The following is a 47,956-nucleotide window of genomic DNA, read 5'->3' as shown; positions in this document are numbered from 1 at the left end:
GCCCGCGCGACGCGCCGCACCGCAGACGAGGAACTGCGGTGTCCGGCTCCGCCGGACCTGAATCCGCGACGCCCCGCGTCGCCACCATCAGATTCGCTTCACCACCGGCCTGAAGGCCAATGCACTGCGAATGAATTCCGGTAGCGGGTGGCGTACATCAGGTGCAGGGCGGCCCAGGCCATGAAGACCCCGCACAGCGCGAGGGCGGCCGCGGCATGTCCGGTGTCGGACTGCCCTCGCAGGAGCAGCAGCACGATGGCGGCCAGTCCGCACAGCGCCACGGCGACGACCACGAGTTCCTCGGTGAGGGGCTGGAAGTCCTCGCGTCGGGCGTTGCCGTGGGTGGCCGTGGCGTCCATCGGCCAGAGCACGAGCCATCCCGCGAGCACGAAGAACAGTTGCGTCGCGGCGATGCCGGCCAAGGCGCCGAGTGCCGGATCGGCCGGCAGTGCGACGGCCAGGCCGACCACGGCTCCGAGGACCACCGCGCCTGCGAGTCGGGGCACCGCGCCCAGGGGCAACCACGTCCTCATGCACCACCACGGTAATCGGGTTGCCGCCGATCAGCCCGGCCGAGGCGGACGTCAGGCGACGAGGGCCCCGAAGCGGGACAGCCCCGAGAAGGCGACGGGCAGGAGCGCCCCGGAGCAAGCGTGCGAGGCCCGGCGCGACCCGGCTCCGCGATCGCTCACCGGACAAGACCGGTCGCTCACGGGACAAGACCAGGGGTATACACCAGACATGCCCATTTTGCGCCGATTCGTCACTGCCGGGTCTCGGCGGGGTCGGCGGCCCGCGCTCGCCGGAGCACGGCACGCGCTCTCGCCGCGCGGCGCGCTGAAGCTGCACGAGGTGGACGGAGCGTTTCTGTTCGCCCTGCGGGCGGCTCTGGCCATGGGACTGGTGGCGGTGCCGATGGCGCTGTCCGGCCGTCCCGACCTCGCGGTCTACGCCATGCTGGGCTCCCTCACCACGACGTTCGGCCGGAATCTGCCCTACGCGCGCCGCGCCCGCGTCCTGGCGGTCGCGGCCGTGGCCATGACGGCGCTGGTGGGCTGTGGCGCCGTCCTCGCCGTGTGGGCACCAGGGGCGACGGGTGGAGCCGGCGTCGCCGTGGTGGTCGCGGCCACGGCCCTGGTCGCGGGCGTGTCGAAGTTCGTCTGCGACGCGGCACGGCTGAGCGGGCTGGGTGCCGTGCTGCTGCTGTTCTCGTTCGCGGTGGCGGCCAACAACACGACGACACGGGCCGACGTGCTCCCGTACACAGCTCTCGCGGCGGCGGGAGCGGCGCTGGCCTGGCTGCTGGGCGTACTGGGGCGATTCGTGCATCCGGACCGGCCGCAGCGCGTGGCCGTGGCCACCGCGCTGCGCAAACTCGCCGACCTGCTGGAGGCCTCGGGCATCGGGGACGCGCCCCGGCAGACCCGGCCCGGGCGACCGTCGCCGTCCTCCACGCCTACCAGTGCCTCGGAGTCGCGCCGCCCGCCGGCGTCCCGCGGGCCACAGCCGGGTGCGACACCGTCTTCGTACGGCTCGCCGATCTGTCCTGGACGCTGCTGATCGACTCGGCCCGTCGCCGCACCGCCGACCCGGCCGCCACGGCGCAACTGCTGCGCGGACAGGCGCGCGTGCTCACCGATCGGCGACTCCGGAATCCCTTCGTGCTGGAGGGACTGGCGTCCCGCACCGGTGTGTCCGCGGCCGTCCCCGGCCGGGTCGAGGACGCGGAGGGCCCGGCCACCGCGGGCCCGGCGCGCGAGAGCCCGGCCGCGCGGCGGGCCACCGAGCTGCTGATGGGGGCGCGTGGCGGCAATGACCACTACGCCGTCCTGGCCGTGCCCGCCCTGCGGATGGCGCTCGGGACCGGTGTGGCCGGCGGGGTAGCCGCCCTGCTCGGTCTCGAGCGGGGCTACTGGGCGGCGATCTCCGCGGCGGCGGTGCTGCATTCGGTCAACCTCCGCACCACGGCACAGCGGGCCGCCCAGCGGATCCTGGGCACCGTCGTCGGGCTGCTGCTCGCGTTCGGGGCTCTCGCGGCGCACCTGGAACCCGTGGCGCTCACGCTGCTGATCGTGCTCCTGGAGTTCCTGCTGGAGTACGTCGTGGCCCGCAACTACGCCCTGGGCGTCGTGTTCCTCACGCCGCTGGCCCTGCTGATGAGCGACCTGGCGGCCCCCGCGCCGCCGGGGGAGCTGGTCCTCGACCGGGTACTGGGCAGCGTGGTGGGGATCGTCGTGGCGCTGCTGTGTGCGCTCCTCGTGGTCCACGACCGTGCCGCGGTCCGGGTGGAGCGCGCACTGGAGGGGTGCGGGGAAGCCACCGATCGGGCCGAACACGCGCTGGCGCGCCGCGCCGGGCCGCCGCCCGCGTTCGTCTAGGTCCGGCTGGCGATGGCGGTCGTGGAACTGCGCGAGGCCGACGACGCGGCGGCCGGTGAGCTGTGGCCGGCCGGGATCGACCCGGCCGAGCTCGCCGCGGCCGAGCAACGCGCCTACTCGTTGCTCGCCCGGTTGCACCGCCATCAGTTCTGAGGCGCCGGTGTGCCGCGCCACCGGGACGGCGGCTGCCTGCGGTCCGCTGCACGACGAGCTAGCGTGATGCGATGCGTCATGAAGTGACCGACGCCGACACGGCGGCGACGGTGGGCAGCGGGGACGTGCCCGTGCTGTCCACCCCACGGCTGGTCGCCTGGATGGAAGCGGCGACGATACGGGCCGCCGCGCCGTTCACCGCGCCGGGTCAGACGACCGTCGGCACGGCGCTCCGTATCGAGCACCTGCGCGCGACGCGGGTCGGAGGGTGCGTGGATGTCTTCGCCGATCCTCCCGCCGCCACCGGCCGTCGCCTCACGTTCCGGGTCCGGGCGGTCGACGGTTCGGGGACGCTGGTCGCGTCGGGCGAGATCGATCGGGCGGTCGTCGACCGGGAGCGGTTCCTCGCCGCGGCACCGGATCCCGGCCGGTCCCGCGGGGCGAGGTGACGGCCGGGTACAGACGCTGTCGGCGGGGAGGGCCGCGCCGCGAACAGCACGGCCAGGTACTCGATGGACTCACGACGTGACGGCTTGTCAGCGCCTCAGTCGAGCAGGATCTCCGGTGCGTACATGTCCAGCCACACGGCGAGATCGAGGGTCCGCTCCAGACCGCGCCGGGCCGCCTGGTGACCGACGGGTGTGTCCCGGTGTGCCGCCTGCTTCACCCGTTCCTCGTCGACGAGGTCGAAGACCGGGTGGGACGGCCGGGTCAGCAGCTCGCGGGCCTGTTCCTGGAGTGCGGCCGCGTAGGCGGGGTCCTGTGTGGACGGGTAGGGGCTCTTGACGCGGTCGTACACCGACGTGGGGATGACGTCCGCGGTCGCCTCCCTCAGCAGGCTCTTCTCCCGGCCGTCGAAGGACTTGAGCGCCCACGGCGTGTTGTAGACGTACTCCACGAGCCGGTGGTCGCAGAACGGCACCCGCACCTCCAGGCCGACGGCCATGCTCATGCGGTCCTTGCGGTCGAGGAGGATCCGCACGAAACGCGTCAGATGGAGGTGGCAGATGCGCCGCATCCGGTACTCGAAGTCGCTCTCGCCCTCCAGGCGGCGGATGCCGGACACGGCGGAGCGATATCCGTCGGCGACATAGGACTCGATGTCCAGGGCCTTGGTCAGGTCGGGCCGCAGGACGTCGGCGTCGTCCCCGAAGTGCCGGCCGAACCTCACCAGCCAGGGGAAGGCGTCGGCGCGCCGCGCCTCCTCGTCGAAGAACTGGAGGTAGCCGCCGAAGACCTCGTCGGCGGACTCGCCGGACAGGGCGACCGTGGAGTGCGCGCGGATGGCCCGGAACAGCAGGTAGAGGGAGGCGTCCATGTCGCCGAAGCCGACGGGCAGATCGCGGGCTCCGATCACCTTGGCGCGGACCGCGGGATCGGCGAGGGCCTGCGTGTCGAGCACGATGTCCTGGTGATCGGTGCCCGCGGTACGGGCCACGTCGTGGACGTACGGCGTGTCCGGGGTTCCGCGCAGTTCGTCGGCGACGAAGTTCTCGGCCTGGCCCACGAAGTCGACGGCGAAGCTGCGTACGCGTTCGCCGCCGGCACGGAGTTGCCGTGCGGCGATGGCCGTCATCGCGGAGGAGTCGAGACCTCCGGAGAGCAGGGTGCAGCGCGGCACGTCGGCGACGAGCTGCCGGCGCACGATGTCGTCGAGCAGCGAGCGGACCGTGGCGATGGTGGTGTCCCGGTCGTCGGCGTGCTCGCGGGTCTCCAGCCGCCAGTAGGCACGGCTGCGCGGACCGGAGCGGTCGACGGTGACGACGGTGCCCGGCTCGACCTCGCGCATGCCGTCCCAGACCGCGTGTCCGGGCGTCTTGATCATGGTGAACAGTTCGCGCAAACCGTCCAGCGTCACCCGGGCGGGGGCCAGGGGGTTGGCGAGGATCGCCTTCGGTTCGGAGCCGAACAGGACCCCGTCCGACGTCGGGTAGTAGTAGAAGGGCTTGATGCCCATACGGTCGCGGATCATCACGAGCTTGTCGTGACGGCCGTCCCAGACGGCGAAGGCGTACATGCCGTTGAGCCGCTCGGGCAGGGCCTCGCCCCAGGCGAGGTAGCCGCGCAGGACGACCTCCGTGTCGGAATCGGTGGTGAAACGGTGCCCCTGCGCCTCCAGCTCGCCGCGCAGTTCGGTGAAGTTGTAGGTCTCGCCCGAGTAGACCATCGCGACCGTGCCCTGCGGGGTGGCCGCGGTCATCGGCTGGCGGCCGCCGGGCAGGTCGATGATCGCGAGCCGACGGTGCCCGAGCGCCGCCGGTCCCTCGGCCCAGACACCGCGGTCGTCCGGGCCGCGGCAGGCCATCGTTTCCGTCATTGCATCCAATTCCGCGGTCCGGTTCCGCAGATCACGGTCGAAGGACACCCAGCCGGTGATGCCGCACATGTGCGTCGTCCCTTCTCACGGTGACGGCGGAAGAGACCACGACCTGCGGAATTCCTCGGGCCCGTGGCAGCACGCCGCCAAACCGGTTGCATCAGGCATCTACATTCCAGCCTGTTCCTGGGACCGTGCGCAGTCAACGCGGCCGTACCCCGAACGACCGAGCCCGCCTCGCACTTTCAGCCGCCCTTTGCACTCGCGAGAACCGACGGGCCGTACGGCGCCCGGTGATCGCGGCGGATCTCGGCCACGGGCAAAGAGTTCCCCAATCTTCCGCTTCCGCTCGCGGACGCCATCGGGACCACGTCGGCGGCTCGCCTCGCACGCCGTGGCGGACGACGCTTCCCGCGCGGCCCCGGGCAGGCCTCAGGTGCCGTGCCCGGCGGCTGCCTCAAGCGCCGTCGCGGACGGCGGCGAACAGCCGGGCGCAGCGTGCGCTCATGTCCCGCGCCGAGAGTTCGGGGTGGGAGACCCACCAGCCGACCAGCGCGCCGACCGTGCCCGTCCACACGTGTTTGAGGGCGTCCGCGTCGAGGGGGTCGTCGTTGCCCTTGCCCCGCAGGAGCGCGGCGGTGCCGGAGGCGGCCAGCGCGTCGATGGCCTCGCGATGCCGCTGCGCCGCGCGCCACGGCTCGGAGCCGTGCGGCAGGGTGCGGTCGTACAGCACGAACCAGGCCTGACGCCGCTCCTCGATGGTCCGGAAGACCGCGGTGAGCACCGCGTGGGGCAGCTGATCCTCCGGCGGGTCCGACGCCATGGCCCCGTCGATCGCCGCGAGCAGACGTGGGCCGAGGTGGTCGACGCAGGCGGCGTGGAGTCCGTCCTTGGAGCCGAAGTACGTGTAGAGCATCGGCTTGGTGACACCGACGCGCCGGGCGATCTCGGCCATCGACGCCGCGGCGTATCCGCGTCTGCCGAACTCCTCCAGGGCCGCGTCGAGGATCTGCTCCTCCCGGCGAGCGCGCGGGACACCCTTGGTCCCGGTGCCGCGCGGGCGGTCCCGCTCCGCCCCGGAATCGCGTCCGGCCGGATCCCGCGCGTCCGAGGCCCTTGTCGTCGTCATGCGCAGACTATACGTTGCGGTAACTTACCAAGAGGTAAATTACCGAGAGGTCAATTCTCGTGTCCGACAGCCCCGCCCGCAGCACGTCCTCCCCGGCCCAGCGCTCCTGGTGGGGCTGGGGGACCGCCGACAAGGCCCTGCCCGACACCGACTGCACGGCACTCGCGGCGCTGGTCCCCGGCGCGGCGGACACCCCGCTGCCCGTGCCCGCGATCTCCGCCCTCGCCCTGCCGAAGGTGCGGGTCGAGCCGCCCCCGGCACTCGCCCCCTTGATGTCGGCCGCGCCCCTCGACCGGGCCTCACACACCTACGGCAAGGCGTTCCGCGACGTGATGCGCGCCCTCCACGGCGACCTCGCGGCGGCCCCGGACCAGGTCGCCCGTCCCCGTACGGAACAAGAAGTGATCGACGTCCTCGACTGGGCGGCGGGCGCCGATGCGGCCGTCGTGCCGTACGGCGCGGGCAGTTCCGTCGTCGGCGGTGTCGAATACCGGGCCGGGCTGCACCGCGCAGTGGTCTCCCTCGACCTCTCCCGCCTGGATCGAGTCCTGGAGATCGACCGCGTCAGCAGGTCCGCCCGGATCCAGGCCGGCGCCCTGGGCCCGGCCCTGGAGTCACAGTTGCGACCGCACGGACTGACCCTGCGCCACTTCCCGCAGAGCTTCGAGTTCTCCACCCTGGGCGGCTGGCTCGCCACCCGGGCCGGCGGCCACTACGCCACGCTGTACACCCACATCGACGACCTCGTGGAGTCTCTCCGCGTGGTGACGCCCGTCGGGGTCAACGAGTCGCTGCGACTGCCCGGTTCGGGCGCGGGCCCCTCCCCCGACCGTCTGTTCCTCGGCTCCGAGGGGACCCTCGGAGTGATCACCGAGGCCTGGATGCGACTCCAGGACCGACCGCGCCACAAGGCTTCGGCCACCGTGCTGTTCGACGACGTCCATGCCGCGATGGACGCCGTACGCGCCGTCGCGCAGTCAGGCCTGAACCCGGCCAACTGCCGGCTGCTCGACCCCGGAGAGGCGACCCTGGCGGGCGTCGCGCACGACGGGGAGAGCGTGCTCGTCCTCGGCGTGGAATCGGCCCACGCCCCCGTCGACGGTCGTCTCGCCGAACTCGTCACCCTCGCCCGCGATCACGGCGGCAGCGCGGCGGCCACGGAGCCCGGGTCCGGTGACACCGCGGCGGACACCTGGCGCTCGGCCTTCCTCACCATGCCGTACCTGCGTGATGCGCTCGCCCGCATGAGCGTGATCTCCGAGACCTTCGAGACGTCCTGCACCTGGGACCGCACGCGAGAGCTGTACGAGGCGGTGCGCGAGCGACTGGCCGATGTCGTCAAGGAGGTGACGGGCACGGCGGGCACCGTCAACTGCCGGTTCACCCACGTGTATCCGGACGGGGCCGCGCCGTACTTCACGGTCATCGCGCCCGGGCGTCGCGGGGACGAGGTCGCCATGTGGGACGAGATCAAAGCCGCGTCGATGCAGATCCTCCACGACCACGGGGCGACCGTCACCCACCACCACGCCGTCGGACGCGACCACCGCCCGGGATACGACCGCCAGCGCCCGGAGCCGTTCGCCCTGGCCCTGCGCGCCGCGAAGGGGGCACTCGATCCGGCCGGGATCCTGAACCCGGGCGTGCTGCTCGGCCCGGCCGCCACGGGATGACACCGGCAGCCGGGGCCCGGGCCGCACGCGAACGGTGCACCGGCCCGGCCGCGCGCCGGGTTCCCACCCGGAGCGGCGGCCCGGACCGCCCTCCCCTCCCGTGGTCGCCGGCGCACGGTACGGGCTTCGGCTTTAGACCAGACGACTGGTTCACCCGCGCGCCAGGATGAACGGTGGGGCCGCGCACCGCGCGACAGCGCTGCCCGGCCGTCCGCGACCACTAGCGTCACTCTTTGTGTCGATGAGTCATGCATTCGTGAACCTGAAACCCGGAGTGGGAAAGACGACCAGCGCGGTCTGGTTGGCTCACGCGCTTCACGAGTCGGGCATCTCACCGTTGCTCGTGGACAGCGACCCCGCCTCCTCCGCCCTGCGCTGGAGCGAACTGGCGGGCGGCTTCCCCTTCCCCGTGGTCGCCCTTCCGGTGGGCGACGTGCACCGGCGTGTGAACGACTTCCTCGGAAACCGGCAGGCTGTCGTGTTCGACGCGCCGCAGATGGAGGATCACGCCCACATCACCCGGAGCATCATGAGGTACGCGGGCGAATGGATCGTGCCGGTGACACCGGCCCCGATCGAACTGGACCGCATGGCACCGATCGGCGGCGAGATGGGCGACATGCAGTCGTTGCGCGCCCATCCGGCCCGCGCCGCCGTCCTGCTGAACCGCACCAATCGTCCCGACGCCACGCGCACCGGCCCCGACGCCGACGCGCGCGAGGCGCTCACCGAGCGCGGCTTCGACGTGCTGTCCACCCACATTCCACGGCTCGACCTCTACGCCCAGTCGTTCGGCGGCCCCGTCGAGGTCAAGGGCTCGGCGTACATGGATCTCGCCGACGAGCTCATCAAACGTCAGGACAAGGCATGAACCAGCGCAGGGACACCTACCGAGCCGCCTTGCAACGCGGACCGGAGGTCATCGCACCGCCCCGGCACACGAAGGTCACCGAGTTCCGCACCCGGTACGTCCGGGTGACCATCGAGCTCGATCCCGACCTGCCCCGGGACCTCACCCGGTGGGTGAGACCGCCCGTCGCCGCGCTCCTGCGCGCCGGAGCCGCCGCACTGCGCCCCCTGAGCAGCACCCCGTAGGCCTGCGGCACGCGGGGCACCCCACGCCGACTTGCACCGTTCCACCCAGGATGCTGTGTGGTCGTCGGGCGACTAGCATCAAAGGACGAGAGCCGCTCTGCGGGTTAGGCCGAACGACGTAGTCCTTGGTCGCCAGGGACCGCCTGACCTGCGTCCCGTACTCGGGCGGCACCATCCACAGCGGCGCCGGACCCCTCGCCCGGCCGCCGCGGCCATCCGTCCCGTGCCTGGATCCGCACGTTGGGTGGGAAGGAAGGTAAGTCCATGAATGCACACCGCGCGAGGCGCCTGGCCGCGATGTCCGCCGCCGGAGTTCTGCTGGCCGGCGGTGCCGCAGTCGGCGCAGCTGGTACGGCCTCGGCCGCGACCCCGGCCCAGAGTGTGACCAACGTCAGCAACTACTGCGGACACGGTGGCTGGTGGAACCGCTGCGACAACGGCTACGGCTACGGCGGCTACAACAACTTCTACAACACCGGCTACGGCTACAACAACGGTTGGTACGGCTACAACAACGGTTGGTACAACGGCTACAACAACGGTTTCGGCAACGGCGTCGTAGTGATCGTGGTCCCCTGAGAGCGACACCGCAGCACAGGAGCGAGGGGCGCCACCCGGGAGTCGAGTGGCGCCCCTCGCTCCTGTGCTGCGCTCGAGGCGAGCTCAGACCGTCAGCCGTCCGAGTGAGCGGCCGGGCTCATCCGCAGGCCGGGCGGTCGAGAAGGGCCGTGGCCTGCCGGCCGACCACCCCCCATGCGGCGCTGTCGAGCTCGCCGAGGGCCGTGCCGCGCAGCTCGCTCAGCGCCCGCTCGGTGCCGCCGTCACACTCCGTGCTGCCGCTGAGCACGTCGTAGCCGTGGCGGACGGCGACATGGAGGCTGGTGCCCGCGCCCCCGTCGGCGTGCAGCGCCGCGGCGACGACGAGGGGCGGCGGACCGCCCGCGTCTGCCTGCGCCTTGTGACTGGAGCTGGCGACCGGCTCGCGCCAGCGCAGGCCGAGCAGCAGCGGACGCTTGGCCACCACCTCGCTCAGATCGGTCTCGTGCACGCCGTCGGATTCCAGCACCGTGGCACGGGCGTCCAGCACCAGGGCCGCAGGCAGCAGACAGCGCAGGCTGCTGCCGACGAGGTTGCCGCCGACCGTCGCCGTCCTGCGCACGGCCCCGGTGCCGACCGTCGCGGCGGCCAGACGCAGCGCGTCCGGTACCCGGTCGTCGATCCGGTTCAGCACCACGGCACTGCCCAGCTCCTCGCGCCCGACGGCATTGGCCGTGGGCAGGTCCCGCAGCGACATGGCCTGCGCGGGGAAGCCGTCCCGCTGCCAGGTGGCCCATATCAGCGTCGCCCCGCCGATCGGGACCGCCCCTTCGGCCAGGCACTCCTGCGCTTCGGAGAGGGACGTGGGGAATCGCACCAGCACCGCAACCGACCTGCCTTCCTGGAAGTTGAGCGACGGGCAGGCGGCGTATCGGCAGCCTTTCCGTCGGCACGGCGCATTTTCGCCGTCCTCGCGGGGGCGCATCCAGGGCTCACACGGGCAAGGCGTGCGCCGCGCGTCCCACGACGCGGACCATGGGCGATTCACGCCTCCGTCGTCAGGACCACCTTCCCGGCGATCTCGCGGCGCTCCAGCGCCGCGTGGACGTCGGCGGCCTTCTTCAACGGTTCGACGGCTGCGATCCGTGGCACCGACCGACCCCTGCGGGCCATGTCGAGGAGCCGCTCCAGAGCGGTGCGGTACCAGTCGTGGTCGGCCCTGATCTCGTGGGGGACCATGCTCAGCGCGGTGCGGCGGCCCGGCCGCAGGTTCATCGCCTTCACCCGCAGGGCTCCGCGCACCGTGTCCGCCACCATGTGTCCGGGGCGGCCCGCGAACGCGTAGCTGACCAGTACTCCCCCGGGTGCCAGCGCGCGGTACCCCTTGCGCAGTCCCGGTCCGCCGATGTGGTCGAACACCGCCTGAATGCCCTCCGATTCCCGCTCCCGCAGGACCTCACCGAAGTCCTGCCGGCGGTAGTCGATGTGGGTCACGCCGTGCCGGGCGAGCAGTTCTTCGGCGCCGGGCGCCGAAGCGGTGCCGTACATCCGCAGCCCGAGGAGGGCACCGAGGCGGCTCAGTGCCTGGCCGACTCCCCCGCTCGCGCCCTGGATCAGGACGGTGTCGCCGGCTCGGACGCGGCCATGGGTCTCCAGGACGCTCAGCGCCGTCAGGTGGTCGAGGGGAATCGCCGCGGCCGTCACGGGGTCGAGGCCGTCGGGCAGCGGGACGAGCTGCCACAGCGGCAGGGTCACGTACTCGGCGTACGCGCCCATCTTCGTCAGACAGGCCGCGACGAGCATTCCGGAGGCGAGCCGCGCGGGCCGCGGCCCGTCGGCCGCGAAGTCCACGATCTCGCCCACGAGTTCGTATCCGGGACTGAACGGCGGCCTCCGTTGCAGCAGATAGTCGCCCGACCGTGCCATCAGGTCGGTGAAGCCCACTCCGGAGGCGAGCACCTTGAGGCGGGCATGCCCCGGCGGCGGCTCCGGCAGCGTGGCCTCGACGGTCCGCAGCACCTCCGGGCCGCCGAAGCGTTCTACGACGATCTTCCGGTACGTGATCTCGCTCATGAACCTCACCACTTTCTGTGTCGTGTCATTAAGTTACACGACACATATTGAGCCGACCAGATCCCACGGAAGATCGAGAGAGGATGGGTGTCGTGTAACGTAGTTGTCTCGTCCGTCGATCCCGGGGAGCGTCGCGATGGAACCGGCCGAAGAAGCCCGTTTCCTCATCCTGGCCGCGCAGCGCGAGGGCAACCGCCGGCTCGCGCACGGACTGCGCCCTCTGGGGGTCACTCCCGCCCAGGCAGAGGTGCTGCGCCTGCTGGCCGAGCGACAGCCGCTCAGCATGTCGGGGCTCGGGGCTCTCCTGGTGTGCGAGAGCGGCGGGAACCCCAGCCGTCTGGTGGACCGGCTGGTGACCGCCGGACTCGTACGCCGCGAGGAGGGCAGCCGCGACCGACGGCACGTGGAGCTCACGCTCACGCCCTCGGGGCACGAGACGGCCCGCTCCGTTGCCGCGGTGGAAGCGGAACTGCACGCCGGTATCAGCGCCGCGGCACAGGGACACGATCTCGACTCGGTTCTCGCCTTCCTGCGCAGCCTGGTGGCGGATCAGGACGCGGGCAGGGCGGTCGCGCTGCGCGCGGGCGGGCTCACCTCCGACGACGGGAAGCGCCGACGCGTCTGAATCCGGCCGCGCACACGCCACCCCCGTACCGCCGCCCGGCGGGCGCGCCGCCGGGCGGTTCCCCCGCAGGGCGGCGCGACACCGGCTCGGCGACCGGGCGTCTCCCGCTAGACGGAGGCCACGACCTCACCGGACATGACCTCCGGAGGGTTGGGAAGCAACGACGCGAGGTTGTCCCGCACGAAGACCGCCGCCTTCTTGATCGATTCGCCGGCCCCCGCCTCGCTCTCGAAGACGCTCGTCGAGACCATGACCCCGTTCCCGGCGTCGACCCAGTAGTAGGCCAGGAGCCCCGGGATCTCGCGGATGAGGGGGACGAACCCCTCGTTCACCCGGCGCCCGGCCTCGACGGGGTCGGTCACTCCTGAGTAGCGTCTGACGGCTGCGTACACAGCTGTTCTCCTCACAGTTCGGGCAGTCTGCTGCCCAGACGCCGTACCCGCCGAGCAGGGGCCGCGCCCGCGGATCGTCCGGCAATCACCGGAAGGGGCCGGTCTGCGGTCCGAATGGCGGTAACTCAACTCTCCTCGCCACCAGACGAGTTGTCTCCCCGGCGAACAGCGGCGACCAGGTCCGGGGGCCGGAAGGAAGGACGGGCCGAGGCCCGAGGACGGCCGCCGCCGCAGCGCGACACGGGCGTCATGGCGCTCGTCCTCCACCGGGCCGGGTCCGCGACGACGTGCGTGCGCGTCACTCGGCCTTCCTGAACACCTCCGACATCCCGTCCCCCGTGTCCCGGGCGAGCAGCCCCGTCGCGTCCGGCGCGATCAGCCCCACGCGGGTGGCCAGTTCCCGGCCGTGCACGTCGACCGCCGCCTCGACGAGCCCCGCCAGCGCGTCCAGCGCGGTGCGGGCACGCGAGCGGGCCACCGCCGCGCATCCGACGGCGATCAGCGCGGTCGGCCACCACCAGCAGGCGAGCAGGGCGTAGGCCACGGCCCAGGCCGCGAGGCGCGCCGCGGCGCTGAAGGAGTCACGGGCCCCCTGGATCTGCCGTACGGCGGGCTCCGGGAGGATCAGCCACAGCCGCGGCCACAGGGCGGCGAGGTCCACACCGTAGGCGGCCTCGACGCGGTCCGCCGTCGCCTGCATGCGGTCGCCGTACCAGGTCGGCCGGGTCGGCTCGCGCGGCGCGATGCGGTCGCGGGCCTCGGTGAGAGCCTGGATCCGCTCCCACGTCCGCCGCGGGACCGCCACCGCGCCGTGCGCTGCGGCACCGGTCGGCCCGGCGTGCGCGACCGCGGCCTCGACCTGGGCGTCCCGTGCCTTCCACCGACGGTCGCGCCGTGCGGTGCGGGCACGGGAGACCGGGTCCCGGCCGAACCGCAGCCAGTACCGCTCGACGGCACCGCCGAGGAACTGTGCGACCAGCGAGGCCGCGGTCGCGGCGAGCAGGACGAACGCCACGAGGAGCGCTGCCGTGCCGGTCCGGTCCAGCGCGGGCCGGGCGGCGAGGTCGTCGAGCGTGGAGCGCAGCCGGTCGAGGTCGTGCCAGTGGCGGTGGCCCAGGGTGGTGCCGACGGCGGTGGTGGCGAGGAACAGCGCACCTGGCAGCACCAGCAGGTTCAGCCAGCGCTCGGTGAGCTTGCCGCCCAGGGTGGCGAGGAGGGGATTCATGGGATCAAAAAGCCGCGGGCGGTCACCGCTCGGGTTCCAGCCGGGCCTTGCGCATGCGCGCGCCGTGGACGGCACACGACGGCGCGGGCAGCAGGTCGCGCGCCCGTTCGAGGCGGGTGCAGGGCTCGGCGGACGGGCACACGGCCACCTTGATGTGCGCCGCGACGCCCGGGGCCGTGGCGCCCCTCGAATCACCCGTGAGTCCGCCGGCGTGCCCGGCCCGGCGCAACGCGTGGTCCACGTCGTCGTAGCCCGCCGCCAGCGCGGCGGTGTCGGCACCCGACCGCAGCAGGGCGAGTGCGCGCTCGGCCGCCGCCCGGACCTCGGGCAGTCGCCGTACGCCCCCCGACGAGCCGAGCAGAGCGCAGAACGCTGCGGTCCGGTGGGCGAGTTCGCTGCGGTCGGGCGGCTCGGTCATGGCCCAAGTGTGCCGCAGAATGAGGACAGTTGAGGATGGTCGTGATGATGACGGAGTCGGCATGGGGGTGTTCGGCAACGTGCGGGACGATCGGGACAGGCTGGTCCGGGCGGTCCATGACCGTGCCCTGCGGTCCGGAACCGCGGACGGGCGGGTGGACCGGGACATCGTGTTCGGCGACGAGGCGGATGCCGAACTCCGCGCACTGCTGAGAGCCACCGACCCGCGGACGGACATGCGGGCCCGGCACGCGGCCGGCTGGCTCTGCGTCGCCCGTGCCGCGGGCCACCCGGGGGAACACGGCCGGGTCCACGGATGCATGGCCGGGACACTGCTCTTCCCGGTTTGGGTGGCCGATCCCGGGCTCGTGCCGCCCGAGTTGGCCGCGAACTACGCAGCCCTCGATCCCACGGTGCGCCCCGATCCGGCGAACGCCGACGGACCCGACGAATGGGCGGCCAGCTGCGCCGCGTTCGCGATCACGGCCGAGGGCAGGCAGCACGATCCGCCGCCCGACGCCTCCGAAGGCACCCTCAGACTCTACGAGTTGGCCACGCGGTTCGGTGCCATGACGACCTCGCGCGAAGTGCAGGTGGCCACCGCGATCGGATGCGGCACCCTCGCCGTGCTCGCGACACGGGAAGAGGACCCCGTGCACCTGTCCCGGGTCGAGAGCCTGTCGGAGGTGCTGGCCCTCGCCAAAATGTCCTGGCCGTTCGGGGACCTGAGCGTCGATCCGGTCCGGTCCGGTCACCGTGTCCTCAAGGGCACCCCGTCCGACTCCCCCGACCGGCTTCCCGCCCTGAGCAACCTGGGAATCCGGCTGATGGAGCGCTACCGCCGGTCGTACGACCCGGAGGACCTGTACGAAGCGGCCGGGATCGCCCGCGACGTACTGGCCCAACTGCCGCCGGGGAGCCCACATCTCGCCCACTGCTTCAGCACAGCGGGGAGCGCGCTGATGATGCTGCGCCAGCTGGAGGGCGGCACGCGCGAGGAGTACGACGAGGTGGTGGACCTGTTCCGCCGGGCCACGCCCCATGACCCGAAGGGACCGGCGGCCGCGGGCCTCAATCTGGGGCTCGCGCTCGTCCTGCGCGCCCAGCGCACCGGCCGGGTCGACGACCTGGACGAAGCGGTCCGGGTGCTGACCGAGGCGCTCGCGATGTCGCCGGACCCGCACCAGGGCGCCGCGCTGCGCCGGGCCCTGGGCAACGCACGGCGCGCCCGCTTCACCATGACCGGCGGCGATCCGGCGGAACTGGACGGAGCGATCGCCCAGTTCTCCGACACGGCCGACGCCGCCGGGGAGGTGACGCCGCAGACCGCACCGCGGCTGCTCGCTCCCGCCATGGCCCTGTACAACCGGCACGAGCGGAACCCGGAGGAGAACGAGGCGGATCTGACCGAGGCGCTGCGACTCCTGCGGTCCGCCGTGCCCGCCCTGCCACGGGACCACCCGGACCGGCCCGTCGCGCTCGACGATCTCGGTCTCGTGCTGGTCAGCAGCTACGCGCGCACGGGCGATCCGGAGGAGTTGCACGAGGCCGTGCGGGCGCATCGGGAGGCGGTGGCGCTCACCCCCGGGGGCCACGAGATGCTCGGAGTCCGGCTGCTCAACCTGGGGATGGCACTGGGGGTGCGGCACCTGCTCACCGAGGACGGTGAGGACCTGCGGGAGGCCCGGGAGTTTCGCGACCGGGCCGCCACGCTGCCCGGTCTTGGCCCCGCCCACGAGGCGATGCTGCGGGGTTCGCAGGGGATCAGCCTCATGACGGGCTTCGCGCGCGCCGCTGATCCCGTCGCACAGCTCGGCAAGGCGATCGACCGGTTGAGGCAGGCGGTCGCCCTCACCCCGGAGGGCGACCCGCGGTTGCCGCGGCGGCGCCACAACCTCGCGGCCGCCCTCATGTCCCGATGCGGTCAGAGACCGTTGCTCAGTGATGCCCGCGAGGCGCGCGAACTGGCCGACGCGGTCATCACCGCGCTGCCTCCGGCCTCGCCCGACCTGCCGGGTGCCCTGACGGTGGCCGCGAGTTCGCGACTGCTGAGTCCTCGCACCCTGTGGTCGTCGGCCGCCCGCGACGAGGCCCTCGCGCTGTTCCGCCGGGCGGTCGAGCTCACCCCGTCCGGCCACACCCAACGCACGCCGCGGCTGATGAATCTCGGCAACGTCCTGCTCGGCCGGGGGCCGGGACGGCGTCGCCGTCGAGCCGATCTGGCCGCCGCGGCCGCGGTGTTCCAGGAAGCGGCCCGTGAAGAGCAGTGCGCGCCGTCCCTCCGCCTGGACGCGGCGCGTGCCTGGGGCGACGTCCGGGCCGAGCTCGGTGACTGGGCCGGCGCCGTGGACGGCTATGCACTGGCCGTGGACCTGCTGCCCTCGGTCGCTCCGCGCCATCTGGCCCGCGACGACCAGGAGTTCCTGCTGAGCCGGACCGTCGGGCTGGGTGCCGCGGCGGCGGCCTGCGCGGTGCGCTGCGGCCGGCCGGGACTCGCGGTCGGTCTGCTGGAACAGGCCAGAGGCGTGCTGCTCTCCCACGCCTTCGACGCCGACAGCGATCTGACCCGGCTCCGGGAGAGGGCCCCGGAACTCGCCGACCGGTTCGAGCGACTCCGCGAGGCCTTGGACACGGCCACCGACGGCCGGGCCCAGGCGCTCCTCGCGGAAGGCCCCCTGACCCGTGCGCGGGACGCCGACGCGCAGGCGGACCTGCGGCAGCGTCTGGCCGCCGAATGGCGGGAGCTGACCCGGCGCATCCGTGTCGAGCATCCCGAGCTCGGACTGCTGCGGCCGGTGCGGGAATGGGACGAGCGGGAGCTGCGCGCCACGGCCTCGGCGGGCCCGGTGGTCCTGGTCAACGTCTCCTCGTACGGCAGCGACGCGCTGATCGTCGGCGAGCACACCGTCGAGGCCGTGCCGCTCCCCGGGCTGAACCCCGAAAAGGCGGTGAACCGCAGGCAGATCTTGCAGGAGGCGCTGCTGCGTCTGGAGACGCCCGGTATCTCCCTCGCCGCGTCCCAGCGCGCACAGCACGTCGTGCGCGACACGCTCGCCTGGCTGTGGCGGGCGGTCACCGGTCCCGTCCTCGACCACCTGCGCGTCCCGGCCGCACCCGCCGGACCGTTGCCCCGCATGTGGTGGTCGCCCGGTGGGGTCCTGGGCACCCTGCCGCTGCACGCCGCCGCCCCCGTAGGGCCGGCGCCGGGTGCGCTGGACCGGGTCGTCTCCTCGTACACGCCGACGCTGCGGGCGCTGCACCACGCCCGACAACGCGCCGCCCGTCCGGCCGGCACCGGGGCGCTCGTCGTGGCCGTCGACGAGGTCGCCGGGCTGGCACCGCTGCCCGCCGCACGCCGTGAGGCCGAGCACCTTGCCCGGCTGCTGTCCGCCCCCGAGGTGCTGACCGGCGCGTCCGCGACGCGTGCGGCCGTGCTCTCCGCCCTGCCCCGGCACGTGTACGCGCACTTCGCCTGTCACGCCCTGGGCGATCTGCAACGCCCGTCCGGCAGCAGGCTCGTCCTGCACGACGACACCGAACGCCCCCTGACCGTACGCGACTTGGCCCGGCTCCGGCTGCCGTCGGTGCGGCTCGCCTATCTCTCCGCATGCAACACGCTGCGCTCCAGCCCGGAACTCGCCGACGAGGCGGTCCACATCGTCAGCGCCCTGCAGATCGCGGGATTCCCCCATGTCGTCGGATCCCTCTGGCACGTCGACGACACGATCGGAGCCGGTGTCGCCCAGAGCGTGTACGAGGCCCTGACCACGGATGACGGCACGCTCGACGTCGCCCGGACGGCGCAGGCCCTGCACTCCGCGGTGAGCGCGCTGCGCAGCGCCTACCCCCGGACCCCGAGCCTGTGGGCCTGCCAGGTGCACGCGGGTCCCTAAGGGGTTTCGTTCGGATCAGCTCGGATCAGGCCGCGGCGTCCGGTGCGTCGCCTCGACCGCGTCGCCCTCCCCGTTCTCGCGGGCCCGCAGGACGGTCGTGCGGAAGGAGGCGACCACGGGCCGCAGGTCGATGCGGTGCCAGGCGGCCCAGAGGCGGACGGAGGCGTCGAACCAGGGAAGCTCGCGCACGACCACCCCCTGGGTCTGGCCGCGCGTCATGCTCCGCTGCACCAGGGCGACGCCCAGTCCGGAGGCGACCAGGCCGATGGCGGTGAGGGGATCCGGGGCCGCGAGCCGGATGTCGGGGGTGAAGCCGGCCGCCGCACAGGAGGCGATGAAGCCGTCCCGCCAGGTCACGTCCTGGCTGTTCTCGACCGCGATCCAGGGCTGCCCGTCCAGATCCTCGGGCCGGATCTCCGCCTGTCCGGTGAGGGGGTGGCCGGTCGGCAGGGCCAGCAGCAGGGGGTCCACCAGCAGGGGCGCGGACTCCAGGTCGGAATCGTCGTCGGCCGGTGCCTCCGGGACGAGGGCGATGTCCAGGCTGCGCTGTCTGAGGCCCTCGAACTGCTGCGCCGCGGTCAGGTCGTAGAGCGCGACGTGGATGCCGGGGCGAGCGTCGTGCAGATCACGCAACGCGCGCGGCAGGACACCGGTGTGCATGGCGTCCCCCACGTATCCGACGCACAGGCCTCCCTCCTCGCCCCGGCCGAGGCGCCTGCCGAGGTTCTCCAGGCGGTCCGCGTGCCGCAGCAAGGCCTCGGCCTCGGACAGGAAGACCCGCCCGTCGGAGGTGAGCCGGATGCGCTGCTGGCTGCGCTCGAACAGGGTCAGGCCCAGGTTCTTCTCCAGCTGGGCGATCTGCCGGCTCAGTGGCGACTGGGACATGTGGAGCCGCTCGGCGGCGCGTCCGACATGCTCCGCCTCCGCGACGGCCACGAAATAGCGGAGTTGCCGCAGGTCAAGCACCTAAGACCTCCTGGGACTCAAGTGTGTCCAAGCAAGTCTTGGACAGTCTCAATTCTCGATCCTAACCTCGACAGAGCAAGAGCCGCGGAAGAGCAGAAACCGCGCATATCTGCACAGAATTGGATCTCCCTCATGGGCATCAAGTCCTTCCTCCCGGGTTCCCTCGGCTTCGGTACCGCGCCGCTGGGCAACATGTTCCGCGACATCCCCGACGACGAGGCCTCGGCCACCGTCCACGCCGCCTGGGACCACGGCATCCGCTACTTCGACACCGCCCCCTTCTACGGCGCGGGCCTGTCGGAGATCCGCCTCGGCGAGGCACTGGCGGACCGTCCGCGCGACGAGTACGTGCTCAGCACCAAGGTGGGGCGCGTCGTCCTCGACGAGCTGGAGGACCCCGCCTCCCGCGAGCTGGGCGAGAAGGGCGGCCTGTTCGAGCACGGCCGCCCGAACAAGATGATCAACGACTACTCGGCGGACGCGACGCTGCGCTCCATCGAGGACAGCCTCCGGCGTCTGCGGACGGACCGGCTGGACATCGTCTGGGTGCACGACGTCGCCCAGGACTTCTACGGCGACGAGTGGCTCGCCCGGTACGAGACGGCCCGCACCGGCGCCTTCCGCGTCCTGCAGCGGCTCCGCGACGAAGGCGTGATCCGGGCCTGGGGCCTGGGCGTCAACCGCGTCGAGCCTCTGGAACTGACGCTGGACCTGGACGAGCCGCGCCCCGACGCGTTCCTGCTCGCCGGCCGCTACACCCTCCTCGACCACGACCGGGCGCTGGAGCGGCTGCTGCCCGCCGCGGCCGCGCAGGACGTCGACATCGTCGTGGGCGGACCGTACAGCTCCGGCATCCTCGCGGGCGGCCGCCACTTCGAGTACCAGGAGGCCCCGGCGGCCATCGTCGCGAAGGTCGAGCGTCTCAAGGCCCTGGCGGCCGAGCACGGTGTCGGCATCAAGGCGGCCGCCCTCCAGTTCGCCCTCGCCCATCCGGCGACCGCCGCAGTCGTCCCGGGGGCCACCCGGCCGAGCCGTATCGCCGAGGACGTCGCCGCGCTCCGCGAGACCGTGCCGGCCGCCTTCTGGGCGGCACTGCGCGAGGAGAAGCTCATCGCGCCCACGGCCCCCGTCCCCGCTCTCTGACCTCACCCGCCCCTTTCCCCGGAGGCATCACCATGGCCACCACCCGTGCATCCATCGACATCCCCCGCAGCGCCGACCGCGTCTGGGACCTGATCGGAGGCTTCGGCTCGCTGCCCGACTGGCTCCCCTACATCCCTCAGAGCGAGCTCAGCGAAGGCGGTCGCGTCCGGAGCCTGACCAACGAGGACGGCGGTGTCATCGTCGAACGCCTCCAGGCCTTCGACCAGGAGGCGCGCAGCTACTCGTACGCGATCGAGCAGGCGCCCTTCCCCGTCACCGGATACCTCTCCACCCTGACCGTCCACGAGGGACCGACGGCCGACACCGCGCGGGTGGAATGGTCGGGCTCGTTCACTCCGGCCGGCGTCGGCGACACCGAGGCCGAGGAGCTCTTCCACGCCATCTACACGGACGGACTCGCCTCGCTGCTGCGGACCATGACCTCCTGACAGCTCCGGCGGCCGTCTCCCGCCACCGGGCGGCCGCCTCGCGGGCGGGGCTTCGCCGGCCGAGAGGCGGCCGCCCGGTCGAACAGAAAGGGCCGCCGCGGCGTCGAAGTCCATGAGGAGGGCGATGCCGTCGCCTTCCGTGCAGGCCCGAGAACCGGAGCGGACGCTCCACAAGGAGGCGCATCATGACATCCCTGCTCCCGAACGCCCGGACGGCGACGGTGTGGACGCTGCCGGCGGTGGTCCTCGCCGCCCTGTGCGTCGCCTGCACGTCGTCGAGCGGGGACGACGACGTGCAGGGATCGTCGTCGTGCGCGGCTCTGGTCGAGTACCAGGACCGCACGTACACGGGCGCCGCGGTCGGGGACTTCAGGATCGGGGACGCACTCGGTGCCGCCACCCTTCCGCCGTGCGGCGACACCGGCGACCTCGACCACGCGACACCGACCCCGACGACGGCCTACGCGATCGAGGGGGTGGACCCCGCGGTCGCCGTTGCGCTGGAGCAATCGCCCGACGGCGTCGTGTACGTCAACACCGCCTCCGGCAAGGAACTGCCGGAGATCAAGAAGATGATCAAGAGTTCCTGAACCCGCGGTCCCGGGGCGGAGGTTCGCGGTTCGTCCTCCGCCCCGGCCCGCAGGCGCCTTCCCTAACGACCGGCCAGCGCCGACCGCTTGTACGAGTAGCCGGCGTAGACGGCGACGCCGATGACGAACCAGACGGCGAACCGCACCCAGGTCTGCCACTGCAGGAACGTGATCAACCAGATCGAGAAGACGATGCCCAGCGCCGGCACGAACGGCATCCACGGTGTGCGGAAGCTGCGCGGGAGGTCCGGCTGCCGGTAGCGGAGCACGATCACCGCCGCGCACACCACCACGAACGCCAGCAGGATGCCGATGTTGGTCAGTTCGGCCGCCTCGTTGATCGGCAGGAACCCGGCGATGGCCGCCGACGCCACCCCGACGATCCAGGTCACGCGGGTCGGCACGTGCCGCGTCGGGTGGGTCTTCGCGAACCACTTGGGCAGCAGGCCGTCCCGGGACATGGCGAACCAGACCCGGGTCACGCCCAGCATGAAGGTGAACATCACCGTGAGGATGCCGATGATCGCACCGACCGCGATGACGTCCGCCAGCCGGTTCAGACCCACCGCCTGGAACGCCGAGGAGAAGCCGCTCTCCTTGTCGATGTCCTTGTAGTTCTGCATGCCGGTCAGCACCAGACAGGCCAGCACGTACAGCACCATCGCGATGACCAGCGAGTAGATGATCGCCTTCGGCATGTGCCGCTGAGCGTCCTTGGACTCCTCGGCGGCCGTCGACATGGCGTCGTACCCGAACACCGCGAAGAACACCGTCGCCGCGCCGGTGAACGCGCCGCTGATCCCGTAGGGGAAGAACGGGTGGTAGTTGGCGGTGTTGATGTGGAAGAAACCCACGACGATCACCACCAGCACCACGATGACCTTCAGCGCCACGACCACGGTCTCGAAGCGGGCCGCGCTGCGGATGCCCTGCGTCAGCAGCCAGGCGATCAGCAGGCACAGGATCGCGGCGAACAGGTCGACGCGGTGCCCGGAGCCGGTGCCGGGGGCGCCCAGCATCCAGTTGGGGAGGTCGGCTCCCATGTCCTCGACGAGGAAACTGAAGTAGCCGGAGATGCCGATCGCGACCACCGCCACGATCGCCGTGTACTCCAGCAGCAGGTCCCAGCCGATGAACCAGCCCGCGAACTCGCCGAGCACGGCGTAGCCGTAGGTGTAGGCCGAGCCCGCCTTCGGGATGAGTCCCGCGAACTCGGCGTACGACAGTGCCGCGGCGGCGCTCGCGACGCCGGCGATGAGGAACGACACCAGCACCGCGGGTCCGGCCGTACCGTTGGCCACCGTGCCGGCGAGGGTGAAGATGCCCGCGCCGATGATGCCGCCCACGCCGATCGCGGTCAGCTGCACCAGGCCGAGCGACCGCTCCAGCCCGGGGCCCTCGGCGATCTCGGTGTCCTCGATGTGCTCAATGGGTTTGCGCCGGAGAATGCCTTCGCCCATTCGGAGCCTGGCCATACGCCTCACCTCTCCACCAACGGCAAACGGCTGACGGCGGATCATGATGGCTCAGGGCGCGCATGGACGGAAGACGCCACGCAAGAGTGCGCCGGAGGAGACCCGCCCGTCAAAGGGGAGGTTCTCAGGCTTCCGGAGGGCCGTCCTCCGGGCGCGGTGACGCGAAGGCGCTGTCGGTGGTCAGACGCCTGTAGGCGGCATGGGCGTTCATCACGCGGGCGAGCGTGGTGCCCAGCACGGCGGCCGTCAGCAGGCAGGCGAGCCAGAAGGCGTCGCGGTGCGCGGCCCAGGTCAGGGTGCCCGCCGGCGGAATGGCGAAGCCGTTGAGGAAGAGCCAGCAGAGCAGGGCCGTGCCCGGAGCCGCGGTGAACCGCGCGCAGATGCCGAGGACGGCCGCCAGGACGGAGAGGCCGGCCAGGGCCCATGCGGGGCGGTCCGTGCCCACGGCCGCGTTCAGGAGGGCGACCAGTACCAGCGCTCCGCCGGAGGCCGCGGCCCAGACCAGCGGGGTGGCGACGGGCTGGGGCACGGGCCTGGCTTCTGTCCCGAGTCGCACCCACGCCGTCATGCTGACGTTCCCTTCCCGTCGTGTCCGGCGTCGGCAGAACGGGCTGCGCGACCCCCCGCGGCCGGGCGTCCGGCACGCCCTGGGCACGAATTGTTCCACAGGCCCGGCGTCCTGGGGGCCTGTGGATCAGGACGAGCCCTTCGTTAGGGTGTCTTCAATAGTTGTAAAAGAAACAGTCAAGACAACAACAGACAGGGGGCAGTCGTGGCGGCTGCACGAATGAGCAGTACGCCGTTGCCGGGCATCGGAGTCCGCTACGACCTGACGACGCGCGAGCAGCGGCGTCTGTCGGTGGTGGCCCACCGGGACGGTTCACGGACACTCAGCGCGTACCAGGAGGACGATCCTGACGCCTGCGCACTCTCCGTGCGGCTGGCGTCGGGAGAGGCGGAGAGCCTCATCGACGCGCTGATGCCCACCCACCACAGTCCGAGTCTTCTGTCGACGACAGAGCTGGGGCTGGTGGCGGAGCGGATCGAACTCTCGGCGACCTCGCACTGGAACGGCCGTCTGCTCGGCGAGACCCGCATGCGGACGGAGACCGGCGTGTCGATCGTGGCCGTGCTGCGCCGGGCCGAGGCGACACCCTCACCCGGCCCGGACTTCCGTCTGGCGGGCGGCGACACGTTGATCGTGATCGGCACGCGCGAAGGCGTGGAGGCAGCCGCGACGATACTCGGGCGGGAGTGATCGCCGGTGCACTCCTCCGCGGTCTTCCTGATCGAATTCGGCGCGATCATCCTCGGGCTCGGGCTGCTGGGGCGGTTCGCGGGTCGGTTGCAGTTCTCGCCCATCCCCCTCTACCTGCTAGCCGGGCTGGCGTTCGGTGAAGGCGGAATCCTTCCCCTCGGTGCCAGTGAGGAGTTCGTCGCCATCGGCGCCGAGATCGGCGTCATCCTGCTGCTCCTGATGCTCGGCCTGGAGTACACGGCCAGCGATCTGGTCTCCAACCTCAAGACCCAGTACCCGGCCGGACTCGTGGACGCCACCCTCAACGCGCTGCCCGGCGCGGTGATGGCGCTGCTCCTCGGCTGGGGCCCCGTGGCCGCGGTCGTCCTGGCCGGCGTCACCTGGGTCAGCTCCTCCGGGGTGATCGCCAAGGTGCTCGGTGACCTGGGACGGCTGGGCAACCGTGAAACACCGGTCGTCCTCAGCATCCTGGTCCTCGAGGACCTGTCCATGGCGGTCTACCTGCCGATCATCACCGCCCTGCTCGCCGGCACCGGTCTCGCCGCCGGAAGTGCCACCCTCGCCATCGCGCTCGGTGTGGCGGCGCTGGTGCTGCTGGTGGCGGTGCGCTACGGACGGCACATCTCGCGGTTCGTCTCCAGCGACGATCCCGAGAAGCTGCTGCTCGTGGTGCTGGGTCTGACCCTGCTGGTCGCCGGTCTCGCCCAGCAGTTGCAGGTCTCGGCGGCCGTGGGCGCCTTCCTGGTCGGCATCGCGCTGTCCGGCGAGGTCGCCGAAGGGGCGCACCATCTGCTCGCTCCCCTGCGGGATCTGTTCGCCGCGGTCTTCTTCGTCTTCTTCGGACTGCACACCAACCCCGCCGACATCCCGCCCGTGTTCCTCTCGGCGCTCGCGCTCGCCGCCGTCACCACCGCGACGAAGATCGCCACCGGGTACTGGGCGGCCCGCCGTGCCGGGATCTCGGCCAAGGGCCGCTGGCGGGCCGGCGGAACCCTCGTCGCCCGCGGCGAGTTCTCCATCGTCATCGCCGGCCTCGCCGTCGGTGTCGAACCCCGCATCGGCCCCCTGGCCACCGCGTACGTGCTGATCCTGGTGATCCTCGGTCCGCTCACCGCCCGCTGGACCGAGCCCATCGCCCTGCGCCTGACCAGCCGGAGGCGGACACCCGCGGCCAGGACCGGGACGCCGGTGAAGGAGTCCGTCCCGGCCCCGCGCGGCGAGGTCGACGAACAGGACGCGATCGGCCGGTCCTGACCTGCGCCGCCCACGCCCCTGCGGCGGGGGCGGCACCCGGCGCCGACGGACAGACCGGCCCGGAGCTCCTGGGCGCCCCGGGCATCAACGGCCCGGGGACCGCCCTCGTCCTCCCGGCGGCCGGCAGGGATCGAGCAGGGACGCGGCGATCCCCAGGAGGACCAGTCCCGTGGCGACGAGCAGTCCGTGCGGCAGGACCAGCCCCGTGGGCAACGCGACCAGGGCGGTCGCCAGCACCCACCAGGCGCCGGCCCGCCGTCCTCCCCCGGGACGGACGCAGCGCCTGTTCACCGGCACTCGGGACCGCGGACCGGCCCTCCCGAGCTGCGCGTCGAGACCGGCCAGACCTTCTTCGTCGTACTGGGACACGGCTCTTCCTCCCCGGAACCGACAGCACCTGGAAGCGCAGAACCGCTCAAGTCCGCGGGCCGGTCGGCCGATCGTCACCGCTCGGCCGACCGCCTCTGCGCCACGACCCGCATCCAGGATTTCTTCCCCCCTCGGGCCGCCGCCAGTAGGCCCGGCCCCCATCTTTTCCGGTTCCCGCCCCCAGGAGTTCGGCCCGGCTCGGGGAACTCCCGGCCTCGGAAATGGGTGCTGTCACGGATGGCGGTCGTCCTGAGCAGGGCACACGCTGGTCCTTGAAGTCCGTCGCAGTGCGCCAGGAGCCGACCGGTTCACGTCGCCGCCTCTCTCCGGTGCGGAAGGGACCGGCGGCACGGCGGCTCAAGGCTGGGAGGAGAGACGCGGTGCCCCTGTTCTGGCGGATCTTCCTGCTGAACGCCGTCGTACTCGTCGCCGCGGCCGCTCTGCTGCTGGGCCCGGTCACCGTCTCCACGCCGATCCTGCTCGTCGAGGCCGCGATCCTCACCGGCGGCCTGGCCGCCATGCTCGTCGCCAACGCGCTCCTGCTCCGCCTGGCCCTGGCTCCGCTACGACGTCTCACCCGGGCCATGACCACGACCGATCTCCTGCGCCCGGGACGGCGTCCCGCGGTGAGCGGGCACGGGGAGATCGCCGAGCTGATCACGACCTTCAACACGATGCTCGACCGACTGGAGGACGAGCGGGCCACCAGCAGCGCCCGTGCCCTGTCCGCGCAGGAGGCCGAGCGCCGCCGCATCGCCCAGGAGCTTCACGACGAGGTCGGGCAGACCCTGACCGCCGTCCTCCTCGAACTCAAGCGCGTCGCCGACCACGCCCCGTCCGACGTGCGGACGGAACTGCGCCAGGTGCAGGAGACCACGCGGGGCAGCCTGGACGAGATCCGCCGTATCGCGCGCCGGCTGCGCCCCGGGGTCCTCGACGAACTCGGCCTGGCCAGCGCCCTCCGCTCCCTCACCACCGAGTTCGCCGGTCCCGGACTGACCGTCGGGCACAGGCTCGACACCGAACTCCCGGCTCTCGGCCCCGAGACGGAACTGGTCCTCTACCGGGTCGCCCAGGAGGGGCTCACCAACACCGCGCGCCACGCGGACGCCCACCACGCCGAACTCACCCTGCGAACCACCGAGACCGGCGTGGAGTTGCTCCTGCGCGACGACGGCCGCGGTCTCGGCGACGCGCCCGAGGGGGCCGGCATCCGTGGCATGCGTGAACGAGCGGTGCTCATCGGCGCCGCTCTCGCGCTGGGTGCCGGTCCGGGCGGCGGCACCGAACTGCGCCTCACCGTCCCCGTCCCCGTCCCCGTCCCCGTCCCCGACAGGAGCGGCCGACCATGACTGCCCCCTCCCCCGTGCGCATCCTGCTCGCCGACGACCACGCGCTGGTCCGCCGTGGAGTCCGTCTCATCCTCGACGGCGAACCCGACCTCACCGTCGTCGCGGAGGCCGAGGACGGCGCCGAGGCGGTCGCCCAGGCCCACGTCCACCATCCCGATCTGGCGATCCTCGACATCTCCATGCCCCGGCTCACCGGCCTCCAGGCGGCCCGTGACCTGTCCCGCAGCGAGCCGGACCTGCGGATCCTGATCCTGACGATGTACGACAACGAGCAGTTCTTCTTCGAAGCCCTCGCGGCCGGCGCCTCGGGCTACGTCCTCAAATCCGTGGCCGACCGTGACCTGGTCGAAGCCTGCCGCGCCACCATGCGCGGTGAGCCGTTCCTCTACCCCGGCGCGGTGAACGTGCTCGTCCGCAAGTACCTGGACCTGGCCCGGGAGGGCCGCGCGCTGCCCGCGAAGGCCATCACCGACCGCGAGGAGGAGATCCTCAAGCTGGTGGCCGAGGGGCACACCTCGCAGCAGATCGCCGACCTGCTCGTCATCAGCGCCAAGACCGTGGAGCGTCACCGCGCCAACCTGCTGCAGAAACTCGGCCTCAAGGACCGCCTGGAACTCACCCGGTACGCCATCCGCGTCGGTCTCATCGAGCCCTGACCCACGACAACGGACAGGCGGGGCGGGCGCCATGGGGCCTACCGCTCGACGTCGGCGGTCAGGGCTTCCGGGGCGGTCTCGCCCGTCGGCCTGCGGGACTCCGCTTCACGGTCCGGTCCGTGAGCGGGTGCCGGGTCCGTCTCGACCGTGCGCGCCGCCCGGCCGCGCACGGCGTCAGCGGCGGCACTCAGCGCACGGGCCAGCAGGTCGGCACGCCCCGCGACGACGGGGCCGAGCACCGCGAGGACGAGGACGTAGCCGGCGATGAACGCGGGGAGCCGGCCGTCCAGTCCGGCCGCCGTGGCCATCGCGGCCAGGATCAGCGCGAATTCCCCCCGGGCCACGAGGATGGTGGCGAGGTCCGCGGCGGCCCGGAGACCGTAGCCGTACAGGCGGGCCACCAGCAGCCCGGCGGCCACGTTCACGACGACGGTCAGCGCGGCAGCGAACGCCACCGGCGCGGCGACGGACGCGACGTCACCGGGGTCGATGGCGAGCCCGAAGGCGAAGAAGAAGATGGCCGCGAAGGCGTCGCGCAGCGGATGCACGAGCCGGCGGATCCGAGGCGCGGAAGGTGTTCCGGCCAGAATCAGTCCCACCATGAACGCGCCGATGGCGTCCGCGACTCCGACCGCTTCCGAGACTCCCGCCACGAGGACCGCGGCCCCGAGGAAACTGACGACCAGCAGTTCGCCGTCCCGGATCGCCATCAGACGGCCGACCAGACGGGTGCCGTAGCGGGCGGTTGCGGCCAGCACCAGCAGGAACCCGAACGCCTTGGTCCCCTGCCAGACCATGTCCCCGAACCCTTGGGCGCCGCCTATGACCGGCTGGAGCACGGCCAGATACAGGGCGAGGAAGACGTCCTCCACCACGATGACACCGAGGATCAGACGGGTCTCCGGGCGGCCGATGCGCCCCAGGTCGATCAGGGTCTTGGTCACGATGGCGGACGACGAGATGCCCAGCACGCCGGCGAGTACCAATGCCTCGCGCAGTCCCCAGCCGAGGGCGAAGCCGAACCCCAGACCCGCGCCCACGTTCAGCAGCAGATAGATCCCTCCGGCGGCCGGCAACCGCCGTCCTCCGCTCCTGAGGTCGTCGAGGTGGAACTCCAGCCCCAGGTAGAAGAGAAGAAGGACCAGCCCGAGTGCGGACAGCATCTCGAAGTCGTGGGCGTCCTCGACCAGGACCACACCGGGTGTGTGCGGGCCGAGCAGGACGCCGGCGAGCATGAACAGGGGGATGGTCGGCAGCCCGATCCTTCCCCCGAGCCGGGCGAAGAACGCCGCGGCCAGGAAGGCTCCCCCCATGGCGAGCAAGGTGTCGGCATGGCCCACGGGTCACCACCCTCCACGGCGGCGGGACCAAAGAGAACGCCGTAGGACGACGGACAGTCGCTCACCGCCGCGGCGGCACGGGCGACCCGGACCTGATCACCGGCTCAGCCGCTCTTCGAGCGCCCCACGGCCGAACGCGCCGAGGCGCCAGGGACCTCACGCCGGGCGGCAACCCGACGTCACCGTCACCCTCGCACGCCCCAGGTCCCCCTCACCATCCGTGCCGACACCCATTCGCGGCCGCGTCCGACACCCATGCCACGGATGATGCCCGGGCGGGGCGGCGCATGGCACCAGGAGCGTGAGCGGCGGCCGTTCACATGTTGATCATGTGGCCGGCAAGGCCGTGGACCGCCTCCTTGACCGCCTCGCCGAGGGTCGGGTGGGCGTGGACGTTGCGGGCGACCTCGTGGACGGTGAGGTCCCACTGCTGAGCGAGGGTCAGCTCCGGGAGCAGTTCCGTGACGTCCGGGCCGATGAGGTGTCCGCCGACGAGCTCGCCGTGCGTGGTGTCGCTGATCAGCTTCACGAAGCCCGTGGTGTCACCGAGGCCGTGCGCCTTGCCGTTGGCCGTGAAGGGGAACTTCGCCACTTTGACGTCGTAGCCGAGGTCGCGGGCCTGGGCCTCGGTGTATCCGAAGCTGGCGATCTGCGGCCGGCAGTACGTGGCTCGCGGGATCATCGCGTAGTCGAGTTCCATGGTCTCGGCCTCGGCCAGCGTCTCGGCGGCGATCACGCCCATCGCCTCGGCGGCGTGCGCGAGCATGAGTTTCGCGGTGACGTCGCCGATGGCGTACAGATGCGGGACGGATGTGCGGCAGCGGCCGTCGACGTCGATCGCACCCCGTTCGGTGACCGTCACGCCGGTGTTCTCCAGGCCGTATCCCGTCACGTTCGGTGCGAAGCCGATGGCCTGGAGGACCTTGTCCGCTTCCAGCACCTGTGGGGCGCCGTCCTTGTCGGTGACCGTCACACGGACCTGGGGACCGGACTCGTCGATGGCGTCGACGCGGGTCGAGGTGAGCGCTTCGATGCCCAGCTTGCGGTACTGACGGGCGAGTTCGGCGGAGACCTCGGCGTCCTCCAGCGGGGCGAGACGGTCCAGGAACTCGACCACGGTGACCTTCACGCCGTAGTTGTGCAGCACGTACGCGAACTCGACGCCGATCGCTCCCGCGCCCGCGATGATGATCGACTCCGGCAGGTCCTCGGCGAGGATCTGCTCCTCGTAGGTCACCACTCTGGACGTACGGCGCGTGCCGGGCAGCAGTTTCGGCGTGGCGCCGGTGGCGATGACGCAGTGGTCGAATCCGATGGTGAGGGTCTCGCCGTCGTAGCCCGCGACCTGAAGGGTGTGCGGGTCGAGGAAGGTGCCGCGGCCGTCGATCTCGGTGATCTCGTTCTTCTTCATCAGGTAGTGGACGCCCCGGACGCGTCCGTCGGCGACCTTGCGACTGCGGCGGTACGCCTCGCCGTAGTCGAAGGACACCTGACCGTCGACCCGGATGCCGAAGGTCTTCGCCTCACGGGTGACGATGTGGGCGAGCTCGGCGTTGCGCAGCAGGGCCTTCGTGGGGATGCAGCCCACGTTCAGACAGACGCCGCCCCAGTACTTCTCCTCCACTACGGCGACGCGTTTGCCCAACTGGGCCGCGCGGATCGCGGCGACGTAGCCACCGGGACCGGCTCCGAGCACCACCACGTCGAAACGCTCGTCCAGCTCGGCCATCGTGGTTCCTTCCGTTCCTCGCTCATGTCGTCGCTGCGACTGTAGGCCGCGCCCCGGGCACGTCCGGGTTCCGGCGCGAGCGGATGGTCCGTCAGGACGCCCCCCGTACGGCCGCGACGAACGTGTCGGTGGTGAGGATGGCGTGGGCGTAGGCAGGGGCGTTCAGTTCGAAGGTCGCCTGCATCTCCTCGGGGCGGAAGGCGGCGATGGCGTCCTTGACGAGGGTGACGTGATAGCCGAGCTCCTGACCGAAGCGAGCGGTGGTGTCGATGCAGGTGTTGGCCCGCATGCCGATCAGCGCGATGTGCGAGATGCCGTGCTGTTTCAGCTGGAGGTCGAGATCGGTGTTGGCGAAGCCGCTGGAGGACCAGTGCTCGTGCACGACGATCTCGCCCTCTCCCGGCTCGAAGTCGGGGTGGAACGTGCCGCCCCATGTGCCCTTCTCGAAGATCTTCGTCTCCGCGGCCCGGGCCTGGGAGAAGGAGAGGTGGGCCCAGCCGTCGTAGTCGCCCGGGGCGGTGCGACGGTGCGGGACGAAGAAGGTGCGGATACCGGCCGTGCGGGTGGCGGCGAGGACTTGGCGCATGTGGTCGAGCAGCTGGACGCTCTCGGCGACCTCCTTCGCGCGCGGCCACAGTTTTCCGCCCTCGGACAGGAAGTCGTTGTAGGGGTCGACCACCAGGAGCGCGGTGCGCGAGCTGTCGTAGCCGTCTGTGGTCATGGTCTGTGCCTCGTCTCTGGCTCGGACTCCGGTTCCGGCTCTCGCTCTGGTTCCGGCTCTGGCGTACAAGAGGTCGGGGGGCCGGAGTCCGTGGCGGTTCCGGGGCGGAGATGCGAGGGGGGCGGCGGACTCGGGACCGGCCGCGCGGGCGGGCAGCGGCGGACGTCAGCTCATTGACAGACTACGTCGGCACCGTCCGCCGCGCGCTCGCACACCGGCCCCGCCCCGATGCGCCCACCGAGCCCCGGGACGCGTCCTCGCGACGGCGCCGGCCACCACGGACGGGAGACCCCGCCCGCAGCCGAGGGGCACGCGGCGGACGCGGCACGGCCCGCGTCAGGGGGCGTCGCCCCGCCACTCGTACGTGCGGCTGCCCGACGACCTGGGGGCGTACGTGGCGTGACCGCCGGGGCCGTATCGCCCTATCTCCGTGGGCAGGACGACGGCGCGCCCGGCCTCGTGGTCCGCCCTGTCGGTGACGTCGAGCAGCAGACCGTCCAGCGGGCCGCCCACCAGCTCGACGTACGCCCGACCGCTTCGGGGGCCGGGATCGTCGTGGTCCGCCCCGTAGACCCGTCCTCGCATGAACTCCAGCTCGTCCATGATCTGCAGCATCGCATCCGGCACTGACAACGCGCCGTGGCGCGGGACGCCGCTCCGTGTGCCGGTGGGGACGGCTCGTGTCCGGACGCCCCCCGGACTCCGGGCGGTCTTGTCGGCCCGCGGTCCACGGGTGAGCCGGCCCGCCGACTTCTCCGTACAGTGAGGAAGTGTCCTAGGAGGCGTACCGACATGGATCAAGAGCAGATCCTCAGCAGGATCACGGCCATGGTGGACGACGAGCGGCGGCTGCGGGAGGCCATCGAGGCCGGTCGGATCGACAGCCGCACCGAACAGGAACGGCTCGGTGAGCTGGAGCGCCAGCTCGACCAGTGCTGGGACCTGCTGCGCCAACGACGTGCCAAGGCCGAGTTCGGTGAGAACCCGGACGAGGCGCAGGTCCGTCCTTCCTCGGAGGTCGAGGGCTACCTGGGCTGACCGCCGTGGGCCGGGAGCGGACGGTCGCCGGGCGCGGCAGGGACCGGCTCGACGACGTGCGCCGACCACTCGTCGTTCGACAGTCCGAGCAGGCGCTCCGTCTCCTCCCGGTCGGGCAGTGGCCCCCGGTCCGCCGTCACCGTGAGGGCGGAGGACGCTGTGACGTGGCCCAGGCGGAGCGCGCGCGGCAGGGGCGCGCCCCGGAGCAGGCCCGCGAGGAAACCGGCCGCGAAGGCGTCACCGGCGCCGACCGACTCCACGACCGTCGTCCGTAGCGCGGGCACCGTGTGCACCGCCGTGCCGGTGAAGGCACTGGCGGCGTGGGCACCGTCCTTGACGACGACGAGGCGTGGATGCGGGAGCAGGGCCCGTACGTCCGCCGGCGTGAGGTGCGTGCCCCAGAGGTCCTGTGCCTCGTCGAGGCCGACGAAGACGATGTCGGCGCGGTCGGCGAGTTCGTGGAGCACGGTGGGGGCCGACCCGTCGGGCCACAGGGCGGCGCGATGGTTGACGTCGAAGCTGACGGCGTACGGCCGCGCCGCGGGCGGGCAGGTGAGCGCCCGGGTGACGAGTTCGCGGCAGGACGGCGACAGGGCCGGGGTGATGCCGGTGAGGTGCAACAGCGCGGCCGCACTGACGGGTTGACGGTCCAGCAGGTCCGGTCCGAGGGCGGACGCGGCGGAGCCGTTCCGGTAGTACCGCACCCGTGTGCCGTTGTGTCCGGGGTCCTTCAGGAGCAGGCCGGTGGGACGTTCGGTGTCGGTGCGCACATGGGACACGTCGACGCCTGCCGCGGCGACGGTGGCCCGCACCCGGCTGCCCAGCGGGTCGTCGCCGAGCGCCGAGAGCCAGATGCTGGGAATGCCGTGGTCGGCCAGGTACATGGCGACGTTGGACTCGGCTCCGGCCACCGACAGATTCAGGTGGGTGGCGTCGTGCAGAGGGCTGAGCGGGTCGGGGACCAGGGCCGCCATGGTCTCGCCGACGCAGACGACGGGCCCCGGGGCGGGGCACCGGCGGGTCATGACGGCTCCTGCGGGTCCGAGGGGGTACGCGGCGCGTGTGGCCGATAGGCGGGTGCCGGCGTTCCCGGCACGTCGACGCGGAGGGTGAACACCGCTCCGTCATGGGAGCCGGGTGCGGTCAGCCCGACGCGGGCGGTGGTGACATGGAGGACGTCGTCGACCAGGCACACACCCGCGGGGCAGCTCGCGGGCAGCCGCACGACGCGGTCTGGTGTGCCGTCCGGCAGATACCGGCGTACGGTTCCGGTGCCCCAGACCGCGATCCACACTCCGCCCTCGACGTCGACCGCCATGCCGTCCGGGCTGCCTTCGTCGACGGCGACGAACGTCTCCGGGGTTCCGAGGTCGGCCGTCTCCGGATCGACCGGGAAGCGCCGGACGATGCCGCGGGCGCTGTCGGCCAGGTACATGGCGCTGCCGTCGGGGGTGAAAGCCGGGCCGTTGGGCACGGTGATGCCGTCCAGGACGCGTACGGTCGTGCCGTCCTGACCGACCCGGTACAGGGCGCCGGCGCCCTCGTCGGCGTCGTAGGACATGCTGCCCGCCCAGAAGCGGCCCGCGGGGTCGGCCGCGGCGTCGTTCATGCGCATGCGCGGGACGGTGTGCTCCTCCGGGCGCGCGAGCCAGCTGACGGTGCCGTCGGGACCGATCAGACAGATGCCGGTGCCGGCGGCCGCGATCCAGGTGCCCGGCCGGCCGGCGACGGGGGCGACGGCGCCCAGCGGTACGGGGAGCCGGACCAGGGTCCGCAGGCCGGCGGCCGGATCGTCGGGCGCTTCGAGGAGACGGCCGGAGAGGATGTCCACCAGCACGACGCCGGTGCCGGTCCACCGGATGCCTTCGCCGAGCTCCAGACGGTCCGGCCGGGTGGCACGCAGGCCCGCGGTGACGTGGTCGGTCACGGTGTCACCTCCCGTACGACGGCGCGGAACGCGCGGGCCCGGTCCCGCAGCGCGGTGAGGCTGCCGCCGTCGGCGGCGTCGCCGACGAGGGGGGACCCGACGCCGACGGCGGTCGCGCCCGCCGCGAGACAGGCGCGGGCGGCCACCTCGTCGACTCCGCCCACCGGGACGAACGGCGTGTCGGGGAACGGACCCCGCAGCGCCTTGAGATAGGCCGCTCCCCCGGCCTGGGCCACGGGGAAGACCTTCAGTGCGTCCGCGCCCATCGCCCGGGCGGCGACGATCTCGGTGGGGGTGAACACGCCGGCGAGGACGGGCAGGCCGAGGTCCTGTGCCGCGCGCACGCCGTCCCCCAGGCCGGGGGTGACGACGAAGTTCGCACCCGCGCGGTGGGCGGCGCGCGCGTCGTCGGCGGTCAGGACCGTGCCGGCGCCCAACGGCCTTTCGGGACCCAGTACTTCACGGGCGCGGGCGATGACCTTCAGGGCGTCGGCTCCGCTCAGCGACACCTCGACGAGTTCGACGCCTTCCTCGGCCAGGGTGAGCACGGTGTGCAGTGCGGCGTCGGCGTCGCCGCCGCGCACGATGGCGACCAGGCGCTGGGCGGCCAGGGCAGCGGGTAGTTCCACGGACGAAGCTCCTCGGTACAGGGGTTCAGGGGCAGCGGCAGGCGGAGTCGACGGTGAGCCGCCAGCGCACCTCGCCGGTCGCCGGGACGCGGACGGCGTCCGTGGGCCCGGCGTCGGCGAGGTCGAAGGTGCGGCCGAGCATCGGCTCGACGCCCGTACTGCGATAGGGACTCGGCCGGGGGAAGCCGCCGAGGTTGCGCCACAGGGCGATCGACACCGGGTGCCCCTCGGCCCGCACGACGAAGCTCAGCCGGTCGCGGCCGTCGTGGACGCAGCACCACGGGGCGTCCACCACGGCGCCGACAGCCGTGCCGTCGTCGGGGCCGAGTCGGTCGAGGGGCAGTCCGTGCGGTGCCGGCCACGGGCCCTCGATCCACGGCGCGCCGGCGGGCCAGGGCCGGTGCAGCAGCGGACCGGCTTCGGGGAACAGGCGAGTGCTCGCACCGGAGTTCATGTGGAGTGTCGCGTCCGGGGACAGGTCGAGCAGGGCGTGCGCCGCCCAGACGAAGCGGTAGCCCGGCTCCGCGGTCAGGTGGTAGTCGGCGGTGACACCTTCGGGTGTGGAGCGGATGGTGCGGCCGAGAGCGAAGTCCGCGCAGCGCACGTGGTGCGTGTCCCCGTCCTGGGTCCAGAGCCGCGACCAGGCGTCTCCGTGGTCGGGGTCGCCGCGGACCGTGGGGATGCATTCCTCCAGGCCGCCCGCGTCGACGAACGCGTCGCCGGGCGAGACCTCGTGGCGTTCCGGTGCGCCGCGTCGCCAGAGCCATTCCCGGCCGTGCGCGCGCAGGGAGGTCCAACGGCCGCCGTACGCAAGGTCGGTGAGCACGTCCACGGGTTCGTCACCACTCCGCGAAGGAGCCGTCGGCGTGCCGCCAGACCGGGTTGCGCCAGGCGTGTCCCGAGCGGTCGGCGGCCCGCACGGCGGCCTCGTCGACGGTGACGCCGAGGCCCGGTGTGTCGCCGCGGAGGGCGTGACCGTCGACGAACCGGAAGGGCTCGGGGTCGGCGACGTAGGAGAGCAGGTCCGCGTCCTTGTTGTAGTGGATGCCGCGGCTCTGCTCCTGGATCAGGAAGTTCGGGGTGGCGAAGGCGACTTGGAGGCTCGCGGCCAGTGCGATCGGTCCGAGGGGGCAGTGCGGGGCGAGCTGGGCGCCGTAGGTGTCGGCGAGTGAGGCGATGCGGTGGACCTCGGAGATGCCGCCCGCGTGCGAGAGGTCGGGTTGGACGACCGCGACGCCGGCGGTGAGAGCGGGCAGGAACTCGCTGCGGGAGTACAGGCGTTCGCCGGTGGCCAGCGGCACGGAGCTCGTGGCGACGAGACCGGCCAGCAGGTGGCTCTGCTCGGGGAGGACCGGTTCTTCGACGAACAGCGGGTGCAGGGGCTCGATCTCGGTCAGCACGCGGCGGGCGCTCGCCGCGCTGAAGCGGCCGTGGAAGTCGACGGCCACGTCCCGCTCGGGGCCGAGCACGTCGCGGGCCGCGGCCACACGCGCGACGACGGCGGCCGTCTCGGCCGCGGTGGCGATCGGGGACGTGGCTCCGGCGCCGTTCATCTTGACCGCGGTGAAGCCGGCTTCGACCTGGGCCGCTATCTGCTCGCTCAGTTCGGTGGGTTCGTCGCCGCCGACCCACGCGTAGACCCGGACGCGTTCGCGTACGGGGCCGCCCAGCAGGGCGTGCACAGGTGCGCCGTAGGTCTTGCCCGCGATGTCCCACAGGGCCTGGTCGAGGCCGGCGACCGCGCTGGACAGCACCGGGCCGCCCCGGTAGAAGCCGCCCTTGGTGAGGACCTGCCAGTGGTCCTGGATGCGCAGCGGGTCCTCTCCGATCAGATGTTCGGCGAGGACGTCGACGGCGGCCCTGACGACCTCGGCGCGTCCCTCGACGACGGGTTCGCCCCAGCCGACGACTCCGTCGTCGGTCTCGATCCGGCAGAACAGCCAGCGTGGCGGGACCAGGAAGGTTTCTATGCGGGCGATCTTCACTTGCCGCCGGTGCCTTTCGTGTCGTCGGAGCCGTCGATCCGGTCGAGATCGCGTCCGGCCTGTTCGAGGAGGGCGTGCATGGCGGCCTCGGCGGCCCGGGGGTCCTGGTCGCGTACGGCGTCCAGGACGGCGCGGTGGGCCGGTACCGGATCCTCACTGTGCGGAGAGCTGTGCACGAGCCGGTCGCGCTGGGCGAGGCCGGACTCGATGACCATTTCCATGCGTTCGAGGAGTTCGTTGTGGGTGGCGGTGAGCAGCGCCCGGTGGAAGGCGAGGTCGGCGTCGACGGCGTGCGCGGCGTCGGCGTCGTGCTCCCCCATGGCCGCGAGGGCTTCGTCCAGGGCGGCGAGGTCGGCGTCGGTGCGGCGCTCGGCGGCCAGGCGTACGGCGGCCGGCTCGATGATGGAACGGACCTCGGCGAGGTTGCGCAGCAGCGCGTGGTCGGCGCCGGTGGTGCCGCCGCCCTCGAACTGCCAGCGCAGCACGTCGGCGTCGAGCAGGTTCCAGTCGGCGCGGGCGCGCACGAACGTGCCGCGTTTCTGGCGTGCGTCGACCATGCCCTTGGCGGCCAGCACTTTCAGGGACTCGCGCAGTGCGGTGAGGCTGACGTCCAGTTCGCTCTGCAGCGCGACGAGGTCGAGCGTGGCCCCCTCCGGGATGTCGCCTCCCAGGATGCGGCGGGCGAGCGCTTCCACGGTCTGTCCGTGCAGTCCGCGGCGGGCGTAGGGCGTCATGGCGTAGTGCCTTTCTCCTCGGATGTGAACGCTGCAATGATCACGCGGATGCCTTGACGACGCTCCACCCTCCGTCGACGACGAGGTGCGCTCCGGTGATGAAGGAGGCCTCGTCGGCTCCGAGGAACGCGATGGCGGCGGCCACCTCCTCGGGAGTGCCGAATCTTCGGGCCGCCGTCTCGGCGACGCTGCGCTGCCGGTCCTCGGGCGGCACCCGGTCCCAGGCGCCGGTGAGCACGGGGCCGGGCAGGACGGCGTTGACCCGCACCTCGGGCCCGTACTCCACGGCGAGCTGGCCGCACAGGGAGAGCAGGGCGCCCTTGGAGGCCGCGTACGCGGGGTGTCCTGGCAGGCCTTTGTGCGCGTGGACCGACGAGGTGAGGACGACCGATCCGCCGACGGTGCGCAGGTCGGGCAGGACGGTCTTGAAGCCGATGAAGGACGCGGTGAGATTGACGGCGAGCTGCCGCTCCCAGGACGCGAGGGACATCCGGTCGGCCGGGGTGACGTCGACGGTGAACGCGTTGCTGACCAGCACGCCGACGGGTCCGTGGGTGTGGGCGGCGGCCGCGATCCGCTGCCAGTCCTGCTCGGCCGAGACGTCGGCGGTCACGAAGGTGGCCGTGCCGCCGTCCTCGGTGATGCGATCGGCCACCGCCCGGCCGCGCTCCTCGGCGATGTCGGCGAGGACCACGGCGGCGCCTTCCTGTGCCAGGCGTTCGGCGGTGGCGGCACCGATGCCGGAAGCGGCGCCGGTGATCACGGCCGTTCGGCCGGTGAAGCGGGCGCCGTGCGGTCGTGACGCGTCCATGGTGTGGTTCGGCTCCTTCGTCGGGGGTGGTGGAAACGATGGCGGGTGGCGTGTGCCCCTGTTCTAGTGCCGGGTCAGCACCACCAGTTCGGCGTCGTGGTCGGCGCTCCATGCCAACGGCAGTCCGTAGTGCAGCAGGTGTGCGCCGCTGTACGCGGTCGAGGACGCGGCGTCGGTGTAGGTGGCGGTGGGGTCGAGCCCGCGCAGCCGCAGCCGGGCGGGGCGGCCGGGCACGAGCGGGGCGCCGTCCAGCCGTCCGGTGCTGAAGGCGGCGACGACGACTCGCTCCCCGTCCTCGGCGTCGTACTGCACTCCGCAGGTGGCGTCCCGCACCGTGCCGAGCAGGCGGGCCTCGCCGTGGTGCACGATGTCGCGGACCTCCTTGTACCGGCTGATCCACCCGGCCGCTTCGGCGAGTTGGTCCGGAGTCCAGTGGCGCAGGTCGGCACCGATGCCGAGCACTCCGCACATGGCGGTGACGAACCGGAAGGCGAGGCTGCGCGGGCGTGGGTCGAAGACGCCGCGGGCGTCGGTGACCCAGGAGCTCATGACGTGCGGCGCGTGCGCGTGCAGGAAGCCGTACTGGATGGCCAGGCGGTCCAGTGGTGCGGTGTTGTCGCTGGGCCACACGACGTCGGTGCGGGCGAGGGTGGTGTGGTCGATGCGGCCACCGCCGCCCGCGCAGCCCTCGACGGTGACGTCGGGGTGGGCGGTTCGCAGGTGGTCCAGTACGCGCAGGTATCCGCGGACGTGTTCGGCGTCGAGGTCCAAGTGGTCCGCGGGGCCGGCGCCCGGTCGGCCACGTTCGGTCGGCGGGCGGTTCATGTCCCACTTCACATAGCTGATGTGATGGCTGGTCAGCAGCTCGTCGAGGGTGCCGAGGACGAATTCCTGGACGTCGGTGCGGCCGAGGTCGAGCAGCAGCTGGTTGCGCACCCGGCGGGCGGGGCGGCCCTCGATGCGGTAGACCCATTCGGGGTGCTCGGCGTACAGACGACTGGCCGGGCTGACGGCTTCCGGTTCGATCCACAGTCCGAAGTCCAGGCCCAGGGCCCGCACGTCGTCGACGAAGCGGTCGAATCCGTCGGGAAAGGCCGCCGGATCGGGTGACCAGTCGCCCAGCCCTCCGGTGTCGTCGGCGCGGCCGGTGAACCAGCCGTCGTCCACGACGAACAGCTCGGCCCCGATGTCCGCCGCGGCCTTGGCCAGTTCCAGCTGGCTGGCGGCGTCGACGTCGAAGCCGGTGGCCTCCCAGGAGTTGTAGAGGACCTTGCGGGGGCGGCGCAGTCGTCCGCCCGCGAGCCGTCGTTCGTAGCGGTGCCAGACGCGGGACAGGCCGTCGAGGCCGTCCGGGCTGAAGGCGCAGGCGAGGCGGGGTGTGGTCAGGGTGTCCCCGGGGGCGAGCCGTACCGCGCCCTCGTGCGGTAGGCGGCCGGCCCGGACCCGCACCGTGCCGCCGGGTTCCGCCTCCGCGGTGATGTGCCAGTTGCCCGCCCATTCCAGGGCGATGCCGTACGTGGGGGCGGGTCCGTCGTGCGGGGCGGCCGCGTCCTGGACGGCGAGCCACGGCGCGTACGCGTGTCCCGGTACGCCCTGGGTGCTGCCCATGGTGAACGTGCCCCGGGTGAGGTCGAGTTGGGTGTGCTGGAATTCCTGCGACCACTGGCCGGTGAGGTACGTCAGCCGGGCGCCTTCGGTGACGGGGACGGTCACGGCGGCCGAGTCCAGCCGACCCAGGCGCAGTTCCTCCTCACCCGTGCAGGTCAGTTCGGTCCACCGGTGGATGACGTCGGTTCCCGGCACGGTGGCGTAGCACAGGGTCGTGCGCAGGCCCAGGACGTCGTCGGTGAATGCCAGCCGCAGGGCGCCCGATTCCTCGACGGCGCCGTCGAAGGTCCACCACACGCCCCGTTCCCCGCCCGGTCGCGAGGCGACGAGGTCGGCGCCGGTGAACGGCCGCAGTCCCTGCGGCAGGTATTCGGCGGGGGCGGCGTCTGCGGGAGTGATGAAGTGGGTGCGGTGCGACCAGTCCAGCGCCGACGGCCCGTGCTCGACGCCGCGCGGCCCCCATGACTCCAGTTCGGCCCACGGGCCGTCCGGGGAGAGCCGCACGGTGTAGCCGGTGCGCTCGGTGCGCAGCGTCCAGCGCTGGGATGTCGTCACTTCACTGCTCCGAGGTTGAGGCCGGCCACGAAGTGGCGCTGGAAACGGAGGAACACGGCCACGGTGGGGGCGGCGGCGATGACGGATCCGGCGGCGATCACGTTCCACATGGACACGTACTGTCCCTGAAGTCCGATGAGGGCCGCGGTGATCGGCATCTTGGTGTCGCTGCGCAGCACGGTGATGGCCCACAGCAGGTCGTTGAAGATCCAGGTGAAGGACAGGGCGCTGAGCGCGGCGAGCGCGGGCCGGGTGAGCGGGAGGATGATGCGCCAGAAGACCTGCCAGGGTCCGGCGCCGTCGACGACGGCGGCCTGCTGGATCTCGGCGGGGATCGCCCGCATGAAGCCGTGCAGGACGAAGACGTAGAAACCGACGCCGAAGCCGATCTGCACGCCGATCAGGGCGGGCAGGGTGTCGTACAGGCCCATCAGCTCGCTGAGCTTCGACACCGGGATGAGCAGGATCTGCGGAGGCAGCAGATTGCCGCCGAGCATCAGCAGCAACAAGGAGCGGCGGAAGGGCATGTCGTAGCGGCTGAGGGCGAACGCGGCCATGGCGGCGAGTGCGAGGGTCACCGCGACGCAGGGGATGGTGACGACCAGGCTGTTGATCAGGGCGCGCTGCTGGCCGCCGTCGGACCATGCCTGGTGGAAGTTGTCCAGGGTGAAGGAGTGGGGCCGGCTGCCCAGACCGTGTGCGGCGATGTCGTCGAAGGATCGCAGGCTGGTCACCAGGACCAGGGCGATGGGCAGCAGCCACAGCACGGCCAGCGTCCCGGCGCCGAGGTGGAAGCCGGCCGTGGCGGCCCGTCGGCGGCGCAGTGCGGTGGCGGACGCGCGGGGACGGGTGGCCGGCGTGCGGGGCTGGGTGGCGGACATCAGTCGGCCTCCCGGAAGGCGCGGACGAGGTAGGAGGCGATGACGCCGAAGGCCAGCAGGAAGATGACGACGGCCAGGGCGGAGCCGTATCCGAGGCGCAGGGACTGGAACGCGGTGGAGTACATGTAGGTGCTCAGCAGTTCGGACGAGTGGTAGGGGCCGCCCCGGGTCAGTGACCACACCACGTCGAAGGAGCGCAGCGAGTCGATGATGATCACGGACAGCACGACGGCGTTCACGCTGCGCAGTTGAGGGAGCGTCACATGGCGGAAGCGCTGGAGGCGTCCGGCGCCGTCGACCTTGGCCGCCTCGTAGAGTGCCGGGTCGATGCCTTTGAGGCCGGCGAGGTAGAGGACCATCACGTAGCCGATCTGACGCCAGAGCGCAGGCACGATCACCGCGTACAGGGCGGTGTCCTGGTCGGCGAGCCAGGCGTGGCGCAGGCTGCCGAGGCCGATCCCGTCGAGGAGTTGGTTGAGTACGCCGTCGGGCTGGTAGATGGCCTGCCAGACGAGGGCGGTGGCGACGAGGGAGAAGACGACGGGCAGGAACAGGGCCGCGCGGTAGAAGCCGATGCCGCGGCGCTCCTGCTGGAGCAGCAGCGCGGCGCCGAGGCCGAGGAGTGCGGACAGTCCGCCGAACAGCACCAGCCACAGGACGGTGTGGCCCACGGCGCTGCGGAAGATGTCGTCCCCGGCCATCTCGCGGAAGTTGTCGAGACCGACGAACTTCGGCGGCGACACGCCGTCCCAGCTGGTCAGAGCGAGGTAGAAACCCTGAAGCGCGGGCCAGAACACCCACACGGCCTCGGCGAGGAGGGGGATGAGGACGAAGGCGAGCACGAGCGGGGGTGTGCGCCGGGGGCCCCGGCCCCGACCGCCGCTGGGCGGGGTCGGGGCCGGGGTCTTGCTTCGGGTGGCGGTCAGGACGGCCATGTCAGGCGTTCCAGATCTTCTGGGCGTCGCGCTGCCAGGTGGTGAGGATGCTCCCGACCTCCTTGGGCTTGGCGAGGAACTTGGTCAGCGCGGTGTCGGCGGTGGGCTGGAGGGCGTCGCTGGAGTCGCGGTTGAAGAACTGGGTGATCTCCGCGGCCGCCTCGATGTGCTTGCGCCCCTTCTTGACCAGTGCGGTGCCGGCGTCCTTCGCGTCGGGGTGGCAGGGCAGGACGGTACCGGAGGAGCCCTTGATGTAGAGCTCCTGCGCCTGGGGTGTGGCGAGGTATCCGAGCAGCTCGGACACCTGCTCGTGGCGTCCGGTGCGAGCGCTGGCGAAGTAGCCGTCGGTGGGCGCTTCCTCGGCGAGGGGCACCTTCGGGTCGATGACGGGGAAGCGGAAGAAGTCGATGTCGTCGAGCGCGTCCTTGGGGGCGGCGTCGGCGAAGAAGGTGCCGATCAGCATCATGCCGCTGCGGCCGTTGAGCAGGGAGGTCGTGGCGTCCTGGAAGGCGACGGCGGTGCCGTTCGGGTCGAAGAAGGGCAGCACCTCCTGCCAGCGGTCGAAGACCTTGCGCACCTCGGGGTCGTCGAAGCGGTGCTCTCCGGCGAGCAGCCGGCGGTGGTACTCGGCGCCATTGATCCGTATGTCGAGGTAGTCGAACCAGGCGGAGGCGACCCATGCGGTGTTGCCGCCGGCGCCGAGCCCGATGGGGTCCACGCCCTTGGACTTGAGCTTGTCGCACAGATCGAGGAACTCGTCCCAGGTCGAGGGCTCGCTCACACCCCACTTGGCGAAGTTCGACTTCCGGTAGAACATGCCCCACCAGTAGTAGGTGGTGGGCACGAAGACCTTCTTGCCCGACGTCGCGGTGCACAGCGTGTGCAGCGCCTTGGAGTAGCGCTTGAGGTCGGGTGAGGAGTTCCAGACGTCGTCGAGGCCGAGGAGCAGGTTCTTCTTGGCGTAGGCGTCGGCGACCGAGCCGGGGTACCAGGTGTACACGTCCGGCGGGTTGGCGGAGGTCAGGTAGGTCGGCAGCTGGGTGCGGAAGGTCTCGGCGGCGACGGTGTTCAGGCTGACCTGTCCGGAACCCTTCTTGCCGTAGGCGGCGACCACGTCCTGCATGGCCGCCTTGGCCTGTGGTGCCGACAGGTTGGACTGGAGGGTGACCGCGCCCTTCGAGGAGGTCTTGGCGGAGGAGCTGGAGGTGACACAGCCGCTGAGCAGCGCCGTCGTCCCGGCGGCGCCGAGTCCGGCGAGCACATGCCGTCGGCTTGGCTGGTGGTTCGTCATGAGAGTCTCCCTGCGGATCCCCGCGGTGGGGGCGGCCCTCCTGACGGCCGGTGCCCCGCTCGCGGCGGATCCAGGTTCGCGTGGCACTCCCGCCACGTCAAGATTAATTACTAATTTATTTGAACTGGGCGAGGTGAATGCGCCCCCTGGCCCGCGGTGTCGTCCGCTTCGGCCACGGGCGGCGCGGAGCCGGGGGCTGCCGCCGCCGGTGCCCCGGAGGCTGCCCGGGCCATGGCGGGAGCCGCCACGGAGGCCAGGCGGGTGGTGCGATATCGGGTCGGCCTGGGTGTGGGTGTGGGTGAGCGTGAAGCCACTTGCCTCTCCCGGAGGTTGGGAAGCAGGGAGGAACGCGACGCGGGCCGCGCGGGGCCGACGGCGTCACGGCGACGACTGTGGCCCGGAGCCGAAACCCTGTCAAGATTAATTACTAATTTAATAGAAGCAGCTCGAATCGAGGGCATGCCGACGGGCCGCACGCCACGGTGGCGGCGATCGGCGGGCCGGATGCGGGGAGGGCGACCGCGCGGGGGCCGCGCGCACGGCGGACGGTGCGGCGACCGCGCGGGGGCCGCGCGCACGGCGGACGGTGCGGCGACGGCGGCCCGCACACGTCAGGGCGGCACCGCGGGACCGGTCACCCCGCCGCGCCGCCGACATGAACCACCCGCAGGTCAGGGGGCGTTCTGCACTTCACCACGCGTGGAGAACGTGACGGGCTCCCCCGGCATGATGTCGCCCGGCGGTATCCCGGGGTGGTGGCCGTGGCGCGGCGACGGGTGCTCGCTGCGCGGGCCCAGCGTCAGCCGGGAGACGATGCGGTAGCGGTCCCCGCGGTAGAGCGAGTGCACGTACTCCACCGGCCGGCCCTGAGTGTCGGAGGTGAGGCGTTCGAAGAGGAGGGCCGGTGAGAGTTCCGGTACGTCGAGCAGCTCCGCCTCGCCGCGGGTCACCACGGTGGGCTCGATCGCCTGCACCGCCTCGCTGACCTGGATGCCGTGACGTCGGCCGAGGTGCTCGTACAGGTCGCCGTTCTCCAGTTCGTCACTGGTCAGGTCCGGGACCAGATCCGCGGGGATGTACAGGTACTCGATCGCCATCGGAGACCCGTCGACCAGGCGCAGACGTGCCACGTACCGGATCCTGGCCGCCGGCGAGACGCGCAGCTTGCGGCCCACCCTGGCGCCGGCCGACTGCGTACTCACTTCGAGGAGCCGGCTGGTCCACTCCCCCACGGCCTGGGGCAGGCTGAACGTCCGGCTGTCCTGGACCAGTTCCTGAGTGATCTTCTCGCTGGCCACGAACACGCCACGGCCGTGCTCGCGCACCAGCAGCCCGGCGACGACGAGTTGGTCCACCGCCGCCCGCAACGTGGGCCGCGACACGCCCAGCTCGGCACAGAGGGCGCGCTCGGAGGGAATCGCGTCGCCCGGCCGGCGTTCCTCCACGAGTGCGAGGACGGCGTCGCGCACCTTCTCGCGCTTGAGTACCGCGCGGGAGGCCGCGGGGTCGATCTCCATGCGGGACTCTCGTTCGTCGTCGGGACGGGGTGCCGGTGCGGCCCTGACCATAACTGGTCTGCTGGTAAGCCGACTCTAGTCGGGCTCGGCGCACGCGAACCAGCCCAACAGCCAATCAAGGACCCGCCAATTTCCTTTGCCTGAGGGGCACTTGACGCTCACATTGGTCTATGCCACCTTCGTCCGAGGCCGACTGGTAAACCGTCGGCCGGCCAACTGGTCAAGTGTGGTGTGTAGTTTCCCTCCAGCCCCCCAGAGGTGAACCATGCGATACCGCTCGCCCGCCCACGGTGTGCCCGAACGGCCGGGAGCCGCGACGTCCCGGTGAACCGGGCCGGCTCGTGGGACGGCGCTCGACGCCGCGTGTCCACCGACCGCCGTGCGCTGAGCGCCGTGCCCGTCGCGGGGCGATCCGCCGCCCTCACCGCGGATCCCCCTGAGCCCTGCCTCTCCTTGAAAGCCCCCCGACCGGCCCGCCCCCTGGGCCGAGACCCACTCGCCACGCCCGCCGACGTGTTCCACGACCAGCGGCGCAGCACGCCCGAAAACGCTCCGGAAACCCCCCGATCCTCCCGCCGTATGCGGGAGACTCCCCGAAAGGAACCCGGATGAGAACCCGTCCCGCCACCGGCCGCCGCCGGGTGGCCCTGGCCCTGTCAGCGCTCCTGGGCAGCACCGCCCTGGCAGCCGTCCCGATGAACGCGACCGCCGCCGCGGCCGACGGCCTCGCCGTCCAGTACCGCACCAGCTCCGGCGGGGCCACCGCCGACCAGAGCGAGCCCTGGCTCAAGGTGCGCAACACCGGCGCCTCCACGGTGCAGTTGAGCCAGGTGAAGATCCGCTACTACTTCAAGGCGGACTCGGCGAGCGCCTCCTACCGGTTCGCCTGCTCCTGGGCGGTCAAGGGGTGCGCGAACATCACCGGCACCTTCGGCACGCTGAGCCATCCCACCGCGACCGCGGACCGGTACCTGGAGATCGCCTTCACCTCGGGCGCCGGAACACTCGCGCCGGGCGCCGACACCGGCGACATGCAGCTGCGCTTCTACCAGTCCAACTGGCAGACCCTGACCCAGGCGGACGACTACTCCTTCAACTCCTCCCTGACCTCGTACGCGGACTGGAACAAGGTCACCGCGCAGCTCGCGGGCAGCACGGTCTGGGGCACAGCACCGGAGGGCAACGACCCGACCGACCCGACCGACCCCACGGATCCGACCGATCCGCCCGGCGGCGGCCAGACGCTGTTCGACGACTTCGCCTACACGTCGCACACCGACCCGGCCCTCTCCGCCCACGGCTGGAGCGTCCGCTCCAACTCCGGCGGTCCCGGCGTGCCCGGCGCCACCTGGGACCCGTCCAAGGTCACCTTCCCCACCGTCTCCGGCAACTCGGTGATGAACCTCCAGACGTCCACCGCGGGCACCGCCGAGTCCACCAGGCAGACCGAAGTCGTCTCCAGGAGCACGAAGTTCAAGAACGGCACGTACGCGGCCCGGGTGAAGTTCACCGACGCCCCGGCGTCCGGACCCGACGGCGATCACCTGGTGCAGACCTTCTTCACCATCAACGACCTCAAGGCGCCGATGGCCGACGACTACTCCGAGTACGACTTCGAGTACCTGCCCAACGGCGGGTGGGGCGAGACCGGCAACATCCTCTACACCACGTCCTGGGAGACCTACAACCCTGACCCCTGGCAGGCCGTGAACCAGCACACCGAGGCCCGCCAGAGCTACGCCGGCTGGCACGACCTGATCGTCACCATCGACAGCAGCAGCATCAAGTACTACATCGACGGTCAGCTCTTCGGCACCCACGACGCCCAGTACCTGCCCGAGCGGCCGATGTCGATCAACTTCAACCAGTGGCTGATCGACCTCACCGGCCAGACCTCCACCACGGCCCGCGCCTACGACGAGCAGGTCGACTACGTCCTGCACGTCAAGGACCAGGTCCTCACCCCGGCACAGGTGGCCGCGAAGGTGGCCGCCTACCGCAGCGCCGGGACGGCCTTCGTGGACGAGGTCCCGGCCTCCTGACTCCGTGCATGGCAGGGGCCATCTCCCCGTCCCGGCCACGGACATGAGTGCGCCGGGACGGGGACTCCGGACGGCAGCCGGGCCGTGGACAGGCCGCCCGGCCAGGCCGGTGGATGTGCCGCTCCGGCCGGGCGGCCGCTGTTGCGATCACCATGACGCAGGTATCGAATGAACCGTGGAACAGACCTGGCCCCAACGGAACCGTCCGTCCACCGGACCGGCTCTGGGAGACATCATGCCCGCGAAGCCTCCAGTGCCCCCGTTCACCCGGGAGAGCGCGATCACGAAGGTGCGCCTCGCCGAGGACGCGTGGAACACCCGGAACCCCGAACAGGTCTCGCTCGCCTACACGGTCGACAGCCGCTGGCGCAATCGTGCCGAGTTCGTCGACGGGCGTACGGAGATCGTCGCCTTCCTCACCCGCAAGTGGACCAGGGAGCAGGACTACCGGCTCATCAAGGAGCTGTGGGCGTTCACCGAGAACCGGATCGCGGTGCGGTTCGCCTACGAGTGCCACGACGACTCGGGCAACTGGTTCCGCTCGTACGGGAACGAGAACTGGGAGTTCGACGACGAAGGGCTGATGCGGGTCCGTCTGGCATGCATCAACGACCTCCCCATCACGGAGGAGGAGCGCAAATACCACTGGCCGCTCGGGCGCCGCCCCGACGACCACCCGGGACTGAGCGACCTGGGGTTCTAGATCCAATGCCGTGTAGTTAGGGGCGGGGCTGGTGTGTCAAGCAGTCTGAAGCAGAGATGGAGCTCCTGCTAGAACCGTGTCGACCAAGATC

General features: G+C 71.8%; 47 protein-coding genes and 1 pseudogene. 20 read left to right on the top strand and 28 right to left on the bottom strand.

Annotated features, from left to right (window positions below; all coding sequences use genetic code 11):
- Positions 1–140 precede the first annotated feature (140 nt).
- Positions 141–533: pseudogene (locus ACZ4IF_RS43950) on the bottom strand (DUF1345 domain-containing protein); the annotation flags it as partial.
- 208 nt (positions 534–741) lie between these two features.
- Here ACZ4IF_RS43950 and ACZ4IF_RS43945 point away from each other — a divergent pair.
- The 4 genes from ACZ4IF_RS43945 (at position 742) to ACZ4IF_RS43930 (ending at position 2,980) form a co-directional block, all read left to right on the top strand.
- Positions 742–1,560 carry a hypothetical protein gene (locus tag ACZ4IF_RS43945; protein WP_467574756.1) on the top strand — a complete coding sequence of 273 codons (819 nt, stop codon included), beginning with the start codon at positions 742–744 and terminating at the stop codon, positions 1,558–1,560.
- Between the two features lie 101 nt (positions 1,561–1,661).
- A complete protein-coding gene (locus ACZ4IF_RS43940) occupies positions 1,662–2,378 on the top strand; it encodes an FUSC family protein (RefSeq protein ID WP_467574753.1) in 717 nt (238 codons plus the stop codon).
- 12 nt (positions 2,379–2,390) lie between these two features.
- Positions 2,391–2,531 carry a hypothetical protein gene (locus ACZ4IF_RS43935; RefSeq protein ID WP_467574751.1) on the top strand — a complete coding sequence of 47 codons (141 nt, stop codon included), beginning with the start codon at positions 2,391–2,393 and terminating at the stop codon, positions 2,529–2,531.
- A gap of 71 nt (positions 2,532–2,602) precedes the next feature.
- A complete protein-coding gene (locus tag ACZ4IF_RS43930) occupies positions 2,603–2,980 on the top strand; it encodes a thioesterase family protein (protein ID WP_467574748.1) in 378 nt (125 codons plus the stop codon).
- 95 nt (positions 2,981–3,075) lie between these two features.
- Here the strand turns inward: ACZ4IF_RS43930 and asnB are convergent, their stop codons facing one another.
- Complete coding sequence (asnB, locus tag ACZ4IF_RS43925; protein ID WP_467574745.1) at positions 3,076–4,917, bottom strand: asparagine synthase (glutamine-hydrolyzing); 1,842 nt, start codon at positions 4,915–4,917, stop codon at positions 3,076–3,078.
- A gap of 388 nt (positions 4,918–5,305) precedes the next feature.
- Entirely contained in the window at positions 5,306–5,977 is a 672-nt protein-coding gene (locus ACZ4IF_RS43920; RefSeq protein WP_467574743.1) for a TetR/AcrR family transcriptional regulator, read from the bottom strand.
- 59 nt (positions 5,978–6,036) lie between these two features.
- Between ACZ4IF_RS43920 and ACZ4IF_RS43915 the strand changes: the two genes are divergently transcribed.
- From ACZ4IF_RS43915 to ACZ4IF_RS43900, 4 genes are all read left to right on the top strand, one after another.
- Positions 6,037–7,650: an FAD-binding oxidoreductase gene (locus ACZ4IF_RS43915; protein ID WP_467574740.1), complete on the top strand. Its 1,614-nt coding sequence runs from the start codon at positions 6,037–6,039 to the stop codon at positions 7,648–7,650.
- Between the two features lie 241 nt (positions 7,651–7,891).
- Positions 7,892–8,521, top strand: a complete 630-nt coding sequence (locus ACZ4IF_RS43910) for a ParA family protein (protein ID WP_359493267.1) — start codon at positions 7,892–7,894, stop codon at positions 8,519–8,521.
- Complete coding sequence (locus tag ACZ4IF_RS43905) at positions 8,518–8,745, top strand: hypothetical protein (protein ID WP_359493270.1); 228 nt, start codon at positions 8,518–8,520, stop codon at positions 8,743–8,745. Before ACZ4IF_RS43910 ends, ACZ4IF_RS43905 begins: the two co-directional genes overlap by 4 nt.
- 264 nt (positions 8,746–9,009) lie before the next feature.
- Entirely contained in the window at positions 9,010–9,324 is a 315-nt protein-coding gene (locus ACZ4IF_RS43900) for a hypothetical protein (RefSeq protein ID WP_467574737.1), read from the top strand.
- A gap of 118 nt (positions 9,325–9,442) precedes the next feature.
- On the opposite strand, the gene ACZ4IF_RS43895 is transcribed toward ACZ4IF_RS43900, so the two are convergent.
- Both ACZ4IF_RS43895 and ACZ4IF_RS43890 read right to left on the bottom strand, forming a co-directional pair.
- Positions 9,443–10,165, bottom strand: a complete 723-nt coding sequence (locus ACZ4IF_RS43895; protein ID WP_467574734.1) for an FAD binding domain-containing protein — start codon at positions 10,163–10,165, stop codon at positions 9,443–9,445.
- A 161-nt stretch (positions 10,166–10,326) separates the two neighbouring features.
- On the bottom strand, positions 10,327–11,355 hold the full coding sequence (locus ACZ4IF_RS43890) for a zinc-binding dehydrogenase (protein ID WP_467574731.1): 1,029 nt from the start codon (positions 11,353–11,355) through the stop codon (positions 10,327–10,329).
- A 136-nt stretch (positions 11,356–11,491) separates the two neighbouring features.
- On the opposite strand from ACZ4IF_RS43890, the gene ACZ4IF_RS43885 reads away from it, so the two are divergent.
- Positions 11,492–11,980: a MarR family winged helix-turn-helix transcriptional regulator gene (locus ACZ4IF_RS43885; protein ID WP_467574728.1), complete on the top strand. Its 489-nt coding sequence runs from the start codon at positions 11,492–11,494 to the stop codon at positions 11,978–11,980.
- A 107-nt stretch (positions 11,981–12,087) separates the two neighbouring features.
- Here the strand turns inward: ACZ4IF_RS43885 and ACZ4IF_RS43880 are convergent, their stop codons facing one another.
- The 3 genes from ACZ4IF_RS43880 to ACZ4IF_RS43870 form a co-directional block, all read right to left on the bottom strand.
- Positions 12,088–12,342: a hypothetical protein gene (locus tag ACZ4IF_RS43880; protein WP_345645225.1), complete on the bottom strand. Its 255-nt coding sequence runs from the start codon at positions 12,340–12,342 to the stop codon at positions 12,088–12,090.
- Between the two features lie 328 nt (positions 12,343–12,670).
- Positions 12,671–13,597: a hypothetical protein gene (locus tag ACZ4IF_RS43875; RefSeq protein ID WP_467574725.1), complete on the bottom strand. Its 927-nt coding sequence runs from the start codon at positions 13,595–13,597 to the stop codon at positions 12,671–12,673.
- A gap of 22 nt (positions 13,598–13,619) precedes the next feature.
- Entirely contained in the window at positions 13,620–14,015 is a 396-nt protein-coding gene (locus tag ACZ4IF_RS43870) for a hypothetical protein (RefSeq protein ID WP_467574723.1), read from the bottom strand.
- 61 nt (positions 14,016–14,076) lie between these two features.
- On the opposite strand from ACZ4IF_RS43870, the gene ACZ4IF_RS43865 reads away from it, so the two are divergent.
- Complete coding sequence (locus ACZ4IF_RS43865) at positions 14,077–17,907, top strand: CHAT domain-containing protein (RefSeq protein ID WP_467574720.1); 3,831 nt, start codon at positions 14,077–14,079, stop codon at positions 17,905–17,907.
- A 15-nt stretch (positions 17,908–17,922) separates the two neighbouring features.
- On the opposite strand, the gene ACZ4IF_RS43860 is transcribed toward ACZ4IF_RS43865, so the two are convergent.
- On the bottom strand, positions 17,923–18,873 hold the full coding sequence (locus ACZ4IF_RS43860; RefSeq protein ID WP_467574717.1) for a LysR substrate-binding domain-containing protein: 951 nt from the start codon (positions 18,871–18,873) through the stop codon (positions 17,923–17,925).
- 132 nt (positions 18,874–19,005) lie between these two features.
- On the opposite strand from ACZ4IF_RS43860, the gene ACZ4IF_RS43855 reads away from it, so the two are divergent.
- The 3 genes from ACZ4IF_RS43855 (at position 19,006) to ACZ4IF_RS43845 (ending at position 21,055) form a co-directional block, all read left to right on the top strand.
- Positions 19,006–20,016, top strand: coding sequence for an aldo/keto reductase (locus ACZ4IF_RS43855; protein WP_467574714.1), 1,011 nt, complete (start codon positions 19,006–19,008; stop codon positions 20,014–20,016).
- 32 nt (positions 20,017–20,048) lie between these two features.
- On the top strand, positions 20,049–20,465 hold the full coding sequence (locus ACZ4IF_RS43850) for an SRPBCC family protein (RefSeq protein WP_467574711.1): 417 nt from the start codon (positions 20,049–20,051) through the stop codon (positions 20,463–20,465).
- A 185-nt stretch (positions 20,466–20,650) separates the two neighbouring features.
- Positions 20,651–21,055 (top strand): DUF6281 family protein, encoded by a 405-nt coding sequence (locus ACZ4IF_RS43845; protein WP_467574708.1) that lies wholly within the window; start codon positions 20,651–20,653, stop codon positions 21,053–21,055.
- A gap of 62 nt (positions 21,056–21,117) precedes the next feature.
- Here the strand turns inward: ACZ4IF_RS43845 and ACZ4IF_RS43840 are convergent, their stop codons facing one another.
- Together ACZ4IF_RS43840 and ACZ4IF_RS43835 are read right to left on the bottom strand one after the other, a co-directional pair.
- On the bottom strand, positions 21,118–22,530 hold the full coding sequence (locus tag ACZ4IF_RS43840; RefSeq protein ID WP_467574706.1) for an amino acid permease: 1,413 nt from the start codon (positions 22,528–22,530) through the stop codon (positions 21,118–21,120).
- A 124-nt stretch (positions 22,531–22,654) separates the two neighbouring features.
- Positions 22,655–23,098 (bottom strand): hypothetical protein, encoded by a 444-nt coding sequence (locus ACZ4IF_RS43835; RefSeq protein WP_359493310.1) that lies wholly within the window; start codon positions 23,096–23,098, stop codon positions 22,655–22,657.
- 219 nt (positions 23,099–23,317) lie between these two features.
- Here ACZ4IF_RS43835 and ACZ4IF_RS43830 point away from each other — a divergent pair, with 219 nt between their 5' ends.
- Positions 23,318–23,788 (top strand): cation:proton antiporter regulatory subunit, encoded by a 471-nt coding sequence (locus tag ACZ4IF_RS43830; RefSeq protein WP_426680514.1) that lies wholly within the window; start codon positions 23,318–23,320, stop codon positions 23,786–23,788.
- Positions 23,789–23,794: 6 nt separating this feature from the next.
- Positions 23,795–25,042, top strand: coding sequence for a cation:proton antiporter (locus ACZ4IF_RS43825; protein ID WP_467574703.1), 1,248 nt, complete (start codon positions 23,795–23,797; stop codon positions 25,040–25,042).
- Positions 25,043–25,126: 84 nt separating this feature from the next.
- On the opposite strand, the gene ACZ4IF_RS43820 is transcribed toward ACZ4IF_RS43825, so the two are convergent.
- Positions 25,127–25,411 (bottom strand): DUF3040 domain-containing protein, encoded by a 285-nt coding sequence (locus ACZ4IF_RS43820; RefSeq protein WP_467574700.1) that lies wholly within the window; start codon positions 25,409–25,411, stop codon positions 25,127–25,129.
- 380 nt (positions 25,412–25,791) lie between these two features.
- Here ACZ4IF_RS43820 and ACZ4IF_RS43815 point away from each other — a divergent pair, with 380 nt between their 5' ends.
- Both ACZ4IF_RS43815 and ACZ4IF_RS43810 read left to right on the top strand, forming a co-directional pair.
- On the top strand, positions 25,792–26,763 hold the full coding sequence (locus ACZ4IF_RS43815) for a sensor histidine kinase (RefSeq protein ID WP_467574697.1): 972 nt from the start codon (positions 25,792–25,794) through the stop codon (positions 26,761–26,763).
- Entirely contained in the window at positions 26,760–27,419 is a 660-nt protein-coding gene (locus ACZ4IF_RS43810) for a response regulator (RefSeq protein ID WP_467574695.1), read from the top strand. The genes ACZ4IF_RS43815 and ACZ4IF_RS43810 overlap by 4 nt, the downstream gene beginning before the upstream one ends.
- 38 nt (positions 27,420–27,457) lie before the next feature.
- Here the strand turns inward: ACZ4IF_RS43810 and ACZ4IF_RS43805 are convergent, their stop codons facing one another.
- From ACZ4IF_RS43805 to ACZ4IF_RS43790, 4 genes are all read right to left on the bottom strand, one after another.
- Positions 27,458–28,759: a cation:proton antiporter gene (locus tag ACZ4IF_RS43805; protein ID WP_467574693.1), complete on the bottom strand. Its 1,302-nt coding sequence runs from the start codon at positions 28,757–28,759 to the stop codon at positions 27,458–27,460.
- 316 nt (positions 28,760–29,075) lie between these two features.
- On the bottom strand, positions 29,076–30,488 hold the full coding sequence (gene lpdA, locus ACZ4IF_RS43800; RefSeq protein WP_467574691.1) for a dihydrolipoyl dehydrogenase: 1,413 nt from the start codon (positions 30,486–30,488) through the stop codon (positions 29,076–29,078).
- 91 nt (positions 30,489–30,579) lie between these two features.
- On the bottom strand, positions 30,580–31,209 hold the full coding sequence (locus ACZ4IF_RS43795) for a cysteine hydrolase family protein (RefSeq protein WP_467574688.1): 630 nt from the start codon (positions 31,207–31,209) through the stop codon (positions 30,580–30,582).
- A 336-nt stretch (positions 31,210–31,545) separates the two neighbouring features.
- Positions 31,546–31,812, bottom strand: a complete 267-nt coding sequence (locus ACZ4IF_RS43790) for a hypothetical protein (RefSeq protein WP_359493328.1) — start codon at positions 31,810–31,812, stop codon at positions 31,546–31,548.
- A gap of 189 nt (positions 31,813–32,001) precedes the next feature.
- Here ACZ4IF_RS43790 and ACZ4IF_RS43785 point away from each other — a divergent pair, with 189 nt between their 5' ends.
- The gene (locus tag ACZ4IF_RS43785; protein WP_028801293.1) at positions 32,002–32,247 is read left to right on the top strand and encodes a DUF2630 family protein; all 246 of its coding nucleotides are present in this window, start codon (positions 32,002–32,004) and stop codon (positions 32,245–32,247) included.
- Here ACZ4IF_RS43785 and ACZ4IF_RS43780 read toward each other — a convergent pair.
- From ACZ4IF_RS43780 to ACZ4IF_RS43725, 12 genes are all read right to left on the bottom strand, one after another.
- The gene (locus ACZ4IF_RS43780) at positions 32,235–33,272 is read right to left on the bottom strand and encodes a sugar kinase (protein WP_467574684.1); all 1,038 of its coding nucleotides are present in this window, start codon (positions 33,270–33,272) and stop codon (positions 32,235–32,237) included. The two genes, ACZ4IF_RS43785 and ACZ4IF_RS43780, sit on opposite strands and share 13 nt — an antisense overlap.
- Positions 33,269–34,174 (bottom strand): SMP-30/gluconolactonase/LRE family protein, encoded by a 906-nt coding sequence (locus ACZ4IF_RS43775; RefSeq protein WP_467574680.1) that lies wholly within the window; start codon positions 34,172–34,174, stop codon positions 33,269–33,271. Before ACZ4IF_RS43775 ends, ACZ4IF_RS43780 begins: the two co-directional genes overlap by 4 nt.
- Entirely contained in the window at positions 34,171–34,803 is a 633-nt protein-coding gene (locus ACZ4IF_RS43770; RefSeq protein ID WP_467574678.1) for a bifunctional 4-hydroxy-2-oxoglutarate aldolase/2-dehydro-3-deoxy-phosphogluconate aldolase, read from the bottom strand. Before ACZ4IF_RS43770 ends, ACZ4IF_RS43775 begins: the two co-directional genes overlap by 4 nt.
- A 25-nt stretch (positions 34,804–34,828) precedes the next feature.
- Positions 34,829–35,635 (bottom strand): hypothetical protein, encoded by an 807-nt coding sequence (locus ACZ4IF_RS43765; protein ID WP_467574675.1) that lies wholly within the window; start codon positions 35,633–35,635, stop codon positions 34,829–34,831.
- Positions 35,636–35,642: 7 nt separating this feature from the next.
- On the bottom strand, positions 35,643–36,788 hold the full coding sequence (dgoD, locus tag ACZ4IF_RS43760; RefSeq protein WP_467574672.1) for a galactonate dehydratase: 1,146 nt from the start codon (positions 36,786–36,788) through the stop codon (positions 35,643–35,645).
- Positions 36,785–37,522 (bottom strand): FadR/GntR family transcriptional regulator, encoded by a 738-nt coding sequence (locus ACZ4IF_RS43755; protein ID WP_359493341.1) that lies wholly within the window; start codon positions 37,520–37,522, stop codon positions 36,785–36,787. The genes dgoD and ACZ4IF_RS43755 overlap by 4 nt, the downstream gene beginning before the upstream one ends.
- Before the next feature lie 40 nt (positions 37,523–37,562).
- A complete protein-coding gene (locus ACZ4IF_RS43750; protein ID WP_467574669.1) occupies positions 37,563–38,333 on the bottom strand; it encodes an SDR family NAD(P)-dependent oxidoreductase in 771 nt (256 codons plus the stop codon).
- 63 nt (positions 38,334–38,396) lie between these two features.
- Complete coding sequence (locus ACZ4IF_RS43745) at positions 38,397–40,496, bottom strand: alpha-galactosidase (RefSeq protein ID WP_467574667.1); 2,100 nt, start codon at positions 40,494–40,496, stop codon at positions 38,397–38,399.
- Positions 40,493–41,377 (bottom strand): carbohydrate ABC transporter permease, encoded by an 885-nt coding sequence (locus tag ACZ4IF_RS43740; RefSeq protein WP_467574664.1) that lies wholly within the window; start codon positions 41,375–41,377, stop codon positions 40,493–40,495. The genes ACZ4IF_RS43745 and ACZ4IF_RS43740 overlap by 4 nt, the downstream gene beginning before the upstream one ends.
- Positions 41,377–42,312, bottom strand: coding sequence for a carbohydrate ABC transporter permease (locus tag ACZ4IF_RS43735; RefSeq protein ID WP_467574661.1), 936 nt, complete (start codon positions 42,310–42,312; stop codon positions 41,377–41,379). Before ACZ4IF_RS43735 ends, ACZ4IF_RS43740 begins: the two co-directional genes overlap by 1 nt.
- A 1-nt stretch (position 42,313) precedes the next feature.
- The gene (locus ACZ4IF_RS43730) at positions 42,314–43,603 is read right to left on the bottom strand and encodes an ABC transporter substrate-binding protein (RefSeq protein WP_467574658.1); all 1,290 of its coding nucleotides are present in this window, start codon (positions 43,601–43,603) and stop codon (positions 42,314–42,316) included.
- Positions 43,604–44,274: 671 nt separating this feature from the next.
- Entirely contained in the window at positions 44,275–45,120 is an 846-nt protein-coding gene (locus ACZ4IF_RS43725) for a GntR family transcriptional regulator (protein ID WP_467574655.1), read from the bottom strand.
- 608 nt (positions 45,121–45,728) lie between these two features.
- On the opposite strand from ACZ4IF_RS43725, the gene ACZ4IF_RS43720 reads away from it, so the two are divergent.
- Positions 45,729–47,162, top strand: coding sequence for a cellulose binding domain-containing protein (locus ACZ4IF_RS43720; protein ID WP_467574652.1), 1,434 nt, complete (start codon positions 45,729–45,731; stop codon positions 47,160–47,162).
- A gap of 235 nt (positions 47,163–47,397) precedes the next feature.
- Entirely contained in the window at positions 47,398–47,865 is a 468-nt protein-coding gene (locus ACZ4IF_RS43715; RefSeq protein WP_467574649.1) for a nuclear transport factor 2 family protein, read from the top strand.
- Positions 47,866–47,956: the final 91 nt, after the last annotated feature.

This window comes from Streptomyces sp. NPDC025784 (genome assembly GCF_055558435.1).
The sequence above is the reverse complement of the archived record's forward strand: the minus strand, read 5'-3'. Positions and strand labels throughout refer to the sequence as shown.

Excerpts from the sequence above, each read along its gene's own strand:
- ACZ4IF_RS43785 (WP_028801293.1), top strand. The coding sequence starts at position 32,002 with ATGGATCAAGAGCAGATCCTCAGCAGGATCACGGCCATGGTGGACGAC.
- ACZ4IF_RS43870 (WP_467574723.1), bottom strand. The coding sequence starts at position 14,015 with ATGACCGAGCCGCCCGACCGCAGCGAACTCGCCCACCGGACCGCAGCG.
- ACZ4IF_RS43790 (WP_359493328.1), bottom strand. The coding sequence starts at position 31,812 with ATGGACGAGCTGGAGTTCATGCGAGGACGGGTCTACGGGGCGGACCAC.
- ACZ4IF_RS43875 (WP_467574725.1), bottom strand. The coding sequence starts at position 13,597 with ATGAATCCCCTCCTCGCCACCCTGGGCGGCAAGCTCACCGAGCGCTGG.
- ACZ4IF_RS43930 (WP_467574748.1), top strand. The coding sequence starts at position 2,603 with ATGCGTCATGAAGTGACCGACGCCGACACGGCGGCGACGGTGGGCAGC.
- ACZ4IF_RS43735 (WP_467574661.1), bottom strand. The coding sequence starts at position 42,312 with ATGGCCGTCCTGACCGCCACCCGAAGCAAGACCCCGGCCCCGACCCCG.
- ACZ4IF_RS43910 (WP_359493267.1), top strand. The coding sequence starts at position 7,892 with ATGAGTCATGCATTCGTGAACCTGAAACCCGGAGTGGGAAAGACGACC.
- ACZ4IF_RS43850 (WP_467574711.1), top strand. The coding sequence starts at position 20,049 with ATGGCCACCACCCGTGCATCCATCGACATCCCCCGCAGCGCCGACCGC.
- ACZ4IF_RS43780 (WP_467574684.1), bottom strand. The coding sequence starts at position 33,272 with ATGACCCGCCGGTGCCCCGCCCCGGGGCCCGTCGTCTGCGTCGGCGAG.
- ACZ4IF_RS43830 (WP_426680514.1), top strand. The coding sequence starts at position 23,318 with ATGAGCAGTACGCCGTTGCCGGGCATCGGAGTCCGCTACGACCTGACG.
- ACZ4IF_RS43755 (WP_359493341.1), bottom strand. The coding sequence starts at position 37,522 with ATGACGCCCTACGCCCGCCGCGGACTGCACGGACAGACCGTGGAAGCG.
- ACZ4IF_RS43725 (WP_467574655.1), bottom strand. The coding sequence starts at position 45,120 with ATGGAGATCGACCCCGCGGCCTCCCGCGCGGTACTCAAGCGCGAGAAG.
- ACZ4IF_RS43845 (WP_467574708.1), top strand. The coding sequence starts at position 20,651 with ATGACATCCCTGCTCCCGAACGCCCGGACGGCGACGGTGTGGACGCTG.
- ACZ4IF_RS43715 (WP_467574649.1), top strand. The coding sequence starts at position 47,398 with ATGCCCGCGAAGCCTCCAGTGCCCCCGTTCACCCGGGAGAGCGCGATC.
- ACZ4IF_RS43840 (WP_467574706.1), bottom strand. The coding sequence starts at position 22,530 with ATGGCCAGGCTCCGAATGGGCGAAGGCATTCTCCGGCGCAAACCCATT.
- ACZ4IF_RS43810 (WP_467574695.1), top strand. The coding sequence starts at position 26,760 with ATGACTGCCCCCTCCCCCGTGCGCATCCTGCTCGCCGACGACCACGCG.
- ACZ4IF_RS43885 (WP_467574728.1), top strand. The coding sequence starts at position 11,492 with ATGGAACCGGCCGAAGAAGCCCGTTTCCTCATCCTGGCCGCGCAGCGC.
- ACZ4IF_RS43890 (WP_467574731.1), bottom strand. The coding sequence starts at position 11,355 with ATGAGCGAGATCACGTACCGGAAGATCGTCGTAGAACGCTTCGGCGGC.
- lpdA (WP_467574691.1), bottom strand. The coding sequence starts at position 30,488 with ATGGCCGAGCTGGACGAGCGTTTCGACGTGGTGGTGCTCGGAGCCGGT.
- ACZ4IF_RS43900 (WP_467574737.1), top strand. The coding sequence starts at position 9,010 with ATGAATGCACACCGCGCGAGGCGCCTGGCCGCGATGTCCGCCGCCGGA.
- ACZ4IF_RS43835 (WP_359493310.1), bottom strand. The coding sequence starts at position 23,098 with ATGACGGCGTGGGTGCGACTCGGGACAGAAGCCAGGCCCGTGCCCCAG.
- ACZ4IF_RS43795 (WP_467574688.1), bottom strand. The coding sequence starts at position 31,209 with ATGACCACAGACGGCTACGACAGCTCGCGCACCGCGCTCCTGGTGGTC.
- ACZ4IF_RS43905 (WP_359493270.1), top strand. The coding sequence starts at position 8,518 with ATGAACCAGCGCAGGGACACCTACCGAGCCGCCTTGCAACGCGGACCG.
- ACZ4IF_RS43865 (WP_467574720.1), top strand. The coding sequence starts at position 14,077 with ATGGGGGTGTTCGGCAACGTGCGGGACGATCGGGACAGGCTGGTCCGG.
- asnB (WP_467574745.1), bottom strand. The coding sequence starts at position 4,917 with ATGTGCGGCATCACCGGCTGGGTGTCCTTCGACCGTGATCTGCGGAAC.
- ACZ4IF_RS43730 (WP_467574658.1), bottom strand. The coding sequence starts at position 43,603 with ATGACGAACCACCAGCCAAGCCGACGGCATGTGCTCGCCGGACTCGGC.
- ACZ4IF_RS43935 (WP_467574751.1), top strand. The coding sequence starts at position 2,391 with ATGGCGGTCGTGGAACTGCGCGAGGCCGACGACGCGGCGGCCGGTGAG.
- ACZ4IF_RS43855 (WP_467574714.1), top strand. The coding sequence starts at position 19,006 with ATGGGCATCAAGTCCTTCCTCCCGGGTTCCCTCGGCTTCGGTACCGCG.
- ACZ4IF_RS43720 (WP_467574652.1), top strand. The coding sequence starts at position 45,729 with ATGAGAACCCGTCCCGCCACCGGCCGCCGCCGGGTGGCCCTGGCCCTG.
- ACZ4IF_RS43920 (WP_467574743.1), bottom strand. The coding sequence starts at position 5,977 with ATGACGACGACAAGGGCCTCGGACGCGCGGGATCCGGCCGGACGCGAT.
- ACZ4IF_RS43740 (WP_467574664.1), bottom strand. The coding sequence starts at position 41,377 with ATGTCCGCCACCCAGCCCCGCACGCCGGCCACCCGTCCCCGCGCGTCC.
- ACZ4IF_RS43945 (WP_467574756.1), top strand. The coding sequence starts at position 742 with ATGCCCATTTTGCGCCGATTCGTCACTGCCGGGTCTCGGCGGGGTCGG.
- ACZ4IF_RS43750 (WP_467574669.1), bottom strand. The coding sequence starts at position 38,333 with ATGGACGCGTCACGACCGCACGGCGCCCGCTTCACCGGCCGAACGGCC.